At 72.4% G+C, this 56,738-nt stretch carries 49 protein-coding genes, 1 tRNA gene and 1 riboswitch (1 of these 51 cut by a window edge); of the genes, 23 read left to right on the top strand and 27 right to left on the bottom strand.

Annotated features, from left to right (window positions below):
• Positions 1-43 precede the first annotated feature (43 nt).
• Positions 44-1,336, bottom strand: coding sequence for an extracellular solute-binding protein (locus ACIP37_RS17335; RefSeq protein ID WP_363586950.1), 1,293 nt, complete (start codon positions 1,334-1,336; stop codon positions 44-46).
• A 337-nt stretch (positions 1,337-1,673) separates the two neighbouring features.
• Here ACIP37_RS17335 and ACIP37_RS17340 point away from each other — a divergent pair, with 337 nt between their 5' ends.
• From ACIP37_RS17340 to ACIP37_RS17355, 4 genes are all read left to right on the top strand, one after another.
• Positions 1,674-2,465, top strand: coding sequence for a GntR family transcriptional regulator (locus ACIP37_RS17340; RefSeq protein ID WP_244293370.1), 792 nt, complete (start codon positions 1,674-1,676; stop codon positions 2,463-2,465).
• A 397-nt stretch (positions 2,466-2,862) separates the two neighbouring features.
• The gene (locus ACIP37_RS17345) at positions 2,863-3,129 is read left to right on the top strand and encodes a DUF3311 domain-containing protein (RefSeq protein WP_363586951.1); all 267 of its coding nucleotides are present in this window, start codon (positions 2,863-2,865) and stop codon (positions 3,127-3,129) included.
• On the top strand, positions 3,126-4,739 hold the full coding sequence (gene mctP / locus ACIP37_RS17350) for a monocarboxylate uptake permease MctP (RefSeq protein ID WP_363586952.1): 1,614 nt from the start codon (positions 3,126-3,128) through the stop codon (positions 4,737-4,739). The genes ACIP37_RS17345 and mctP overlap by 4 nt, the downstream gene beginning before the upstream one ends.
• A 155-nt stretch (positions 4,740-4,894) precedes the next feature.
• Entirely contained in the window at positions 4,895-5,683 is a 789-nt protein-coding gene (locus ACIP37_RS17355) for a histidine phosphatase family protein (RefSeq protein ID WP_400844057.1), read from the top strand.
• Positions 5,684-5,780: 97 nt separating this feature from the next.
• On the opposite strand, the gene ACIP37_RS17360 is transcribed toward ACIP37_RS17355, so the two are convergent.
• Positions 5,781-6,740 (bottom strand): helix-turn-helix domain-containing protein, encoded by a 960-nt coding sequence (locus tag ACIP37_RS17360; RefSeq protein ID WP_363628680.1) that lies wholly within the window; start codon positions 6,738-6,740, stop codon positions 5,781-5,783.
• A 397-nt stretch (positions 6,741-7,137) separates the two neighbouring features.
• Between ACIP37_RS17360 and ACIP37_RS17365 the strand changes: the two genes are divergently transcribed.
• A complete protein-coding gene (locus ACIP37_RS17365; protein ID WP_363586955.1) occupies positions 7,138-7,632 on the top strand; it encodes a GNAT family N-acetyltransferase in 495 nt (164 codons plus the stop codon).
• A gap of 135 nt (positions 7,633-7,767) precedes the next feature.
• Positions 7,768-9,933: an acyltransferase family protein gene (locus ACIP37_RS17370; protein WP_363628678.1), complete on the top strand. Its 2,166-nt coding sequence runs from the start codon at positions 7,768-7,770 to the stop codon at positions 9,931-9,933.
• 7 nt (positions 9,934-9,940) lie between these two features.
• Here ACIP37_RS17370 and ACIP37_RS17375 read toward each other — a convergent pair whose 3' ends face one another.
• The 5 genes from ACIP37_RS17375 to ACIP37_RS17395 all read right to left on the bottom strand — a co-directional run bounded on the left by ACIP37_RS17375 (position 9,941) and on the right by ACIP37_RS17395 (position 16,412).
• Positions 9,941-11,137 carry a glycoside hydrolase family 113 gene (locus ACIP37_RS17375; protein WP_363628675.1) on the bottom strand — a complete coding sequence of 399 codons (1,197 nt, stop codon included), beginning with the start codon at positions 11,135-11,137 and terminating at the stop codon, positions 9,941-9,943.
• 15 nt (positions 11,138-11,152) lie between these two features.
• Positions 11,153-12,604: a glycosyltransferase family 2 protein gene (locus tag ACIP37_RS17380; RefSeq protein ID WP_363586958.1), complete on the bottom strand. Its 1,452-nt coding sequence runs from the start codon at positions 12,602-12,604 to the stop codon at positions 11,153-11,155.
• 83 nt (positions 12,605-12,687) lie between these two features.
• Entirely contained in the window at positions 12,688-13,596 is a 909-nt protein-coding gene (locus ACIP37_RS17385) for a hypothetical protein (protein ID WP_363586959.1), read from the bottom strand.
• Between the two features lie 183 nt (positions 13,597-13,779).
• The gene (locus tag ACIP37_RS17390; protein ID WP_363586960.1) at positions 13,780-15,234 is read right to left on the bottom strand and encodes a glycosyl hydrolase; all 1,455 of its coding nucleotides are present in this window, start codon (positions 15,232-15,234) and stop codon (positions 13,780-13,782) included.
• A gap of 140 nt (positions 15,235-15,374) precedes the next feature.
• Positions 15,375-16,412, bottom strand: coding sequence for a hypothetical protein (locus ACIP37_RS17395; protein WP_363586961.1), 1,038 nt, complete (start codon positions 16,410-16,412; stop codon positions 15,375-15,377).
• A gap of 421 nt (positions 16,413-16,833) precedes the next feature.
• A riboswitch (cobalamin riboswitch) is annotated at positions 16,834-16,977 on the top strand.
• A 191-nt stretch (positions 16,978-17,168) separates the two neighbouring features.
• On the opposite strand from ACIP37_RS17395, the gene ACIP37_RS17400 reads away from it, so the two are divergent.
• From ACIP37_RS17400 to ACIP37_RS17445, 10 genes are all read left to right on the top strand, one after another.
• Entirely contained in the window at positions 17,169-19,598 is a 2,430-nt protein-coding gene (locus ACIP37_RS17400; RefSeq protein WP_363586989.1) for a ribonucleoside-diphosphate reductase subunit alpha, read from the top strand.
• A 20-nt stretch (positions 19,599-19,618) separates the two neighbouring features.
• On the top strand, positions 19,619-20,614 hold the full coding sequence (locus ACIP37_RS17405; protein ID WP_079136257.1) for a ribonucleotide-diphosphate reductase subunit beta: 996 nt from the start codon (positions 19,619-19,621) through the stop codon (positions 20,612-20,614).
• A 77-nt stretch (positions 20,615-20,691) separates the two neighbouring features.
• Positions 20,692-20,979: an ATP-binding protein gene (locus ACIP37_RS17410; RefSeq protein WP_363628669.1), complete on the top strand. Its 288-nt coding sequence runs from the start codon at positions 20,692-20,694 to the stop codon at positions 20,977-20,979.
• On the top strand, positions 20,976-21,248 hold the full coding sequence (locus ACIP37_RS17415) for a hypothetical protein (RefSeq protein ID WP_363628667.1): 273 nt from the start codon (positions 20,976-20,978) through the stop codon (positions 21,246-21,248). The genes ACIP37_RS17410 and ACIP37_RS17415 overlap by 4 nt, the downstream gene beginning before the upstream one ends.
• 146 nt (positions 21,249-21,394) lie before the next feature.
• Positions 21,395-21,598, top strand: coding sequence for a hypothetical protein (locus tag ACIP37_RS17420; RefSeq protein WP_363628665.1), 204 nt, complete (start codon positions 21,395-21,397; stop codon positions 21,596-21,598).
• Positions 21,582-22,103 (top strand): DUF6879 family protein, encoded by a 522-nt coding sequence (locus ACIP37_RS17425; RefSeq protein WP_400806430.1) that lies wholly within the window; start codon positions 21,582-21,584, stop codon positions 22,101-22,103. Before ACIP37_RS17420 ends, ACIP37_RS17425 begins: the two co-directional genes overlap by 17 nt.
• Positions 22,100-22,933 carry a helix-turn-helix transcriptional regulator gene (locus ACIP37_RS17430; protein WP_363628661.1) on the top strand — a complete coding sequence of 278 codons (834 nt, stop codon included), beginning with the start codon at positions 22,100-22,102 and terminating at the stop codon, positions 22,931-22,933. Before ACIP37_RS17425 ends, ACIP37_RS17430 begins: the two co-directional genes overlap by 4 nt.
• 61 nt (positions 22,934-22,994) lie before the next feature.
• The gene (locus ACIP37_RS17435) at positions 22,995-23,231 is read left to right on the top strand and encodes a hypothetical protein (protein WP_400806433.1); all 237 of its coding nucleotides are present in this window, start codon (positions 22,995-22,997) and stop codon (positions 23,229-23,231) included.
• Between the two features lie 84 nt (positions 23,232-23,315).
• A complete protein-coding gene (locus ACIP37_RS17440; RefSeq protein WP_400806436.1) occupies positions 23,316-23,552 on the top strand; it encodes a DUF397 domain-containing protein in 237 nt (78 codons plus the stop codon).
• A 76-nt stretch (positions 23,553-23,628) separates the two neighbouring features.
• The gene (locus tag ACIP37_RS17445; RefSeq protein ID WP_400844062.1) at positions 23,629-24,048 is read left to right on the top strand and encodes a hypothetical protein; all 420 of its coding nucleotides are present in this window, start codon (positions 23,629-23,631) and stop codon (positions 24,046-24,048) included.
• Positions 24,049-24,924: 876 nt separating this feature from the next.
• On the opposite strand, the gene ACIP37_RS17450 is transcribed toward ACIP37_RS17445, so the two are convergent.
• The 15 genes from ACIP37_RS17450 to ACIP37_RS17520 form a co-directional block, all read right to left on the bottom strand.
• The gene (locus ACIP37_RS17450) at positions 24,925-27,462 is read right to left on the bottom strand and encodes an ABC transporter permease (RefSeq protein ID WP_400844065.1); all 2,538 of its coding nucleotides are present in this window, start codon (positions 27,460-27,462) and stop codon (positions 24,925-24,927) included.
• Between the two features lie 30 nt (positions 27,463-27,492).
• Positions 27,493-28,248, bottom strand: coding sequence for an ABC transporter ATP-binding protein (locus ACIP37_RS17455; protein WP_363586991.1), 756 nt, complete (start codon positions 28,246-28,248; stop codon positions 27,493-27,495).
• A gap of 132 nt (positions 28,249-28,380) precedes the next feature.
• Entirely contained in the window at positions 28,381-29,619 is a 1,239-nt protein-coding gene (locus tag ACIP37_RS17460; RefSeq protein WP_363586969.1) for a HAMP domain-containing sensor histidine kinase, read from the bottom strand.
• A gap of 5 nt (positions 29,620-29,624) precedes the next feature.
• Complete coding sequence (gene cseB, locus ACIP37_RS17465; RefSeq protein ID WP_363586970.1) at positions 29,625-30,341, bottom strand: two-component system response regulator CseB; 717 nt, start codon at positions 30,339-30,341, stop codon at positions 29,625-29,627.
• A 232-nt stretch (positions 30,342-30,573) separates the two neighbouring features.
• Complete coding sequence (locus tag ACIP37_RS17470; RefSeq protein WP_363586971.1) at positions 30,574-31,470, bottom strand: sugar ABC transporter permease; 897 nt, start codon at positions 31,468-31,470, stop codon at positions 30,574-30,576.
• Positions 31,467-33,017, bottom strand: coding sequence for an ABC transporter permease subunit (locus tag ACIP37_RS17475; RefSeq protein ID WP_363586972.1), 1,551 nt, complete (start codon positions 33,015-33,017; stop codon positions 31,467-31,469). Before ACIP37_RS17475 ends, ACIP37_RS17470 begins: the two co-directional genes overlap by 4 nt.
• Positions 33,014-34,228 (bottom strand): alpha-amylase family glycosyl hydrolase, encoded by a 1,215-nt coding sequence (locus ACIP37_RS17480; protein ID WP_363586973.1) that lies wholly within the window; start codon positions 34,226-34,228, stop codon positions 33,014-33,016. Before ACIP37_RS17480 ends, ACIP37_RS17475 begins: the two co-directional genes overlap by 4 nt.
• A gap of 182 nt (positions 34,229-34,410) precedes the next feature.
• Positions 34,411-35,055 carry a peptide deformylase gene (gene def, locus ACIP37_RS17485; protein WP_363586974.1) on the bottom strand — a complete coding sequence of 215 codons (645 nt, stop codon included), beginning with the start codon at positions 35,053-35,055 and terminating at the stop codon, positions 34,411-34,413.
• An 83-nt stretch (positions 35,056-35,138) separates the two neighbouring features.
• Complete coding sequence (locus ACIP37_RS17490; RefSeq protein ID WP_363586975.1) at positions 35,139-36,131, bottom strand: hypothetical protein; 993 nt, start codon at positions 36,129-36,131, stop codon at positions 35,139-35,141.
• Between the two features lie 313 nt (positions 36,132-36,444).
• Positions 36,445-37,776, bottom strand: coding sequence for an HD-GYP domain-containing protein (locus tag ACIP37_RS17495; RefSeq protein WP_400806452.1), 1,332 nt, complete (start codon positions 37,774-37,776; stop codon positions 36,445-36,447).
• A gap of 23 nt (positions 37,777-37,799) precedes the next feature.
• Positions 37,800-39,248 (bottom strand): HD-GYP domain-containing protein, encoded by a 1,449-nt coding sequence (locus ACIP37_RS17500; protein ID WP_363586977.1) that lies wholly within the window; start codon positions 39,246-39,248, stop codon positions 37,800-37,802.
• Positions 39,249-39,585: 337 nt separating this feature from the next.
• Positions 39,586-39,993, bottom strand: a complete 408-nt coding sequence (rsrA, locus tag ACIP37_RS17505; RefSeq protein WP_363586978.1) for a mycothiol system anti-sigma-R factor — start codon at positions 39,991-39,993, stop codon at positions 39,586-39,588.
• Complete coding sequence (locus tag ACIP37_RS17510) at positions 39,990-40,733, bottom strand: sigma-70 family RNA polymerase sigma factor (protein ID WP_063351149.1); 744 nt, start codon at positions 40,731-40,733, stop codon at positions 39,990-39,992. The genes rsrA and ACIP37_RS17510 overlap by 4 nt, the downstream gene beginning before the upstream one ends.
• Before the next feature lie 310 nt (positions 40,734-41,043).
• Positions 41,044-41,679 carry an alpha/beta family hydrolase gene (locus ACIP37_RS17515; RefSeq protein ID WP_400806456.1) on the bottom strand — a complete coding sequence of 212 codons (636 nt, stop codon included), beginning with the start codon at positions 41,677-41,679 and terminating at the stop codon, positions 41,044-41,046.
• A 96-nt stretch (positions 41,680-41,775) separates the two neighbouring features.
• On the bottom strand, positions 41,776-42,528 hold the full coding sequence (locus tag ACIP37_RS17520; RefSeq protein ID WP_363586980.1) for an SOS response-associated peptidase: 753 nt from the start codon (positions 42,526-42,528) through the stop codon (positions 41,776-41,778).
• Between the two features lie 138 nt (positions 42,529-42,666).
• On the opposite strand from ACIP37_RS17520, the gene ACIP37_RS17525 reads away from it, so the two are divergent.
• The 5 genes from ACIP37_RS17525 (at position 42,667) to hisN (ending at position 47,353) form a co-directional block, all read left to right on the top strand.
• On the top strand, positions 42,667-43,398 hold the full coding sequence (locus ACIP37_RS17525; RefSeq protein WP_350879695.1) for a M50 family metallopeptidase: 732 nt from the start codon (positions 42,667-42,669) through the stop codon (positions 43,396-43,398).
• 198 nt (positions 43,399-43,596) lie between these two features.
• On the top strand, positions 43,597-44,928 hold the full coding sequence (aroA, locus tag ACIP37_RS17530; RefSeq protein ID WP_063347887.1) for a 3-phosphoshikimate 1-carboxyvinyltransferase: 1,332 nt from the start codon (positions 43,597-43,599) through the stop codon (positions 44,926-44,928).
• Positions 44,929-44,943: 15 nt separating this feature from the next.
• Complete coding sequence (gene rsgA / locus ACIP37_RS17535; RefSeq protein WP_363628642.1) at positions 44,944-45,999, top strand: ribosome small subunit-dependent GTPase A; 1,056 nt, start codon at positions 44,944-44,946, stop codon at positions 45,997-45,999.
• 130 nt (positions 46,000-46,129) lie between these two features.
• Positions 46,130-46,453 carry a multidrug efflux SMR transporter gene (locus ACIP37_RS17540; RefSeq protein WP_063347889.1) on the top strand — a complete coding sequence of 108 codons (324 nt, stop codon included), beginning with the start codon at positions 46,130-46,132 and terminating at the stop codon, positions 46,451-46,453.
• A gap of 102 nt (positions 46,454-46,555) precedes the next feature.
• Positions 46,556-47,353 carry a histidinol-phosphatase gene (gene hisN / locus ACIP37_RS17545; RefSeq protein WP_400806462.1) on the top strand — a complete coding sequence of 266 codons (798 nt, stop codon included), beginning with the start codon at positions 46,556-46,558 and terminating at the stop codon, positions 47,351-47,353.
• A gap of 84 nt (positions 47,354-47,437) precedes the next feature.
• Here the strand turns inward: hisN and ACIP37_RS17550 are convergent, their stop codons facing one another.
• The gene (locus ACIP37_RS17550) at positions 47,438-48,913 is read right to left on the bottom strand and encodes a catalase (RefSeq protein WP_400806464.1); all 1,476 of its coding nucleotides are present in this window, start codon (positions 48,911-48,913) and stop codon (positions 47,438-47,440) included.
• 103 nt (positions 48,914-49,016) lie between these two features.
• On the opposite strand from ACIP37_RS17550, the gene ACIP37_RS17555 reads away from it, so the two are divergent.
• The gene (locus ACIP37_RS17555) at positions 49,017-49,436 is read left to right on the top strand and encodes a Fur family transcriptional regulator (protein WP_063347892.1); all 420 of its coding nucleotides are present in this window, start codon (positions 49,017-49,019) and stop codon (positions 49,434-49,436) included.
• 45 nt (positions 49,437-49,481) lie between these two features.
• Here the strand turns inward: ACIP37_RS17555 and ACIP37_RS17560 are convergent, their stop codons facing one another.
• The 3 genes from ACIP37_RS17560 to ACIP37_RS17570 form a co-directional block, all read right to left on the bottom strand.
• On the bottom strand, positions 49,482-51,458 hold the full coding sequence (locus ACIP37_RS17560; protein WP_363586984.1) for a tetratricopeptide repeat protein: 1,977 nt from the start codon (positions 51,456-51,458) through the stop codon (positions 49,482-49,484).
• Positions 51,459-51,814: 356 nt separating this feature from the next.
• Positions 51,815-51,888, bottom strand: a tRNA-Met gene (locus ACIP37_RS17565).
• A gap of 76 nt (positions 51,889-51,964) precedes the next feature.
• A complete protein-coding gene (locus ACIP37_RS17570) occupies positions 51,965-54,934 on the bottom strand; it encodes a UPF0182 family protein (protein WP_400806468.1) in 2,970 nt (989 codons plus the stop codon).
• Between the two features lie 190 nt (positions 54,935-55,124).
• On the opposite strand from ACIP37_RS17570, the gene ACIP37_RS17575 reads away from it, so the two are divergent.
• Entirely contained in the window at positions 55,125-55,706 is a 582-nt protein-coding gene (locus ACIP37_RS17575) for a PPA1309 family protein (protein ID WP_363586986.1), read from the top strand.
• 66 nt (positions 55,707-55,772) lie between these two features.
• Here the strand turns inward: ACIP37_RS17575 and ACIP37_RS17580 are convergent, their stop codons facing one another.
• Positions 55,773-56,738, bottom strand: the 3' portion of a protein-coding gene (locus ACIP37_RS17580; protein WP_400806470.1) for a PDZ domain-containing protein. Its footprint extends 150 nt past the window's final position; 966 of the gene's 1,116 nt are visible here — the last part of the coding sequence; its start codon lies beyond the right edge, outside the window; the stop codon is at positions 55,773-55,775.

A 56,738-nucleotide genomic window follows, 5' to 3' on the forward strand; every position in this document is an offset into this window, starting at 1 on the left:
ACCGACCCCCCGCCGGGGGTCGGTGAGCGACGCCGCTCGGTGCCTACTGCTTCTGGTTGAGCCGCTTCGCGATCTCGTCGTCGTACTTCTTCGCGGTGGCCGCGTAGTCGCCGCCCTGGAGGGCGGCGGTCAGGAACTCCTTGATCGGGTTCGGCTTGTCCTCGACGCTCGCCCAGTTCGGGGTGATCGGGGTGACCGCGCCGACCGCCGAGGCGGACTGGGCGGCCTTCGCGAAGTCGCCGGTGAGCTGGCTGTTCAGCGCGGCCTTGTTCGGGATGTTGCCGGCGGCGGCGACCGCACCCTCGTTCTTGTCGTTGAGGGCGATCTTCAGGAAGTCCTTGGCCATGTCGGTGTTCTTGCTCTGCGCACCGATCGCCAGGTTCGAGCCGCCGAGGAAGACGCCGGAGGGCTTGTCAGCGGTCTTGCCCGGGAGCGGGAAGAAGCCGATCTTGTCCTTCGGCATGTCCTTCTCCGCCGGGAGCTCCCAGCCGAGGGCGATCATGGTGCCGACGTTGCCCTTGCCGAAGACGTCCTTCTGCTGCGGGGTGGCCTCGTCCTTGTCCTTCGGACCGGTGGCCGAGTAGCCCTGCAGCTTCTTGTAGGTCTCGAAGGCCTTCTGCGCCTCGGGCGAGGACAGGCCGCCGACCCACTTGTCGCCGTCCTTCTTGGCGATCTTGCCGCCCTCACCGGCGAGCAGGCCGAAGTAGGTGTACCACTCCTGACCCGGCAGGTAGATCGGGTCGACGACGCCCTCGGTGGCCTTCAGCTTGTCCAGGTCGGCGTAGAACTCGTCCAGGGTCTTCGGCGCGTCGGTCAGCTGGGCCTTGGCCCAGAGGTCCTTGTTGTAGGCGACGACGCGGTTGGAGACCCACCACGGGGCGGCGAACTGCTTGCCGTCCAGCTGGGCGGCCTCGTTCTGGTTGGCGTTCCAACCGTCGCCGCCCAGGGCGGACTTGTCCTTGGTGATGTCGAGCAGGCCGCCCGAGGCGGCGTAGCCGGAGGTCTGGGTGTTGCCGAGCTCGACGACGTCGACCGAGCCCTCGGACAGCGCGGCGGTCACCTTCTGGCCGATGCCGTCCCACTCCTGGATCTGGAAGTCGACCTTGGAGCCCGGGTAGGTGGTCTCGAACTCGCTCTTGACCGCGTCGGTCCAGCCCTTCGGGGCGGAGCCGGTCATCAGCCACACCTTCAGCGTCTTGCCGCTGTAGTTCTTGGCGCCCGCCGCGGACGACGAGTTCGAACCGGCGTTGTCCTTGCTCTTGCCGTCCGAGCCACAGGCCGCCAGGCCGACGACCATTGCTGCGACGCCGACCGCCGCGATGAGCTGACGCTTCACGCCATCCTCCTGAGGGATGCCTGGGTTACCCCCGTCGGGCGGCAGCGGCAGACCCACGTAAAGCGGGGGGAAAGGTGCCGCGGACCCCTTCGAGCGGGTGGGGGGATTCATAGTGACCGGCCTAGTGGTGTAGACCAGATGCCTGGAGCTTGGCCTAGACCAATGGGCCTGTCAACGGCTGTTCGACCGATCCGGACCACCCGTTATCAAGCCGACACCGCACATCGTTCATCGCGTGATGAGGTATTCGTTCCGTAGCCATACATGCAACGATGTCACCCGTTAACTATGTGGCGGGGCCCGTAAAGGCCCCGCGAGAAGCGGGAGAACAGGTCCGATGAGCAGCGACGGGGGAACCACCGCCCAGGTCAACGACCCCGAGGTGAAAAACCTCCCGACGCAGGCCGGCGCCGACCCGACCGCGCGCGTCCCCAAGTACTACGGTCTCAAGCGCCACCTGCTCCAGCTCACCGAGACCCAGCCCGCCGGCACCCCCGTCCCGCCCGAGCGCGCGCTGGCCGCCCAGTTCGACACCTCCCGCACCACCGTGCGCCAGGCGCTGCAGGAACTGGTCGTCGAGGGCCGGCTGGAGCGCATCCAGGGCAAGGGCACCTTCGTCGCCAAGCCCAAGGTCGCCCAGGCCCTCCAGCTCACCTCCTACACCGAGGACATGCGGGCCCAGGGCCTGGAGCCCGCCTCGCGGCTGATCGAGATCGGCTACATCACCGCCGACGACCGGCTCGCCCCGCTGCTCGACATCAAGCCCGGCGGCCGGGTGCTGCGGATCGAGCGCCTGCGCCTGGCCAACGGCGACCCGATGGCCATCGAGGTCGCCCACCTGTCCGCCAAGCGCTTCCCCGCGCTGCGGCGCAACCTCGCCAAGCACAACTCGCTGTACGCGGCGCTGCGCGAGGTGTACGGGGTCACCGTGGCCGAGGCCGAGGAGACCATCGAGACCACCCTCGCCAACCCGCGCGAGGCCGGCCTGCTCGGCTCCGACCTCGGACTGCCGATGCTCCAGCTCTCCCGGCACTCCTTCGACGCCGACGGCGACCCGGTGGAGTGGGTCCGCTCGATCTACCGCGGCGACCGCTACAAGTTCATCACCCGACTCAAGCGCCCGGAGTAGTCCGGGCGAAGCAGTTCGGGGCGAAGCAGTCCGGGGCGAAGCAGTCCGGGGCGAAGCAGTCCGGGGCGAAGCAGTCCGGGCGGGACACTCCCCCCGCGCACCACGGGCACCGGCGCGCGCGACCCGCGCGCGCCGGTGCCCGTTCGCGTCACGGAAGGGGCAGTACCGGTCGAATACGACCGGATGCCGTCCGGATGGCGGGAAGTTGCGCCGACCCCGGTGACATGGATCACCCCATGCCCTAGATTGCGCAGCCGTACTGACTGTCGATCACCGATGGTGCTGCTCGGCGGGTTCGCGGGGGCGTGCGGTGCCCCGCGGGCTGCGGCGCCGACGGGGAGAACCCTCCGGAGCGGAGCCGAAGATGCCGTCTGATCCCGATACCGTCGAACCTGTCATGCCCGAGCCACCCGGGGAGCGGGTGCCCGCAGTGACCCCCGAACGGGTGCTGGCCGGGCTCGCCCTGCTCGTGCCGATCGTCGCGACGCTGTGGGTGTCCTCGTACGACAAGACCGACCCGGGCGTCGGCGGGGTGCCGTTCTTCTACTGGTACCAGCTGCTCTGGGTGCCGGTGTCGGCGGTGTTCACCGTGGCCGCGTACCTGCTGATCAACCGGGACGAGAAGGCCCGCAAGGCGGCGCGGAAGGCGGGTGGCGCGCGATGAGCCACGTCAACGTGCCGGCCCTCACGGTCTTCGTGCTGTTCTTCGTCCTGGTCACCGTGATGGGCTTCCTCGCCGCCCGCTGGCGGCGCGCGGACGACGCGGCGCACCTGGACGAGTGGGGCCTGGGCGGCCGCAGCTTCGGGACCTGGGTCACCTGGTTCCTGCTCGGCGGCGACCTCTACACCGCGTACACCTTCGTCGCCGTCCCGGCGGCGGTCTACGCGACCGGTGCGGCGGGCTTCTTCGCGGTGCCGTACACGATCGTCGCCTATCCGCTGGTCTTCCTCTTCCTGCCCCGGCTCTGGTCGGTCTCCCGGGTGCACGGGTACGTCACCCCGGCCGACTTCGTCCGCGGCCGGTACGGCTCGCGGCCGCTCTCCCTGGTCGTCGCGCTGACCGGGATCCTGGCCACCATGCCGTACATCGCGCTCCAACTCGTCGGCATCCAGGCGGTCCTGGACGTGCTGGGCGTCGGCGGCGGCGAGAACGCCAACTGGTTCGTCAAGGACCTGCCGCTGTTCCTCGCCTTCGGCGTGCTGGCCGCGTACACCTACTCCTCCGGGCTGCGCGCCCCGGCGCTGATCGCCTTCGTCAAGGACGCCCTGATCTACATCGTGATCATCGTCGCGGTGATCTACATCCCGATCCGGCTCGGCGGCTACGGGCACATCTTCGACGCGGCCGCGCACAAGTTCAGCGCCCCCAAGTCCGCCGGCTCGCTGACCCTCCCGGGCGACAAGCAGTGGACGTACGCGACGCTGGCGCTGGGCTCGGCGATGGCGCTGTTCATGTACCCGCACTCGGTGACCGGTGTGCTGGCCTCCAAGTCCCGCGGCACGGTGCGCCGCAACATGGCGATCATGCCCGCGTACTCGCTGATGCTGGGCCTGCTGGCGCTGCTCGGCTTCATGGCCATCGCGGCGGGCGTCGGCAAGGGCGACAAGAAGTTCAACGCCCAGTTGTCCGTGCCGCAGCTGTTCGCCGACATGTTCCCGGACTGGTTCACCGGCGTGGCCTTCGCGGCGATCGGGATCGGCGCGCTGGTGCCGGCCGCCATCATGTCGATCGCGGCGGCCAACCTGTTCACCCGCAACGTCTACAAGGAGTGGCTGAAGCCCGCCGCCACCCCGGCGGACGAGACCCGGATCGCCAAGCTGGTCTCGCTGCTGGTGAAGGTCGGCGCGCTGGTCTTCGTGCTCGGCATGGACAAGCAGGCCGCGATCAACCTCCAGCTGCTCGGCGGCCTGTGGATCCTCCAGACCTTCGTGGCGATCGTCGGCGGCCTGTTCACCCGCTGGTTCCACCACTGGGCGCTGTTCGCCGGCTGGGCGGCCGGCATGGCCTACGGCACCTGGAAGGCCTACGGCATCGCGAGCCCCGCCACCAAGCACTTCGGCGGCAACGCGGCCGCGATCCCCGGCATCGGCGAGATCGGCTACATCGGCCTGACCGCCTTCGCGCTCAACCTGATCGTCGCGGTGGCGCTCACCCTGGTGCTGCGCGCCGTCAAGGCACCCGAGGGCCCGGACGAGACCAGGCCCGCCGACTACAGCGCCGAGGCCGGCGACGAGGAGCCGGAGAACGCGCCGGAGCCCGTAGCGGCGCACTGATTCGCGCCGCACGCGCCCTGTGATCGCGCCGCCCTCTCCGTGAACACTGGAGAAGGCGGCGCGATCATATGTATGAACAGCCGCCTTCGCAGGGCACCACCAGACCGGACCGGCGACCGGCCGGCAACTGATCGACCCACGGGGAGCACGCGGCCATGGCAGAACTCGGCACCACCCTCAACGGCCAGCACCAGTCCACCCAGAGCCCGCACCACCTCACCACCCACCGCCCGGCGTCGGCCACCCGGCTGCCGTCCCTGCTGATCGCCACCCGGCACGGCGAGTCCACCGCCAACGTCGAGTTCCAGCTGGCCGAGGCCGCCGGCGCGCTCAGCGTCCCGATCAGCTGCCGGGACGCCGACATCCCGCTGTCGCTGCACGGCCAGCAGCAGGCCCAGGCGCTCGGCCGCTGGTGGGCCGCCCTGCCCAGCACCGACCGCCCGCGCAGCGTCTGGTGCTCGCCGTACGTGCGCACCACCGAGACCGCCCGGATCGCGCTCGCCCAGGCCGCCGGGCTCGGCGCCGTCCCGGTCACCCTCGCCGTGCGCCACGACGAGCGGCTGCGCGACCGCGAGCTGGGCGTCCTGGAGATGCTGACGCGGGCCGCGATCGAGGCCAAGCACCCGGAGGAGTCCGCCCGGCGGCGCAAGATGGGCGAGCTGTACTACCGGCCGCCCGGCGGCGAGTCCTGGGCCGACGTCGCGCTGCGGGTGCGCAGCCTGCTGCGGGACGTCTGCGAGGAGGAGGCCGGGCGGCCCGTCCTGCTGGTCGCGCACGACTGCACGGTGCTGATGCTGCGCTACGTGCTGGAGCGGCTCACCGAGGAACGGCTCACCGCGCTCGCGCCGGTGCGCAACTGTTCCACCAGCCTGTGGCGCGCCCAGGACGGGCGGCTGCACCCGGAGCGCTGGAACACCGTCGACCACCTCGCCCCGGAGAATTGACGAGCCGTCACGCGCCCTCGTCCGGTCGCGCCTCGTCGCCCGGTCACTCCCCGTCGCCCGGTCACTCCCCGTCGCCCGGTCACACCTCGTCGCCCGGTCACGTCTCGTCGTCCGGGCAGGCGAAGCAGCGCCGGTAGGCCAGCGGCGTGGTCCCCAGCCGGCGCCCGAAGTGGTGCCGCAGCGCGGCCGCGTTGCCGAAGCCGCAGCGGGCGGCGATCGCGTCCACCGGTTCGGCGGTGGACTCCAGCAGCCGCTGGGCGAGCAGCACCCGCTGCCCGGTCAGCCAGCGGTGCGGCGTGGTGCCGGTCTCCTGCTGGAAGCGGCGGGCGAAGGTGCGCGGGGACATGTGGACCCTGGCGGCCAACTGCTCGACGGTGCAGTCCCGGTCCAGGTGGTGGCGCATCCAGTCGAGCAGCGGCGCCAGCGAGTCGCCGTCGCCGCCGGGCAGCGGGCGGCTCACGAACTGGGCCTGCCCGCCCTCCCGGTGCGGCGCCACCACCATCCGGCGGGCGATCCCCCGGGCCACCTCGGCGCCCTGCACCTTGCGCACCAGGTGCAGGCAGGCGTCGATGCCGGCGGCCGTCCCGGCCGAGGTGATCACCGGGTCGTCGTCCACGTACAGCACGTCCGGCTCGACGGCGGTCCGCGGGAAGCGCCGGGCCAGGTCCTCGCTGTGCCGCCAGTGGGTGGTGGAGCGGCGGTCGTCCAGCAGCCCGGCGGCGCCGAGCACGAAGGCGCCGCTACAGATGGACAGCACCCTGCCGCCGTCCGCCACCACCGAGCGCAGCGCCGCCAGCAGCGGCTCCGGGTACTCCGGGCGGATCGCCGTCGCGGTGACCACCACCAGGTCGGCCCCGGCCAGCCGCTCGGGGCCGTGCGGGACGTCCACCGCGAACCCGGCGTGCGTCGTGTGCGGCCCGGGGCGGGCGCCGGCGATCGCGAAGTCGTACCCGGGCAGGCCGTCGGCCGTGCGGTCGAGGCCGAAGACCTCGCAGGCGACACCGAGCTCGAAGGGGTGGATCTCCTCCAGCACCACCGCGACCACGTTCTTCAGCATGCCGCCCAGGATGCCCCGGCCGGCACCGGCGACGGAAGGGCCGGATGGCAGTTTTTCGATGAGATCAGTCATTCCTGCCACTCGTGGCCGCCGCCCCGCCCGACCAGAGTGGAGCCATGGACAGCGGCACTCTCGCAAGCGCAATCGCCCTGGTCGGGGCCGTCGGCGGTTTCGGCCTGCTCGGCACCCTGATCGGCCGGGAGGTCGCCCGCGGCGCCGCCACCGGCCGCGACAACTGGCACCGCCCGGGCGGCTACCCGGCCGGCCCGGAACGCCTGGACCGGCTGTACGGCACCATGCCCGCCGCCTCGCTGCGCCCCTCCGCCGACCCGGCCACCCTCCCGGTCCGGGCCACCCCGGAGATCACCACCCCGGACGGTTCCGGCACACTGACGGGATGGACATCCTCATCCGCCAGGCCCTTCCGGAGGACCTCGACGACGCCGGCCGCATCACCGTCGAGGCCTTCGTCGGCGACGGCCACACCTCGCCCGAGAGCAGCTACGTCGAGCTCCTGCGCGACGCCGCCCGCCGGGCCCGGGAGGCCGAGCTCCTGGTCGCGGTCGACCAGGCCGAAGGACGGGTCCTCGGCTGCGTGACCTACGCCGTCGGCGGCACCGAGTGGGCCGACATCGCCGGCCCGCGCGAGGGCGAGATCCGGATGCTCGCCACCGCCGCGGCCGCCCGCGGCCGGGGCGTCGGCGAGGCCCTGGTCCGCGCCACCATCGCCCGCAGCCGCGAACTCGCCCTGGACGGCATGGCGTTCTCCACCCGCCCGCAGATGACCGCCGCCCACCGCGTCTACGAGCGGACCGGCTTCCGCCGCACCCCCGAGCGCGACTGGTCCCCGTACCCGGGCATGGACCTGATGGTCTACAGCCTGGCGTTCTGAGCCCGGCCGGGGCGTCGTCGGCTCTCCTCCTCCCCGGTGACCGACAGACGATCAACGGACGTCTTTTGATATAAACCACAGATCACGTCTGATGCCACGTCGCGGCAGCCGACCGATCCCGGGGGGACGCACCACATGGACGACGGGCCCGGCCTCGGCACGCCCGCGAGCGGCCCCACGCTCCAGGACATGCGCACGTCCCGGGGCATCGAGCCCCCGGCCACCAGCCGCTACGCGATCCCCGCACCGGCGCCCCGGCCGCGCGGGCCGCTGCCGCCCTCCGTCCGCTTCCCGGCGGTCGACGGGCTGCGCGGCCTCGCCATCGCCTCCGTCCTGCTCTACCACACCAACTGGTTCCAGAACGGCCTGTTCGGCGTGGACGTCTTCTTCGTCCTCTCCGGCTTCCTGGTGACCCTGGTGCTGATCCGCGAACTGGACCGCACCGACGGCATCCGGCTCGGCGTCTTCTACCGCCGCCGGGCCAAGCGGCTGCTGCCCGGACTGCTCGCCACCGTCCTCCTCGTCGTCGCGCTGTCCGCACTGGTCAGCCCGCTACGGGACGTCAGGGACCTCCGCCCGCAGGCGCTCGCCGCGCTCGGCCAGGTCGCCAACTGGGCCCAACTGGCCCGCGGCGACGCCTACTGGCAGCACTTCGCCTCCATCGACCCGCTCGCGGCCATGTGGTCGCTCAGCATCACCGAGCAGTTCTACGCGCTCTGGCCGCTGCTGCTGCTCGCGGTCTTCGGTCTCTGCCGCCGCTCGCTGCGCGCGACCGGCGTCGTCACCGCCGGGCTGTTCGTCGTCGCCGCGCTCGTCGCCCCGCTGATGTGGAACGGCGACAACAGCGACCGCCTCTACCTCGGCACCGAGACCCGCGCGGTCGGCTTCGCGGCCGGCGCCACCGCCGCCTTCGCCGTCCACCTGCGGCTGCGCCGCCAGGTCCGCGCGGCGGCCCCCGGCGGCGACGGCGCCACCCGCTCCCGGCGGCGCCTGCTCGACCGCTCCGGAGCGGCCGGCACCCTGGCGCCCGCCCTGCTCGGGACCGCGGCCCTCGGCGGCCTGGTCTGGGCCAGCCTGTCCGTCAGCGGCTACCACGAGCCGCTGCTCTACCAGGGCGGGCTGGCCGCGGTCGCGGCGCTGGCCGCCGTCCTGGCCGCCTCGCTCTGCCACGACCGGGGCCCGCTGGTCCGGCTGCTGTCACTGCCCCCGCTGCGGCTCACCGGCACCATCTCCTACAGCCTCTACCTGCTCCACCTGCCGGTGTACTGGCTGCTCCAGCACTACGTCGACGACATCTCGCCGCAACTGCTGCTCGCCATCGGCGCACCGCTCTCCTGGGTGCTGGCCTGGCTGATGCACACCGGCACCGAGAAGCTGCGGGTGCTGCGCTGGCGGGCCTTCCCGGCCGTCCCGCTGCTGGCCGTCGCCACGGCGGTGGCCACCACCGGCGCCTGGTACCTGCCCGCCTGGGTCCAGTACGACATGCGGTCCGGGCCGAGCGGCAAGCCCGCGGTCCTCGTCCTCGGCGACTCCTTCGCCCAGGACCTCGCCACCGGCCTCTACCGGCACGGCGACCGCTACCGGGTGGTCGACGGCGGGATCAGCGGCTGCGGCGTGTTCGACCCGGACAAGGTGCGCACCACCTCCGGCGAGGAGTTCGACACCAGCCGGGAGTGCCGCGACCGGGCCGCCGCGTGGGACCGGCAACTCACCGGCGCCGCCCCGCAGGCCGTCGTGATCCACCTCGGCTGGGACGCCGCCGAGCAGTACCTCGACGGCAGCTGGCTCAGCCCCTGCGAGGAGGACTACAGGAGCCGCTACACCACCCAGCTCACCCAGGCCGTGGACCAGGTCCGTCGCCGCGCGCCCGGCGCCCGGGTGCTGCTGATGAACGAACGGGTCGAGAACGGCGCCATCGACAAGGGCTGGGGCACCTGTTACGACCAGCAGGTCGCCGCCTACGTGAAGGCCACCGCCGGCGCCGTCCGGCTGGTCGACCTCAACACCTTCTTCTGCCCGTACGAGACCTGCGCGTGGAAGGACCGCGACGGCCACTGGGTCACCCCCGCCAACGACGGGGTGCACCTCACTCCGGCCGGCATGCGGTTCGTGACGCCGTGGCTGGAGCAGCAGATCGCGGACGGACTGACCGGACCGCCGACGGGGCCGCCCACGGCCGCCCCGACGCCGACCTCGACACCGACGCCCACACCCACGCCGACTCCGACGGCCACGACGCCGACCACCACCAAGCCCACGGGCCGGCCGAGTTCGGCCAAGCCCGGCCGGACCGCGCCCTGACCGGAGCCTAGGACGGCGGCAGTTCGTAGGTCTGCGCGAAGCAGTCGCGGATCGCCTGCTCGGAGGCCGGGCGCCCGGCGTAGTCCATCCGCGGGGTGTCCTGGTTGGTCGGCAGGTTCGGGTCGATGCCGAAGTACAGCGACCAGAAGTACAGCCCGCGCAGCTTGCGCTCCTGCGCCACCTGGCAGACCGCGGTGAACCAGGTCGCCTGGACGGCCTCGTTCAGCTCGGTCTTCTTGTAGTACTCGCCGGGCGTCTTGTAGGCGCCCTTCTGCGCCGGGATGCCCACCTCGGTGAGCTTGGTGGTCGGCTGCGGACCGCTGCCGCGCTTGTCGAGCCAGGCGTTCCAGCTGGCCCTCAGGTCGGCGACCGGGGCGTCGTCACCGGCCGACTTGGCCGGCGGGTAGGCGTCCACGCCCGTGCCGTCCGCCGGCACCGCTATCGGGCCCTTGGACCAGTTGTCGAAGTTCGCGTCGTACACCAGCTCGCCGTGGAAGGTCTTCCGCGCCTGGTCGATGAGACCGGGCCACCGCGGGTCGCCCTCCAGCGAGTTGAACTCGGTGCCGATGGTGACCTCGGCCGCGGAGTGCTCCTGGGCGGTCTTCAGGTAGGGCGTCAGGAAGGCGGCGTAGCTGGCGAACCAGGCGTCCCGGTCGGTCGGTGCGATGTTGCCGCGCCACTTGAGGGTGTTGAGGTAGTCGAAGACGTCCTCGTCCATGATCGGACGGATGGTGGTGCGCAGGCCCGCCCGGTGGGCGGCGTCCAGCAGCAGGGCCAGCCGCTCCGGGGTGGGGGTGGTCGGCCGGGCGGCGACGGCGTTCGACCTGGTGCCCGTCGTGTAGTACGGGAAGGTCACCGACAGGGAGTTGGCGTTCAGCCCGACGACGTACTTGACGATGCGGTCGACCTTGCCCTGGACGAAGTTGTCCGGGTCCGCCGGATCGTCCAGCCAGTACACCTGCACACCCCACTCGGGGCTGCCCTCGGCCCACGGGCGGGCCACCCTGGGGCCGGTGTCCTCGACCGGCGGCGCGTCCTTGCCGAAGCCCCAGACCCGTCCCTGCTCGGTCGCGGAGCCGGCCCAGTGCACGGCGGTCGGGCGCTGGTGGACGAACTTGAGCGGGTGGTCCCCCCAGACCACCGGGACGGCGACGGTGATGGCGACCACCACGGTCGGCAGGATGAAGATGGCGGGGCGCTTCACAGCGGTGACCTCCGATCAGGCCGGCTTGGCGATGACGACGAACTTGTTCTCCTCGCCCTTGAGGAACTTGACCAGCCCGCGCAGGCCGCCCCAGCCCTCCAGGAAGGAGAACAGCGGGATGGCCGCCACCACGACGATCGGCTCCCACCACTTGCGCCGGTGGTTCGCCGAGGCGACGACGTTCAGGCGCAGGCCCTCCCAGTACGTCCAGATGACGTAGGCGAAGTTGATCGACCAGACCAGCACCACGGACTGGGTGACCGGGGAGGTGTTCCAGGTGCCGGTGAACCAGGCGACCAGCAGCACCAGGCCGACGTGCTGGAGCGGGCCGAGCACCCAACTGACCATGCCCATCCCGATGAACAGCCGGTACCGCAGCGGGATCGTCCTGTTGAAGCAGAGCGCGACCAGGCCCCAGGCCCAGCGCTCGCGCTGCTTGAGGAAGTCCTTGACCCCGGCCGGCGAGGCGCCGTAGCAGCGCCCGTTGAACCAGTCGCTGCGGCCCGGGTAGCGCTGGCAGAAGTTCAGCGCCATCTGGGCGTCCTCCACGATGGTCTTCGGGCCGAAGTCCCAGCCGATGGTGGCCTCCACCGAGGAGCGCATCAGGAGCAGTTCGCCGTGCACGCCGGCGATCGGGGTGCCGGTGCCGGTCATCGCGCGGAAGCGGGCGATGTCGTCGGCCGGGCGGATCGCGTCGGCGAGCCAGGTGAAGGTGGAGACGGCGTTCTCCCGCGGGTACGTCAGGATGCCCTGCGCCATGTGCTTGGCGTCGTCCCCGGCCCGGCGCTGCCGGTTGACGAACTGCGCGACGGCGGCGGCGGTGTCCGGGCCGACGCCGGTGTCGTCGTCCATGTGCAGCACCCAGACGTCGTCCTCGGCCTCGCCCTCCTCGATCCGCAGCTCGTGCGAGTAGTGGTTGGCGCGGGCCTTGAACTTGGTGCCGTTGGCCGTCTCGTAGGCCTTCGGCACGGTCACCACCCGGATCAGCGGGTTGCGGGCGGCCAGACCGTCGATCTTCTCGGCGGCCGCGCAGCCCTCCTCGGTGAGGACGTCCACCCGCATCCACGGGAAGTAGGCCGGCAGGTGCTCGACGTACGAGAGCACCGAGCGCTCCAGCGCCGGATAGGTGTCGTGGCGGCCGATGGTCGGCACCAGCACGATCAGGAAGTCGTCCTCGACCGGCACGGCCGGCGTCATCCGGCTCACCTGGCGCAGCCGGCGGCGGACCATCAGCACGCCCTGGAAGCCGATCAGGACGCCGAACACCGGCATCCCCCACAGGATGGTGATCGTCCAGCCGAGCGGGGTGGGGTTGGGCACGTAGGCCCAGACCGAGAAGGCGAAGATGACCGTGAAGGAGAAGTAGAACGGGAGGACCCGGGGCTTCCACGACATCTGTCGCTCGGCGAGCCGGGCGGCCTCGCGGGACGTGGTGAGCACCGTCCGTGCGGGGGATGTCGATGGCATGGCGAAAGTCGCTCCTCGTCTGGTGTCGGGCCGATCCCGTGCGGGAGCCGGGTCGTTCGCGAGCGGTCCGGGGCTGCGGAGGTTCAGGCCTGCGGCGGGCGGTCCGTCGGCGGGCGGTCCGTCGGCGGGCGGTCGACCGGGGACACGGCCGGGCCGGGGGCGACCGGACCGGGCGTCACCGGCGGCGCGGCGGGCCACGGCTGCTGGGCGAGCGTCGACGGGTGCGGGGCCGGCTGGGCGGGCTGCTGCGCGTACGGCACCGGCTGTGACGGCTGCGAAGGCTGGGTCGGCTGGGCCGGCGCCGACTGCGGCCAGGCAGCGGGCTGCGACTGCGGCTGCGAGGCCGGGGGCTGCTGCGGCCACGCGGGCTGCGGCTGCTGTTGGAAGGGCGGCTGCGGTGGCCAGGCGGCCTGCGGCTGCGGCTGCGGCTGCGGCCAGGCGGGCTGGTGTTGGAACGGCGGCTGCTGGTACGGCTGCGGGCCCGGGGCCGACTCGGCCGGGATCGTCTGCAGCAGTGACCAGTGCACCTGGCCGCCCGACGCCGCGGCCTCCGGCGCCCGCTGCTCCCGCCACTTCAGCCGGGCCAGCAGCAGGATCAGCGCCGCGGTGACGGCCACGCCGAGCGCGAAGGTCGCGAGCTTGAGCCCGCCCTCGGTGGTGCTGGTGAACCACTCCCGCTGCGGCTTGTCCAGGAGCGCGCCGGTCAGGCTGCGCACCCGGTTGTACCCCTCGACCAGAGCGACGCCGGCCGCCACCCCGAGCGCCCAACTGCGCCCGCGCAGCAGCAGGATTCCCGAAAGCAGGTAGATCAGGCCGTAGTTGAGGCTGCCGGTCTCGGCGTCCACCGAGGTACCGCCGTAGTAGAAGATGCCTTTGACGTAGGTCGCGAACCCGACCTGGCCGAAGCAGTTGTACGCCGCCCAAGCCAGCAGCACCACGCCCCAGCCGACGGCGATGCCGCCGGCCGCGCGCATCGCACGCGCCTGTCCCATCCCGCACCCCCGCCCCGCCGGGCCCGTCCCGGCGTCAGCCCCTCGGCTTCGCCGCCACAGGATGCCACACGGCACAACGGACACGGTATTCCGGCCGTTCAACGGAATTCGGTGGTGTAGCGCACCTCACGGCGACCGGCTCGGCGGACGCGCGGGGGCGGCTCGACGACCCTGCGGACCGGCTCAACGAACGTGCAGGCCGCCCCAGTCGACGTTCGCGCCGAACGGGCCGGCGCCGCCGGTGAGCGCCAGCGGGCTGTGGTAGGTGGCGTTGACGTCCGCGCTGGAGTTGCGCGGCTGGTCCAGCGTCAGGTTGTCCGAGGTGAGCGACTGCCCCCAGACCGTCCAGATCGTCCAGGGCGTGCGCCGCAGCGTGTCCGGCTGGCGGGAGTTGACCGGGACGGCGAAGGACTCGGCCAGGATCCGCGGCTTGCCGTAGCCGGCGAGTCCGTCGTAGTACCGCTTGGTCCACACCTCGCCGGTGCCGATCGGGTGCGCGGGGCTGCCGCTGTAGTCGTCCACCCCGACCACGTCGACGTACTGCGAGCCCGGGTAGTAGTCCCACGGGTCCGCGCCGGGGGCTCCGTCCCAGGACACCGGCGTCCAGACGAACAGCAGGTTGTGCAGGCCCCTGGTCTCCACCAGGTAGCGGTAGGTGATCCGCCACAGCGCCTGGTAGTCGGCCGGCTTCTGGCCCGACCACCAGAACCTGCGGGAGCAGTCCTGCACGTTCATCTCGTGGTACGGGCGCAGCAGCACCGGCACGTCGTGGGCGGCCAGGTACTCCAGGTGGTCGGCCAGGTAGGACAGGTCGGTCATCAGCGCGCGGTACTCGGGGGTGTCGTGCGCGCTGTCGACGACCCGGCCGAACCAGCCCTTGTCCTTGGCGGCCGGAGAGTTCGAACAGAGCACCTGCTCGAAGGACTTGACGTCCGAACCCGGGTAGGGCTGGTGGAAGGACATGCCGACGATCCCGGCCGGCCCCCCGCCGTTGTCGGGCAGTTCGGTGGTGGTGCCGTCGCAGTTGTGCTGGACGCCGGCCGTGCCGTAGCTGCCGTCGTCGGCGCGCGGGTGACCGGACCAGACGGCGGAGAGCAGGTCGACGGCGTCGTCGGTGTACTGCCAGCCGGCCCGGCAGGTGGGCCACCGGCCGGCCGAGTAGGAGCGCGGGTCGCCGACGCCCCAGCCGGTCTGGCCGTAGCCGGGGCCGAGGTCGGTCTCGACGAAGCCGGGCAGCTTGCCGGTGAGGTCGGCGGCCTTCTTGTAGTAGTAGCCGACCTGCTTGGTGCCACGGTAGTCGCCGTACTCGGGGTTGTTGCGCTCGTTGTGCGCCTCGACGTGCTGGCCGATCACCGTCCCGCCGCTCTGCCCGGTGCGGGCCCGGTCCTCCAGGTCGGCGAGCAGCTGCTGGACGGCCCGGGCGTTCGGCGAGGCCTGCGGATCCCGGGCGAGCAGGTCCCGGCCGACCTCCGGCGGCAGGGTGCGGCCGGGGAGGCCGACCGTCACCGGGACGCGGGCGGGCCGTTCGCCGTCGGCCCGGCCGTCACGCTGCAACAGCGCCACGGCGCCCGCGGCGACCACGACCCCGGCCGCGGCCAGGACGGCGGGCCTGCCGCGCAGGGCTCTGGGCAGGGCCACGGACCGCTCCTCCGGTTGCTCGCCGGCACCGGCCCAGGCGGACACAACCGGAACACTCGTGCGAATGACTGCCCCGAGAGCCTGCCACACTCCCCCGGCACCGGCGAGCGAACCCGCCGGGGCCGGGGTGCCACGGCGGATCAGCCGGCCGCGGCGGCCCCCGGCGCACCCGGCGCGGCCGCGGACGCGGCCTTGGCGCGCTGGAGCAGCTGGCCCTTCACGTGCTCGCCGAAGCCGACGGCCGCCGCGGTGGCGGTGGCGTCGGCGGTGTCGCCGCCCTTCGCCGAGCCCTCGACCGTGAAGTAGGCGTACCGGCCCAGGGTGTTGTGCGTGTTGGTGCAGCCCGGAGTGGCGCAGAAGGCCGGCGCGCCCGGCGCGACGGCGCCCTTGAGGTGGCCGGTGTAGCTCTTCATCGAAGTCTCGGCCTGGATCTTGTGGTCGAAGACCGCGACGCCGACGGTCACCGCGCTGTCGCCGGAGACGTAGGTCGCCCGGAGCACCTTCTGGCAGCCCTGGTCACCGAGGACCTTGCCGAGCCCGCCGGTCGTCGAGTTCCCGTCCCAGCAGGGCGAGTCCAGCGAGACGAAGGTCCGGTTCCAGGTGGCGCCGTTGACCGTCACCTGGAGCGCGGAGAACAGTGCCCCCGCGTCCTGCGGCGCCGGGTCGGTGGCGGCCTCCCAGATCGGCTTCGACGGGTCGTCCGGCGCTCCGCCCGGGGTGCCGGACGGGTTCCCGCCCGGGGTTGCGGCGGCACTCGGCGCGGCACTCCGGGCGGCACCCGATGCGGCGGAGGACGGCCGGTTGGAGGCCGAGGCGATCGGCCCGGCGACCGGCTTGTCGCCGCCGCCCTTCGTCAGCAGCACCGCCCCGCCCGCGATCAGGCCGCCGACCAGGACGACCGCGACCGCCACGCCGAGGGCCCGCAGTCGGCGGCGGCGCTTGCCGTCCGCCGCGTTGCGGTCCGCCAGCGCCTCCCAGTTCGGCTCGGCGCGCTGCGGCGCCTGGGGCTGCGGGTACGACTGCGGATGCGGCTGGGGGTGTGCCTGGGGATGCGGCTGGGGGTGCGCCTGGGGGTTCGGCTGCCACTGCGGCGGCAGCTGCTGCCCTGGCGGTCCCGGCTGCGGCAGCGGAGGCTGCCCCGGCGGACCGGGCTGCGCCACCGGCTGCGCGGGCGGCACCGGAGGCCCGTACGAGGCCGGCGGCGGCCCGAAGCCCCCGCTCGGCGGCAACACCGGACCGGGCACCACCGGCGGCTGCTGACCGTGCGCGTCCCCCGGCCCGGTGGGAGGCGTTCCCTGCGGACCCTGCCCGGGTGCGCCAGTTCCGTCGCTCACGCGCCCCCTCGCTTCGCTCGATGATCGCTTCGCGAAACGCGCCCCTCGGCGCTTCGCTCGCTCATGCGCCCAGATCGTAGGGCATGCCCGCGGCAACCGGTCCGCCCGGTGACCGTTCCGTATCGAAACCAGGACGCCGGGGCCCGGAATCAGGGCGCCGGGAGCCCGGATCCGAGGCGCCCCAAGGCCACGACCCGCCCCCTCCCGGCACCACCGGTTATCGCTCCGACACACCGCGCCGTACTACATGTGGGGTCGCATCAGAGAGACACCACTAGATGTATGCTCAATCCTGCTGTCGATGCAGGGGAACCCGGTGCGAATCCGGGACTGCCCCGCAGCGGTGAGCGGGCGGCTACCAGTAGCCGCCCCGCGAGTCCGAGTACCTGCCGACGGTGTGCGCACGGGCCCTCCCGCAGAGGCCGCGCCAGCACGAGAACTACCTTCCGGGCCTCGCGGGCGGGCCGGGGACGCCACTGTCGCGCGACGCTTCCTGCGTACGTGCCGTGCTCCCCTGCCCCGAACGGCCCGGTACCCCCCGATCACCGCCGCCGATCGCCGCCAGGAGAGAGCGCCTTGACCACCGCTGCCTCAGCCACCCTGCCCGCCCAGGGCACCGGCCCCGCCCCCACCGACCCGACGGTCTCCGACCCCGGCGGCGCGCTCCTTCGGCTGCTCACCGACCGCAGCGTCGATCTCCCCCAGGTGGACCCCGGCCATGTCGCCGCCGCCGCGCTGCGCGGCCGCCACGCCGGCTCGGACTTCGCCGAGCTGCGCGGGCTGGCCGTGGACGCCGCCGCGTCGATGATCGCCGAGGACCCCCAGTACTCGAAGCTGGCCGCCCGGCTGCTCGCCCTGGAGATCGTCGACGAGGCGAACAGCCAGGGCTCGCGCTCCTTCGCCGCCTCGATCGCCGTCGGCCACGCCGAGGGCCTGATCGGCGACACCACCGCCGCCTTCGTCACCAAGCACGCCGCCGCCCTGGACGCGCTGATCGACGCGCACGGCGACGACCGCTTCGAGTACTTCGGCCTGCGCACCGTGCAGTCCCGCTACCTGCTGCGCCACCCGATCACCCGCAAGGTCATCGAGACCCCGCAGCACTTCCTGCTCCGCGTCGCCTGCGGCCTGGCGGTCGGCGACAGCGAGCAGTCGGTGCGGGAGGTCGCCGAGCTGTACGGCCTGATGAGCCGGCTGGAGTACCTGACCTCCTCGCCGACCCTGTTCAACTCCGGCACCCGGCACCCGCAGATGTCGAGCTGCTACCTGCTCGACTCCCCGCTGGACAACCTGGACTCGATCTACAACCGCTACGCGCAGATCGCCCGGCTGTCCAAGCACGCCGGCGGCATCGGCCTGTCCTACTCGCGCATCCGCTCGCGCGGCAGCCTGATCCGCGGCACCAACGGCAAGTCCAACGGCATCGTCCCGTTCCTGCGCACCCTCGACTCCTCGGTCGCCGCCGTCAACCAGGGCGGCCGCCGCAAGGGCGCGGCCTGCGTCTACCTGGAGACCTGGCACGCCGACATCGAGGAGTTCCTGGAGCTCCGCGACAACACCGGCGAGGAGGCGCGGCGCACCCACAACCTCAACCTGGCGCACTGGATCCCGGACGAGTTCATGCGCCGGGTCAACGCCAACGAGGACTGGTCGCTGTTCTCCCCCGCCGACGTGCCCGAGCTCGTCGACCTGTGGGGCTCCGACTTCGACGAGGCCTACCGCAAGGCCGAGCTGGCCGGCAAGGCCGTGCGCACCATCCCCGCGCAGACCCTGTACGCCCGGATGATGCGCACCCTGGCGCAGACCGGCAACGGCTGGATGACCTTCAAGGACGCCTCCAACCGCGCCGCCAACCAGACCGCGCTGCCCGGCCGCACGGTGCACTCCTCGAACCTGTGCACCGAGATCCTGGAGGTCACGGACGACTCCGAGACCGCCGTCTGCAACCTCGGCTCGGTCAACCTCGGCGCCCACGTCGCCCCGGGGGCCTCCGTCGACGACCTGCTCGGCGCCATGGACTGGGAGCGCCTCGACGCCACCGTCCGCACCGCCGTGACGTTCCTCGACCGCGTGGTGGACATCAACTTCTACCCGACCACCGAGGCCGGCACCTCCAACTCCCGCTGGCGCCCGGTCGGCCTCGGCGTGATGGGCCTCCAGGACGTCTTCTTCAAGCTGCGGATCGACTTCGACTCCGCCGAGGCCGCGCGGCTGTCCACCCTCATCGCCGAGCGCATCATGCTCACCGCGTACGAGCGCTCCGCCGACCTGGCCGAGCAGCTGGGTCGCCACGAGGCCTACGGCGAGACCCGCGCCGCCCGCGGCGAGCTGCACATCGACCACTTCCCGACGGCCGCCCCGCAGTGGGCCGACCGCTGGACCGCGCTGCGCGCCCGCATCGCCGAGACCGGCCTGCGCAACTCGCTGCTGCTGGCCATCGCGCCGACCGCGACCATCGCGTCCATCGCCGGCGTCTACGAGTGCATCGAGCCGCAGGTCTCCAACCTGTTCAAGCGCGAGACGCTGTCCGGCGAGTTCCTCCAGGTCAACCCGTACCTGGTGCGCGAGCTCAAGGAGCTCGGCGTCTGGGACCAGCAGACCCGCGACGCCCTGCGCGAGGCCAACGGCTCCGTCCAGGAGCTGGGCTGGCTGCCCGCCGAGGTCCGCTCGCTGTACCGCACCGCCTGGGAGCTGCCCCAGCGCGCGCTGATCGACCTGGCCGCGGCCCGCATGCCGTACCTCGACCAGAGCCAGTCGCTGAACCTGTTCATGGCGGCGCCGACCATCGGCAAGCTCAGCTCGATGTACGCCTACGCGTGGAAGGTCGGTCTCAAGACCACCTACTACCTGCGCTCGCGCCCGGCGACCCGGATCGCCCAGGCCGCCTCCGGTACCGCCCGCGCCGCCGCGCCCGCGCCCGCGTCCTCGTCCGCGCCCGTGCCCGTGAACACCCCGACCCTCACCCCGGAGGAGGAGGCCGCGCTGGCCTGCTCCCTGGAGAACCCCGAGTCCTGCGAGGCCTGCCAGTGAGCACCCCCGACCGCGAGAAGATGCTGCTCGACCCCGGCTTCGAGCTGACCCTGCGCCCGATGCGCTACCCGTCGTTCTACGACCGGTACCGGGACGCGATCAAGAACACCTGGACCGTCGAGGAGGTGGACCTGCACTCCGACGTCGCCGACCTGGCCAAGCTCAGCGAGGGCGAGCGCCACCTCATCGGCCGCCTGGTCGCCTTCTTCGCCACCGGGGACTCGATCGTCTCCAACAACGTGGTGCTGAGCCTCTACAAGCACATCAACTCCCCGGAGGCGCGGCTGTACCTGTCGCGCCAGCTGTTCGAGGAGGCCGTGCACGTCCAGTTCTACCTGACGCTGCTCGACACCTACCTGCCCGACCCCGAGGACCGCAACGCGGCCTTCGCCGCGGTGGAGAACATCCCCTCCATCCGCCAGAAGGCGCAGTTCTGCTTCAAGTACATGAACGCCGTCGACCACATCGACTCGCTCCAGACCAAGGAGGACCGCCGCGCGTTCCTCCTGAACCTGATCTGCTTCGCGGCGTGCGTCGAGGGCCTGTTCTTCTACGGCGCGTTCGCGTACGTGTACTGGTTCCGGTCCCGCGGTCTGCTGCACGGCCTGGCCACCGGCACCAACTGGGTGTTCCGCGACGAGTCCATGCACATGGACTTCGCGATGTCGGTCGTCGACACCGTCCGCGAGGAGGAGCCCGACCTCTTCGACGACGAGATGGCCAAGCAGGTCACGGAGATGCTGGAGGAGGCCGTCGAGGCCGAGCTCCAGTTCGCCCAGGACCTGTGCGGCGACGGCCTCGCCGGCATGAACACCGACTCCATGCGCCAGTACCTGGAGGCCGTGGCCGACCAGCGCCTCGCCCGCCTCGGCCTGCCGATCCGCTACGGGTCGACGAACCCGTTCGGGTTCATGGAACTCCAGAACGTCCAGGAGCTGACCAACTTCTTCGAGCGCCGCGTCTCCGCGTACCAGGTCGCCGTCGAGGGCTCCGTCGCCTTCGACGACGACTTCTAAACCCGCAGACACACCAGAGGTGCCCCGCCCGGCTCACCGCCGCGCGGGGCACCTCTGGTGTTTCCCCCATCGGCGGGTTGCTGGTCAGCGAACTCGTCACCAACGCCATCCAGCACGCCCGAGCCCCGCGCGACCGGCTGATCTTCGTCCGCTACCACCTCGCCCCGGACGACACCCTCCGCATCGAGGTGCACGACGCCGACAGCGAGAAGCCCGCATTCCGCCCCGCTTCCACCTCCTCCGAGACCGGCCGAGGCCTGCTCCTCGTCCAGGAGTTCGCCACCCAGTGGGGCTGCTGCCCCCGCGCCGGCGGCATCGGCAAGCTCATCTGGTGCCACGTCTCCGCCGCCGCGACCGCCGCATGACCGCCGTACGTCCCGAGATCACGGGCATCATGTTCCCCGCCCCGTTCCCCAGCCTCGACCACGCGCTCCCCGTCCTCTGGGAACACGTCCGAACGCTCCCGATCCGCGCGGCCCACCGGGATTTCATCCGCCTCTGCATCGGCCCCGGCGGCGGCAACGGCGTCGCCCGCCGCCTCACCCGGGGCAGCAACTGGAGCACCACCCTCTACATCGGCGAGATGACCGACTGGACCGCCCACCCCATCACCATCACCACCCACCAACCCTGAACTCCCTCGCCCCCGACCGGCGTTCGCACCGATCGGGGGCGGCCACAACCCACCCGACCGATTTCCCGTTCTCGAAAGATCGAGTCCTTGACCCTGCACCCCGGGAGTCGGGAACATCGAACGAGACGCCAAGGGGAGGAACAGCCATGAAGCTGACCGAACTGGACAGCTCCTGCGACAACGGGCCCTGCCCGACGATCTACTCCACCGACACCGGGGAACTGGTCGTCCAGGGCTTCCGGGTGGACGACCCGGAAGCCCTGGCCACGATGCAGTTGCCGGACACCGAAACAGCCGTACGTATCCCGATCGACCTCCTGGTGAGGGTTGCCCGTGACCATCTCTCCTGACGCCTTCGGCGCACTCTTCGACGGCTTCCAGCGGGAAGCGTTCCGGCTGGAGACGCTGGACGACTACAGCAAGTCCGGCAGCGTCGACGCCTATCAGGCCTTCTTGGCCGGGGAGCCTCAGCCCGCCGACTACAACGCCGCCTGGCTGACGCAGGTCCGGCGGAACACCACTGCCGGCCGCAGGATGTACCGCGTTCACATCCTGACCCGGCCGCTCACCCCGTATCTCCAATTCGAACTGGGCTGGGGCTACCGGACGAACGCCACCGCTGGTGAAGAGTTCTTCATCCTCGACATCACGGAGAAGCCAAACCCCATCGAAGGCGTTCCCGACTTCTGGTTGTTCGACGAGTCCACGACCGTTTCGATGACCTACGACAACGAGGGCGGTTTCCTCGGTGCAGAGGATGAGCCCGACGTGAAGAAGTGGATTCACTGGCGAGATGCGGCGCTGAGTCACGCCGAACCGTTCACGGACTGGTGGGAGCGGTACGGAAGCAGGTGAAAGGCAGTATCGGTAGCACGCTGCGGGAGCTGCGAAAGGCCAGCGGGAAAGAGGCCAAAGCAGTAGCCCGCAGCGCTGCCATGTCCGCGTCCAAGCTGAGCCGTATCGAGACGGGGAAGATCGCTCCGACGGCCATGGATGTTGACCGCATCCTCACGGCGATCGGGGTATCCGATGAAGTCCGAGCCGGACTGGTCGAGACGGCCCGGAGAGAAGCCACAGAGGCTACAGCATGGCGCCTGTACCGCCGCAGCGGCTTCCACTTGCACCAGGACGCCATCCGCGCCGTAGAAGCCGAAACGGTCGTTCAACGGATCTTCCAGCCGTCCTGCATCCCTGGCCTGTGCCAAACGCCGGAGTACGTCCGGGCAATCCTCAGCACAAAGGGCCTGACCGAGGAAGTGCTTTCCCGGACCATCGGTGCCCGAATCCAGCGCCAAGCCGTACTTTTCGAGTCCGCCAAGTCATTTCGCTACCTGATCACCGAATCGGTACTGCGCTGGCGACTTATCTCCCCACCCGAAATGGCCGTCCAGCTGGACCGACTTATCGCTCTTTCTCGCCTCCCGAACGTCTGGATCGGCGTAGTACCGCTCTCAGCTCACATGACGGAAGCACCATCCTCATCATTCGCCATCTACGACAACCGGATGGTGATCGTGGAGATCCCTCATGCGGAGATCACCACCAGCGAGCCGAAAGATGTGGAGCTATACCTGGAGCGGTTTGGCCGATTCGAACTGAAAGCTCTTGCTGGAGACGCCATGCGAGATCTGGCTGGGACCGTCCGGGACGAGTTCTTGCGGGATCAGGAAAGTGTGCGGGAATAACCCCAACGCCCCGGTAATTTGGTGGCTCGCCAAAATGATTCGAGAGCCACAGGAGCGCTCCATGCCCACTGACGGTTTCGCACAGCCGACCGGCGCCACACGCCGCCGTACGCACGCGGAGCTCATGGAGCGGATCGACAACAATCCGGTCCGGAAGGACCTGACGACCGGGTGTCTGGTCGAAATCGTGGGCGCCCAGGACGGCCGGGCGCTGGTCCGGCCGCTGTTCGAGCCGGACGCCAAACCGCGCCAGGTGCCGGCCGACCAGCTCACCACCCGCATCAGCCTGTGGGGCTGAACTCCCCCTCATTCTCCCGCCCAAGTCCTGGGCGGGGCGGGGCCGTTCCGTGCTGCCCCGAAGCGATACCGGAAGGTGCAGGCGATGACTGAGCGCAACCTGTACGAACTCGACCTCTCCCAGGTCGAGTTCAACCGTGCGTGCGGCGGCAACCAGGGCGGGGGCGACGAGGGCGAGTCGTGCGTGACCCTCGGCCTGGTCGAGCACGGCGTCTTCGCCCTCGGCGACAGCAAGCGTCCCGACCGCGAACCGTTGCTGTTCACCGCCGAGGAGTTGACCGAGGCCGGAATCGACCCGGCGCGGTTCGGCCTGTCCGTCTGAAGTCCCTTGACAGCCCCGGCCGCCCGCAGTCCCGTGCGGGCGGCCGGGGCTTCAACGTCTCCGAGGAGAAGCACTGTTGCACTTCCACGGCTACGAGTGGGCCGGTGACGGCCGGCTGTTGGCGAAGGAGCCGGAGCGTCGCCCGATCGAGGCCGCACGGTTCGGCCTCTCGGAACTCCCGCCGATGATGACCGGCTGGTGGCTCCTGCGCCCGGCCGCCCAGGTGCGGGGCACCTGGGAGACGGCGGCAGGCGCAGCCAACTGGCTTGCGGAACGGTACGAGGAACACACTCCTGGCGGCGACCCCCAACTTCCCTTCGAGGCACGGCGACTCCGCGCGGTTGAGCAGTTGGAGGGCGCCTCGGACGTCGTCTGGTCCCGCTGGGTGTCCGACAGCCGCTGGTCGGGCCACTACGTGATCGCGTGCCCCAACCGGATCTGGCCGGACATCCCGTGCCCGATCCGACACGTCGCTCGGCCGTCGGTCTCAGGCTGACGAAGTGCTCCCGCCGGGCAGGGGCGCTTCGTCGTGCCTGATGTGCGATCGCCGGCCAGGCCAGTCACCCGACGTCCAGGTCCTCGATGACCGCCTCAGCGGTGCGGCACTCCGCACAGATCGGCATGCTCCTTGGCCCTTCTCGCTGTCTCAGGCCCAGGTGGAGCCACAAGAGGCGCAGCCCCAACGGCCTTCCATCGTCTGGTACATGGTGCCCGACCCGCACACGACGAAGGAGTTGCTGCCAACCGGTCGCGTGTGGGCGTTGAGCTGCTGGTCGTGGCGCTCCTCGACTCTAACCAGGCCCTGGTGACGTCCGATCCCAGTTTGCATCGAAGCGGGCTTTCTCCGCCTCGATCAGTGGCCGGACCACCTCGTCAACGGATCGGTGAGAGATCTCGGCGAACTCGTGGAGCCAGTCGACGAGGTCGGCGGGTAGGTGGAGGGTGATGCGGCGTGTGGCGGGAAGTTCAGGCATTGGGCTCTCTTGTGAGGGCTGTGTAGGTTGCAGGGCCATAGCAACGCCTGGTCAACCTTTGCTGAGACGGACAAGCCGGTCAATCTTCGCCGGGAAGGAACACCAGCTCAGGACTCTCGTGACGGCTCCGGTACCGGCCAGGCCTGCGGGGGAAGACACTGATGCCGGTCCCGCCTGCACGAGACTTCCGGAGGAATGGTGAGCGCAGGGTCCCTGCACGGCCACCACGACGACCAGCAGCCGATCCCGCGGACCCAGGCCTCAACGTTCCTTCACCGTCTCGGGGCCAGTGAGCGACCACATCGAGGATCCGGACGACCCGATCGCCCTGTCCCGGCCGCGACGCTGATGGTCCCCGCCCGGCGTTCGCACCGGGCGGGGACAGGGCGATCGACCGGTCACACCTCCGCGACCGCCTCCAGCGGGCTGAGGGCCGCCGCCCGCCGGGCCGGGACCGCTGCCGCGACCGCGCCGATCGCGAGCGACCCCAGGCAGACGAGCGCGAGCGTGCCCCAGGGCAACACCAGCGCGTACTGCTTGACCGCGCCGCCCGCCAGCGCGCCGACGGCCCAGGCGCCGAACAGGCCGCCGGCCAGGCCGAGCAGGGTGCCGAACGCCGCGACCGTCACGGCCTCCAGGCGGATCATCCGACGGATGCCCGCGCGATCCATGCCGATGGCGCGCAGGGCGCCGATCTCACGCGTCCGTTCGGTGACGGACATGGCCAGGGTGTTGACGATGCCGAGCGCGGCGATCACGACGCCGATGCCGAGCAGCCCGTACATCAGCGTCAGCAGGTCGCCCATCGTCCCCGCCGCCTCCCGCACCAGCTCGGCCCGGTCCTGCACCTTCAGCAGCGGGTTGTTGCCGACAGCGGTCCGCAGGTCGCGCCCGGACAAGCCGTCGCCCCGGACGAGGATCCGCTGGACGGAGCCGGGCTTGAAGCCGTGCTGCTGCACCTCGCCCCGGGCGCCGACCGCGTCGTGGGCGGTGGGGTTGTCCTGGTAGACGCCCACGACGGTGTACCGCGTGAACTCCTCGCTCCGGCCCATCCGCACGTTGACCTGGCCTCCCGTGCTCACCCCGGTCTCCCGGGCGACGCTGCTGGAGACGGCGATCCGGCCGGGCCCGAGGTCCTCCACGGAACCGCTCACGAAGTCGAGCTTCACGGCCTGTTCAACAGAGACGGGGTCGATGCCGGAGATCTCACGGACCTTGCCGCCGATGACCACCGTGGAGTCCGCGACCGCGCTCGCGCCGCGCACCCCCGCAAGACCGGCCACCCGCTGCACGGCCGCCGGGTCGATGCCGGTCATGGTGTCGCCGGTGCTGATCACGTAGTCGGCGGCGAGGCCGTCCGCCGCCTGCCGGTCGAGGGCCTGTTCGGTGGAGCTGCCGATGGTGGCGAGCCCGCTGACCAGCGCCGTGCTGATCAGCAGCGTGGCGGCGGTCGCCGCCGTGCGCCGGGGGTCGCGCAGCGCGTTCTGCCGGGCCAGCAGGCCGACGACGCCGAACCGCCGGGTGAGGCGGCCCGTCAGCCGGATCACCGGGACGGCGAGCGTCGGTGCCAGCACGATCAGGGCGACGACCAGAAGCCCGCAACCCGCCATCGCACTCCGCAGATTCGCCTCGGAGGCGTCCTTCGCCGCACCCGCGAGCGCGACCAGCCAGCCGACGCCGAGGACGAGCAGCCCCACCCCCACGATCGGACGCAGCCGCGAGCGCCCGCCCGGCTGCGCGGCCGCCGCCCGCAGCGCCTCGATCGGCGCGATCCGCGCCGCCCTGCGCGACGGCAGCCAGGCGGCCAGCACCGTCACGCCGACCCCGACGAACAGGGCTGCCGCCACCGGCCGGGGTCCGATGACCAACGGCCCCTCCGGCAGCCGACCGCCCTCGCCACTCAGCAGCCCGGGCAGCACGGCCGCGATGCCGAGCCCGAGGACGAACCCCACCACCGACGCGACGACCCCGACCAGCGCCGCTTCGGCCAGCAGCGAGCGCACCACCTGGCGCCGGGTCGCGCCGACCGCCCGCAGCAGGGCGATCTCCCGGGTGCGCCGGGCGACGAGCATGGTGAAGGTGTTGACCACGAGGAACGAGCCGATGAACAGCGACACCCCGGCGAAGACCATCGGCAGCTTCTGGTAGCCCCGGGTCAACGTGCCGACGTAGATGGCTTGTTGGTTCGCCTGCGCCTGTCCGGTGGTGACTTCGGCCCGGCCGGGCGGCAGGACGGCGGCGATCCGCTCCGCCAGTTCGTACTGGCCGGCGCCCGGCCCGGCGGAGACCTCAAGGCTGGTGTAGTGCCCGGGAGTTGCGAACAGCCGCTGCGCGGTGGCCCGATCGAACAGGGTGAGCGTACCGCCGGCCGTGACCCGGGTGTCCGTGGTGGTCACGATGCCGACCAGCCGCGCGGTGAGGGCCGGGCCGTCCGTGGCGAGCGTGACCGGGTCGCCCACCCGGTACCGGCCCGCCGCCGCGGTGCCCCGGTCGACGGCGATCTCGTCGGCACCGGCCGGGGCACGCCCCTCGACCACGGGGTAGCGGGCGTCCTCGCCGTCGCGCCCCGGGACGTAGGCGTCCGCGAGGTTCGTCCCCCGCTTGACCCGCAGCGGCCTGCCGTCGGCCGCGTTCAACGTGGCGCTCCCGTCGACCGACGACCGTACCGCCGCGACACCGGGCACGTCCGCGATCCTGCGCGCCAACTCGTCCGTCAACACGTTCGGCTGGTCGGGGACGGCAGGGGACTCCTTCGCGGTGACGCTGACCGCGATGTCGGCGAAGGTGCGGGACGCGGCCGCCCGGTGGGCGGCGGCGGTCGAGTCCGCGAAGACGAGGGTGCCGGAGGCGAAGGCGACGCCGAGGCAGACCGCGAGGACGGTCATGAGCAGCCGGGCCTTGTGCGCCAGGACGTTGCGCAGGGCTGTGGTCAGCATGATCAGCTTTCGAGAGTCGGGGGGTGCGGGTCAGCCCGCGAAGGACTTCATGACGTCCAGCACCCGGTCCGGCGTCGGGTGCGCCATCTCGTCGACCAGCCGCCCGTCGGCCAGGAACACCACCCGGTCCGCGTACCCGGCGGCCACCGGGTCGTGGGTCACCATGACCACCGTCTGCCCCAGCTCCCTGACGGAGTCCCGCAGGAAGCCGAGCACCTCGGCCCCGGACTGCGAGTCGAGGTTGCCGGTCGGCTCGTCGCCGAACACGATCGAGGGCCGCGCGACCAGCGCCCGGGCGACCGCGACGCGCTGCTGCTGCCCGCCGGACAGCTCGGCCGGCCGGTGGTCGAGGCGCCGGGAGAGCCCGACCATCGACACCACGCGGTCCAGCCACTGCCGGTCCGGCGTCCGCCCGGCCAACGACAGCGGGAGCGTGATGTTCTCCAGCGCGGTCAGGGTGGGCAGCAGGTTGAACGCCTGGAAGATGAAGCCGACCCGGTCCCGCCGCAGCCGGGTGAGCTGCCGGTCGCCCAGGCCGCCCAGCTCCGTCGTGCCGATCCGCACCGACCCCGACGTAGGGGTGTCGAGCCCGGCCGCGCAGTGCATCAGGGTGGACTTGCCGCAACCGGACGGGCCCATGATCGCGGTGAACTCGCCCTCCCGGAAGGCCACGCTGACCCGGTCCAGGGCGGTCACCCGGGTGTCGCCGCCGCCGTAGGTCTTCGTCAGGTCGGCGACGGCGGCCGCGACCCCGGGGGTCGCGTGCAGGGCAAGGGGGTTGGCGATCACGGGAGGGGCTCCTGTCCGAGGTGCGAGTCGGTGCACTTCGAAGGGTGTCCGGAGCACGTATCAGGCCCCTGCGCCGCCGTGTATCGACGACCGCTCCGCTCGGCAGCAGTCCGGTAGCAACCGAGGCGGTCAGCCCGGCAGCCGCAGAGTCGCCACCGCGCCGCCGTCCTCCGCGTTGTCGAGGCGCAGCTCCGCGCCGAGCAGCCGGGCCTGCCCCAACGCGATGGTCAGCCCCAGTCCGTGGCCCGTGCCGCGCTCGGCGGCGCCGGTGTGGAAGCGCCGCGGGCCGTGGCGCAGCAGGTCCGGCGGGAAGCCGGGGCCGTGGTCGCGCACGACGACCGTACGGTCCTGGACGGTGACCAGGACGGGGGCGGCCCCGTGCCGGTGGGCGTTGACGACGAGGTTGCCGACGATCCGCTCCAGCCGCCGCGGATCGGTCTCCACCGTCAGCTCCGCCGCCACGGCGATCTCGGCCTCGTACCCGGTGCGCAGCACGGCCTCCCGGACGACGGCCGCGAGCGGCACCCGGGCCCGCACCACCTCCTCCGCCCCGGCGTCCAGCCGCGAGATCTCCAGCAGGTCCTCGACCAGAGCGCGCAGGTCCCGCACCCGCGCCCGGATCAGGTCCTCGGTCTCGCCCGCCGGCAGCAGGTCGACGGCGGCCAGCAGTCCGCCGACCGGCGTGCGCAGCTCGTGTGCCACGTCCGCGGTGAACTGCCGTTCGGAGCGCAGTCGTCGGCCGAGGCTGTCGGCCATCAGGTCCACCGTCGCCGCGATGTCGGCGACTTCGTCGCCGCCCTTGGTGGGCCCGGTCCGGGCGTCGAGGTCCCCGGCGGAGATCCGGCCGGCCGTCTCGGCGACCCGCCGCAGCCGGCGGGCGAGCAGCCCGGCCCCGTAGACCGCGGCCGGTGTGGCCGCCGCGAGCGCGACCAGCGAGGCCACCGCCATCGCCACGTCCAGCCGGGGCAGGTCGGAGAGCTGCGGTCCCAGGTTGACCCGGATGGCGAGGACGGGGCTGCCGGGCCCGCCGGTGCGCTGGGCGGCCCAGTAGCTCGGGCCCGAGTTCCCTTCGGCGTGCCCGTCGTAGGCCGTGTGCCGTTCGCCGTCGACCGGGTGGCGCAGGGCGGCGGGCAGGTCGACGGGGTCGAGTTCGGCGCCGTCCGCCAGCGATCCGGTGCGCCGGTAGACGTCCATGGCCGAGTAGACGGCGTTGAAGGCCTGCGCCTCGGCCCGGCTGCGGATGTCCTGCGCCGTCCACAGGTGCACCAGCACTCCGACCGCCGCCGCGACGAGGCAGGCGGTGGCGGCGGCCAGCGCGGCGATCTTCCAGCGCAGGGGGGCGCGGGCCGGCCGGGGAATCGTGTGCACCGCTCTCAGCGCCTGAGCTTGTAGCCGAAGCCGCGGACCGTCTCGATCCGCTCCCGGCCGAGCTTGCGGCGCAGCCGCTGCACGCACAGGTCCACGACCCGGCTGTCGCCGTCCCAGCCGTACTCCCAGACGTTGCGCAGCAGGGTGTGCCGCTCCAGCACGACGCCGGGGTGGGCGGCGAACTCCAGCAGCAGCTTCAGCTCGGTCGGGGTCAGCGCCACCGGCGCCCCGCCGACGGACACCTCCATTCCGGCGGTGTCGACGGTGAGGTCCCCGAACACCAGGACGTCCCCGTCGGCGGCTCCGGGCGAGGGCGCCGGGGCGGGTGGCGCGTACGTCGCCCGCCGCAGCAGCGAGCGGATGCGCGCCACCAGCACGTACGTGTCCACGGGCTTGACCACGTAGTCGTCCGCCCCGGCCTCCAGGCCGGCGACGACGTCGAGGCCGTCGCCGCGCGCGGACATCATCAGGACGGGCACCAGGCTGGTCTCCCGGACCTTGCGGCACAGGCCGATCCCGTCCAGGCCGGGCAGCATCACGTCCAGGATCAGCAGGTCGAACTGCTCGTCCCGGAACAGTTCCAGCGCCGTGAGGCCGTCCGCCGCGGCGCGCATCCCGTAGCCGTAGCGTTCCAACGCGACGGTGAAGGAGCGGCGCATCAGCTCGTCGTCCTCGACCAGCAGCACGCGGACGGGGTGCGGGGGCGGCGCGGGCGAGGACACGGGCGGACGGCTCCTGCTCGGACGGCGGCGGGCGGCGGGCGGTGGGCGGTGGGCGGCGACGCACGGTGGGCGGTGGCAAACGGCGGCGGCGGACAAGGGCACGATACGACAGATACCGGACGCATCGGCCTCCTCGCCCACATCGACGTCAGGCCGCGCGCTCCCTGATACCCGGCGGATACAAACCCGCCGACGAACCCGCCGACGAACCCCCCGCCGCACCCGCCACCGGTCACCCCTTGACCGACCCGGCGGTCAGGCCCTGGGCCAGGTAGCGCTGGAGGAACTGGTAGACGACGATCACCGGCAGCGAGGTCACCAGCGCCCCGGCCGCGAACAGCCCGTAGTTCTGGTCCTGTTGGCCGGAGATGATCCCGTAGAGGCCGACCGCGACGGTCTTGGAGTCGTTCGAGGTCAGGAAGATGTTCGCCAGGATCACGTCGTTGAGCGCGGCGGTCAGCGACAGGATCGAGATCACCACCAGCATCGGCGCGGCGAGCGGCAGGATCAGCCGGAAGAAGATCTGCGCGTGCCCGGCGCCGTCCACCTTGGCGGCCTCGTCGATCTCGCGCGGGATGGTGTCCAGGTAGCCCTTCATCAGCCAGGTGTTCACTCCCATCGCGCCGCCGAGGTAGACCAGCACCAGGCCCCACGGGGTGTCCAGGCCGATCGCCGGCAGGACGTCCCCGATCTTGGCGAACATCAGGTAGAGCGAGATCACCGCGAGGAACTGCGGGAACATCTGCACCAGGAAGACCGCCATCAGCCCGATCCGCCGGCCCCGGAAGCGGAACCGCGAGAAGGCGTACGCGGCCAGCACGCCGAGCAGCACGTTCAGCACCGCGAAGGTGCCGCAGACCAGCGCCGTGTTCCCCAGCCACCGGGCGAAGGGGTACTGCCCGCTGGTGAACAGCGCGGTGAAGTTGGCGAGCGAGGCGTGCCGGGGCAGCAGCGTGGACGACTGGAGCGTGCCCAACGGGTTCAGCGCCGCGGACAGCACGAACAGCAGCGGGAACAGCGCGAAGCAGACGGCGAGCACGGCGATCAGGTGCCGCCAGCCGAAGCGGCGCAGCCAGCGGGCGGCAGTGGAGACGGCAGGGGCGGGGGCAGGGGCAGGGGTGGCGGTCATGCGTTCAGCTCCTCCAGGGCGCGGGTGCGGCGGAAGCCCACCAGCGTGATCAGCCCGACCAGCAGGAAGATGACGATGGACAGCGCGGCGGCGAAGCCGTACTGCGCGCCCTGCCCGCCGAAGGCCAGCCGGTAGGTGTAGCTGATCAGGATGTCGGTGGATCCGGCCGTGCCGCCCGCGCCGTCGAACGGCCCGCCGCCGGTGAGCAGTTGGATCGCGTTGAAGTTGTTGAAGTTGAAGGCGAAGGACGAGATCAGCACCGGCGCGGCGGCGACCAGCAGCAGCGGGCAGGTGACCGCCCGGAACGCCGTCCACGGCCCGGCGCCGTCGATCCGGGCGGCCTCGTCGAGTTCGGCGGGCATCGCCTGCAGCACGCCCGTACAGATCAGCAGCATGTTGGGGAACCCGAGCCAGAGGCTGGTGAGCACCACCGCGAACCGGGCGTTCCAGGCGTCGCCCAGCCAGTCGACCCTGGCGTGCAGCAGTTGGTTGAGCAGCCCGAAGTCCCGGTAGTACATGCTCTGCCAGATCAGGATGCCGATGAACGCGGGCATCGCGTACGGCAGCAGCATCAGCGAGCGGTAGACCCGCTGCCCGCGCAGCCGCGGGTGGTGCAGGGTGAGCGCCAGGCCGAGGCCGAGGGCGAAGGACGCGCCGGTGGAGAGCAGGGCGAAGCCGAAGGTCCAGGCGAGGACGCCGAGGAAGGGCCCGCGGATGGCGGGGCTGGTGAGCACGGCGGTGAAGTTGGCGAAGCCGACGGTCAGCGCGGTGCGCCCGGTGGCCAGCGGGCGCAGCAGCCCGTGCGGCGAGACGGCCGCGACCTCGGGCCGCTCCACCCGGTATTCGGCCTCCAGGGCGGTGTACCGCACGCCGTCGGCCCGGACGGCGACCGGGTTGACGGCGCTCCAGGTCTCGCCGGGGGCGAGCCGCAGCCGCTCGGCGGCGCTGAGCGAGACGACCGGCGAGGGGGCGCCGAAGAGGTGCAGCAGCGCGTGCCGGGAGCGGGGTCGCCAGGCGTCCTCGTGGTGCGGCGCGGCCGGGTCCTCGTAGTAGAGGAGGTCCGCGCCGGAGGTGTAGCCGGCCTCGTCGAGCAGTTGGACGGCCAGCTCGCGGGCGGGCCTGGCCATGATCAGGCCCGCCCGGCCGCCGATGTCCAGCCAGAGCCGGCGCGGGCCGCGTCGCCGGTAGCGCTCGTGGACCACCTTCTCGCCGAGGTCGGCCGGGTCGACGTGGGTGAGGAACGGCGAGAGGACGGCGTTGGGCACGCCGACCGCGATCAGCTCGGGGATCAGGCCCTCGGCGTACAGCTGCTCCAGCGTCCGGTTCAGCGCCCAGGTGGGCCGCTGCCCCCGGTCGAAGACCTGCTGGCCGTCCTGGAGGTAGAGCACGGGGTAGTCGGCGCCCGGGTCGTCGTCGTAGCCGGGCGGCAGGTGGACGAGCAACTCGCGCTCGTTGCCGAGCAGTTCGGAGCGGAAGCCGGGGATGCGCTCGATCCGGCCGCGGCGCGTGCCGGCCCCGGCAGTCCCCGTGGTGCGCACGGCGCTCATCGGGCCACCGACCAGACGTGCACGGCCGGGCCCTCGGCGGGCAGCTCGCGGCCGGGGACGAGCTGGGGCCCGCCGAGCAGGTGGGTGGCGTGCCACTCGCCGGCCACCGGCGGGTGGTCGGCCCGGCTGATCTGCACCAGGATCCGCTCCCGCTCGTCCTCGCGCTCGAACAGCAGGACGTCACGCTCGGCGAGCAGCCAGCGCAGCCCGCCGCCGCTGAGCGCGCTGTGGCTCCGGCGCAGCCGGATCAGCTCGCGGTAGGTGCGGTAGGTGTGCTGGTCCCAGGCGGATTCGCCCCAGGGGAACGGCTTGCGGCCCTCCTCCAGGCCCTCGCCCTCGACGCCGACCTCGTCGCCGGAGAACACCATCGGGGTGCCGGGCAGGGTGAACAGCAGGGCCGCGCCGAGCAGTTGGCGCTCGGGGCCGGCGAAGCTGCGGAACCTGGCGGTGTCGTGCGAGTCCAGCAGGGTGAGGTTGTGCACCCGGCTGCGCCAGGGCAGCGCGGCGCCGAACGCCGTCATCACGGCCCGCACCTGGGCGCCGTCGTAGTCGGGGATCGGCCCGGGCACCGCCCAGAAGTCCTTCTGGTCGTGCCGCTCGGCGAGCCAGGACCACACCGGGCGGGTGAAGCCCGCGTAGCTCATGGTGCCCTGCCAGCCGTCGCCCTTGAGGGTGAGCGAGGCGTCGTGCTGGTGCTCGGCGAGCAGGACGGCGTCGGGGTTGGCGGCCCGGACGGTGGCCGCGGTGGTGATGGCGACCCGCTGGTTGAGCTCCACCTCGCCGCGCCGGCCGGCCATCTGCGCCACGTCGACCCGCCAGCCGTCCAGGTGGAACGGCGCCTTGAGGTACTTGGCGATCACCGAGTCGGGGCCCTCGTAGAGGCGGCGGCGCAGTTCGGGCGAGCGGTGGTCGAAGGTCGGCAGGGTGCGCACGCCGAGGAAGGTGGCGTAGTCGTCCGGGCCGCCTTCGCCGAAGAAGTAGAAGCCGGCCTCGGGGCTGTGCGGGTCCTGCTGCGCGGCGCGGAACCAGTCGTGGTCGCTGCCGGAGTGGTTGAGCGTGATGTCGCCGATGACCTTGATGCCGCGCCGGTGGGCCTCGGCGGTGAGCGCGATGAGCGCCTCGTCGCCGCCGAGCGCGGGGTCGACGCGGTCGAAGGAGACGGCGTCGTAGCGGTGGTTGGAGCGACCCTGTGGCGCCAGCTGGAGGGACACGGCGGGCAGGCCCGGGACTACCTGTTCACGCCGGAGCTGGTCGCCCGCGAGTCCACCGGCCGGGCACCCGGCTGACGGGACGCGACCGGCAGAGCGCGACCGGCGGCGTCAGGAGCGGGAGCGTCACGTGCGGGAACGCCGAGGGCCGGGACGCCCGTCGCGCCCCGGCCCTCGGCGGTTCGTCAGTCGTTCGCCACGGTCGCGTACCGCGGGGTGCCCTCGGCCATCTGCTTCAGCGCGTCCTTGCGGTCCCGCTTCGACAGCTTGTCGATGTAGAGGGTGCCGAACAGGTGGTCGGTCTCGTGCTGCAGGCAGCGGGCGAAGAAGCCGGTGCCCTCGACCCGGATCGGCCGGCCGTCCTTGTCCACGCCGGTCACCGCCGCGTACTCCGGGCGGGGCAGCTCGGCGTACGCGCCCGGCACCGACAGGCAGCCCTCGTTGCTGTCGTCCAGCACCCGCCGGCGGTCCGCCGGGTACTCCTCCAGCTTCGGGTTGATCACGTGGCCGACGTGGCGCACGCCCTCGTCGTCCGGGCAGTCGTAGACGAAGACCTTCAGGTCCACGCCGATCTGATTGGCCGCCAGGCCCACGCCCTCGGCCGCGTACATCGACTGGAACATGTCGTCGATCAACGCGGACAGCTCACCGTCGAACGCGGTGACGTCCTTGACCTCGCGGTGCAGGACCGGGTTGCCCACCACGGTGATCGGGCGCGCGGTGCCCTTGGAGAGGTCCGGCTGCTCGCCGACCACCTTCAGCGGGGCCTCGTCGGCCGCCGACTCCTGGTCATGGTCGTGGTCGTGCTGGTGGTCCTGCTGCTCCGCCATCGCTGCTTATCCGCTTCCGCTTCCGAGAATGGTCCAGGTATTCGGCTCTCGCCGGGTACACCGCTCAAGGGTAAGCGGCGCGCTCAACAGACTTCTTCCAGATCGCGGTACGCCCGCGTGCCGGGCGAGGACGCGGCCCAGCGGTCCAGCAGCGAGCGGACCAGCAGGGCGGGCGCGGCGATCCCGCACTCGCGCTCCACCAGCCAGGACATTCCGGCCTCCCCGCCCTGGCTGAGGTGGCTGAGGTGTCCGGGGTGCGCGGCGTCGCCGTCGTCGTGCGGGTCGTGGTGGGCGGTGTTCCCGTCGTCCGCGGCCATCCGGCTCTCCGAACAGGCCCGGCAGAGCAGCCGCACCGAGGACGTCCAGTCCTCCGCCGCGTAGCCGGCGTCCGCGACCACCCGCTCCAGCGCGTCCCGGTCCCCCGCCGTGGCGGCCTGGAGCAGCACCACGTAGGTCGGCACCGGGGACGGCGCCCACAGCTCGATCTCGTCGAACACCGGGTAGGCGACCCCGTCCGTGACCCGCTCACCGTGCGGGGCGCCGTCGTGCAGCACCACCTCGCCCCAGCGGCGGCCGGAGGACGGCAGCGGGATGGACAGCACCTCGATCCGGGCCGGGTCCAGCCGGCGGCCCCACACCACCTCGGACTCGCCGTCCGGGGAGAGCCGCACCGGGGTGGTGCCGAGGTCCAGGCTGACCGGGCCGTCCTGCTGCCCGCCCGGGCCGCCGGGCAGCTTCAGCCCGTACGCCTGCCAGGCGCGGCGGGCCAGCGGCCAGTCCTGCAAGGCGGTCGCGGTGATGCCGAGGTTCCACCAGTCGGGGGCGCCGTGCTCGCGGTCCAGTAGGGCGACGGCCCGCAGCCCGGCCGAGCGGGCCTGCTCCCAGTCCCGGCGGAACTTGTGCAGCAGGGCGAGGTTGAACCAGGAGTCGGACAGCCAGGGCTCCAGGTCGGCGGCCATCACCAGCAGCGCGCCGGCGTCCTCGTAGCGGCCGTCGCCGATCAGCGTGAAGGCCCGGTCGGTCGTCTGCCGCCAGGTGGCGGACGGCCGGTGCCGTGCCCGGTGGAAGATCCTCACGTTCGTCCCTGCCGTCGTCGTCCGCTCAAGTCCCGTACCGCCGCGTCCGGATCCACTTCCGCGGGGGTCCGGGGCACGGTGCCCCGGGTCGGTGTTCCACGCTACGACCGCATCCAACCACGCCCGCCCCCGCCCGCGCTCCCCACCGCCGAGGTTGGGGCCGCCCCTACCCAGCCTGCCCGCCCGGCCGCCCCGCCTCAACCCCGACGGAGGCCCGCCGGTCCGCGGCGCTCCGCCGGAGCCCGGGTCAGCCTCCGAACTCAGGCCCGCGCCCGAGCCCGCCCGAGCCCGGGCCTGATCCACCGGACAGGGCCTAGCCGCCCACCCGGGCCAGTGCGTCCACCACCCGGGCGTCGTACACCCGGCCGCGCCCCAGCCGCAGCACCTCCAGCGCCTCCAGCCGGCCCACCGCCTCGCCGACCCCGCGGCCGCGGGCCGCCGTCAGCAGGTCGTCGTGGGCGTTGGCCACCCGGATGATCCGGGCCGCCAGCGGCACCGCGCCGTCCCCGCCGGCCGTGCCGAGCACCGGATCGGCCAGCCGGGCGACCTGCTCGGCGACCTGCCGGGGCACCCCGGTGCGGCGGATCACCTCGCTGCCCAGCCGGGCGATCCGCTGCTGCTCGGCGCAGGGCAGCAGCGCGGTCGCGCCGTCCGGCACCGGCTCGACCAGCGACAGCTGGCCCACGTCGTGCATCAGCGCCGCGTACTCCAGCAGGGCGAGTTCCCGGGTGCCCAGCCCCAGCTCGCGCCCCAGCGCGCACGCCGTGTCCGCGACCCGGCGGGCGTGCCCGTGCGGGGTGTAGCCGGCCACCTCGGTGGCCCGGGCCAGGCTGGCGATGGTCTGCCCGGTGGTGGCCCGCACGGCCGCGGCCCGCCGGAAGGACACCTGGGCGAGCAGCAGCGGGGTGCAGAACAGCGGCAGCGCCCACAGCCCGACCTCGCCGGCCGCCAGGCTGACCAGCATCCCGGTGGCGACGATCGCCGAGCCGATCCCGAACAGCGAGCGCAGTTCGTCCTCCAGCGCCGCCGGGAACCGCAGCCCGCCCTCCAGACCCGCCGCCGACCGGCGCAGCAGCGCCGCCAGGGTCGCGTCGCAGAGCGCGGCCAGCGCGGCGACGGCGGTCAGGAACGCCCCGTACGCCGGGCCCTCGGGCGAGAAGCGGTCGACCAGTCCGCCGTTGTAGAGCGGCTGGAAGACGGCGGCGGCGAAGCCGACCCCGAGCAGCCGACGGGCGGCGCTGTCCCGCCGGGCCGGGTCGGCCCAGGGCGGGCGCCGGTGCGGGCGGCCGGGGCGAGCCCGCTGGATCAGGCCCGGTCGGCCCCGGCCCGGGCGGCACGCCCTGAGCCGGGGCAACGCGAGGCCGGGCAGCCAGGACAGCAGCAGGCCGACGCCGGTCACCGCGACGACCTGGAGCATCCCGGGCGCGGTGGGCACCCCGCGCAGCGGCCCGAGCAGGGAGTACGCCAGCGCGCCGGCCGCGCCGATCGGCGCCTGCTCGCGGTCGCCCGGAAGAGTGATCCGGACGCACTCGCCGAGCGCGATCAGCGCCGTGAACGCCAGCGCGACCCGCGCCCCGGCCACCCCGCGCAGCGCGACCGCGCCCACCGCGAACACCAGCAGCGCGGCCGCCGCCGCGTGCACCACGCGGGCCTCCCGGCCGGCCGCGGTCACGGCTGCCCGGCCGTGGGGACGCTCCCGCCCTGCGCGGGCACCCGGCCCGGCGCCGCCCGGGCCGGCTCGGGCACTCCGAGCGGAATGTCGGGGACGGCCCGGATGCCGTCCCCGGGCGGCGGCAGCACCGGCTGCCAGTCGTGCCCGGCCAGCGCGTCGATCAGCGCCCGGACCATCACCGGGTCGAACTGGCTGCCCGAGCAGCGCTCCAGCTCCGCCACGGCCTCGGCGACCGGGCGGCCGCGCCGGTAGGAGCGGGTGGAGGTCATCGAGTCGAAGGCGTCGGCGACCGAGATGATCCGGGCGAACTCGGGGATCTGCTCGCCGACCAGCCCGCTCGGGTAACCCCGGCCGTCCATCCGCTCGTGGTGGTGCAGGATCCCGGCGTGCGCCTCGCCGAGGAAGGCGATCCCGCGCACCAGCTCGTACCCGTACACGGGGTGGACCTCGACGGCCCGCCGCTCCGCCTCGCTGAGGGGACCGTTTCTGCGCAGCAACTCGGTGGCCACGCCCAGCTTGCCGACGTCGTGCAGGATCCCCGCGAAGCGCAGGGTGCGCAGCCGCTCGGCCTCCATGCCGAGCTGACCGGCGATCAGCACCGAGGCCCGGCCGACCCGTTCGCTGTGCCCGCGGGTGTACGAGTCCTTGATCTCCACGGCCTGCACCAGCGACTGCACGGTGGCCTGGTGGGCGTCCCGCTCGCGCTGGCCCTGGGCGAACACCCAGGCCGAGATCGACAGCGGCAGCAGCGCCAGCAGCGCCGCGAACGCCCCGTACGGGCCCTGCCAGAGCACGGCCACCATCAGGCCGCCGGCCGCGTGCACCAGCACCGGCAGCCCGCACACCGCGACCGCCCCGCGCAGCAGCACGACGGGCCGGCGGTCCTCCGCGAGCATCAGCATCGCGCCCACCAGCACCCCGTTGACCAGGCAGAACGTGACGACGGCGGCGAAGCCGGGCAGCAGCGCGGCCGGGAAGCGGGAGCCGAGCAGCAGTTGCGGCCCGTGCAGCAGGTGGAAGGCGGCTGCGGAGGCGAAGGCGCACAGCGCGAGCTGGGAGCCGTTCCACAGCTGGCGGGTCCGGCAGCCGTGCCCGGCCGGGCCGCCGAGCACCGCGGTGGGCACCGCGACCAGCGCCGCGGCGGCCGGCGGCAGCATCAGCACGCCGGCGAACAGCACCGGGAAGAAGGCGTTGACCCCGGGGCGGGAGAGCGCCCGCTCGGGCGGCGGCGGGCGGCGCAGCAGTCGGCGGACCAGTCGCAGGCAGGGTGTCGGCAGGCCCTGGGCCAGTGACTCCCAGCAGCCGTGCAGGAAGGCCAGCAGCCCGACCTTGGGCCAGTCCACCGGGGCGCCGAGCCAGCGCGGGACCCCGGGCGGCACGCCGGTCGGCAGCAGCGGCAGCAGGCAGCACAGCGCCGCCACCGGGACGGCCACCAGGTAGCGCATCGCCCCCTCCGGCAGGGCCGCGTCTTCGCCGTCGATAGCGATCTCGACCTCCCCGACGTCCGGGCCCGCGTTGCCTCAGCTCGCCGGGCGGACCGGCGGTGAGCGTCCGTCAGGAGGATAGGCCGCCACCCGGGCGTAAGGACGCATGATGGCGCGACGACGCTGCTGGCGCACCGCCAACTCACTCGAACGAGTGAGGGGCGCATGCAAGCACAAAGGGAGCGGCCCCGGGAGCGCACGCTCCCGGGGCCGTCTGACTCCGTGTCCGGACCGCTCGGCCCGCCCTCGCCGGCAGGCCCGTCCGCTTGCTCCGCCCGGCCGTTGAACGGCCGGGCGGCTACTCCGCCGGGGCGCCCGCCTCGACGGTGGCACCGGGCCGGACCGTCGACTCCTCCGGGGCCTCGCCGGCGCCCGGCGCCGGCCGGTCCGCCTCGACGTGCAACTCGACCGTGGTGTCGACGGCGACCACCACCTGCTCGCCCGAACGCTGCCCCGCCCGGATCGAGTCGATCCTGGCCAGCACCTTGCTGCGCAGGTCAGCCGGGGTGTCGTCGCAGCCGCAGGAGCGCTTGATCAGCGCCTTGATCGCCTGCTCCAGCCCGTACTGCTTCAGGCAGGGCGAGCACTCCTCGAAGTGCACCCGCAGCTTGGCGCAGTCGCCCTCGGCCATCTCGTTGTCGAGGAATTCGTAGAGGTGGTCGAGGACCTCGCCACACTCCGTGTCGTGCGGATCGCCGCAGCTCATGAGCCCGAGCCCTTCGCTTCCTGCCCTGCCCCGCTGCCGGCCGGGACGAGCCCGCGCTCACGGGCGTAATCCTCCAGCATGCCGCGCAGCTGACGGCGGCCGCGGTGCAGCCGGGACATCACCGTACCGATGGGAGTACCCATGATGTCCGCGATCTCCTTGTACGCAAAGCCTTCTACGTCCGCGAGGTACACGGCGATCCGGAATTCCTCCGGAATGGCCTGGAGCGCGTCCTTCACATCGCTGTCGGGGAGGTGGTCGAGCGCCTGGGTCTCGGCCGAGCGCAGACCGGTCGACATGTGCGACTCGGCGCGGGCCAGCTGCCAGTCCTCGATCTCCTCCGCCGCCGTGCGCTGGGGCTCGCGCTGCTTCTTGCGGTACGAGTTGATGAACGTGTTGGTGAGGATGCGGTACAGCCAGGCCTTGAGGTTCGTGCCCTCGCGGAACTGGTGGAAGGACGCGTACGCCTTGGCGAACGCCTCCTGGAGCAGGTCCTCCGCGTCCGCGGGGTTGCGCGTCATGCGCAGCGCCGCCGAGTACATCGGATCCAGGTAGCCCAGGGCGTCGCGCTCGAAGCGCTCCCGCCGGGCCTCCTCGCTCTCCTGTGCCGACACCCGGAAGGTGTCCTCACCGATCGCCTCGGCCAGCTCCTCACCGGTGAGCGCCTCGCCCGTGGGCTGGCCCTCCTCCGGGCCCCGGCCCGGCTCGGCCTCGTGCTCGGTCCCGACGACCGGACCCACCTCCTCGGCATGGCGGGCACGACCCACGGCGGGCCGCCCCGAAATGGAGGATATCGGGCTGACGGGCTTCTCGCCCGCGACAATCCAGTCGGACCAGGCGGGGCCGAACGCCGCGGCGGCCTCGCGCTGCTCTGACCGCTCGGGGCACGCGATCGAACCCATCTGCCCTGCCTCTCAACCGGGAATCGTGCTGACGAGAGTGCCAACCACCCCGGCCCCGCCCGCATTCCCGCGCCCGCCCCGAAATCGCTCGTACGGGTGATCGAGTGGAAACCCCCCGCTCACGGCCGCCCCCACCGCCCCCGCCGCCTCAGATGACCCGCAGCACCCAGTCCCCGACCGCCCGGCAGATCGCCTCCAGCACCTCGTCCTGCCCCACCGGCGCCCGCTTGGGCACGTCGAAACCGTGCCCGCCGTACGGCACCGCCACCAGCTCGTGCCCGGGCGGCAGCTCCGGGAACTCCTGCGGCCCGCCGAACGGATCCGCTGTACCCTGCACCACCAGCGTCGCCGTCCCCGACTCCAACAGTTCCTGCGCCCGGCTCTTCTCCGGCCGGCCCGGCGGGTGCAGCGGGAACGCCAGCGCCACCACCCCCACCGCCCCGCTCGCCGCCCCGGTCCGGCAGGCCACCCGCGCCCCGGCGCTGCGCCCGCCGACCACCAGCGGCAGCCCCTGACCGGCCAGCCGCCCGGCGACCGGGGTCCAGCCGCGGTCCAGCGTGCGCGGCGCCGGGGCGAGCCGCTTGCCCGCCACCCGCCAGGGCTGCTCCACCAGCGCCACGGTGATCCCGCGCGCCGGCAGCGCCACGGCCAGCGCCACCAGGTCCCGGGCCTCGATCCCGCCGCCCGCGCCGTGACCGAGCGCCAGCAGCGCCTTCGGCGCACCGGCCCGGTGGTAGCTGATCCGGGCGTCCCCCACCTCGGTGGGGACGAGTTCGGTGGTCATCGTCGGTCGCTCCAACCGGCTCAGGCTCCCTCAGCTGTCAGGACTCGATCGTCGAACTTCAAACATCGGACGTCAGAAGACGTCAGACGTCAGACGTCAGAACAGGGTGGTCTCGTACTCCGCCTCGGCCCACGGCTCCTTGAGCTCCGGCCCGTTGTTGCGGATGCTGCCGACCGCCGGCGAGACCGGGGTGGCCAGCAGCGCACCGGGCGGCGGCGGTATCAGCAGCCGGCGCAGCTCGTCCGGGTCGTCCAGCCCCGGGTCCAGCCACTCGTCGTAGGAGGCCGGGTCGAGGAACAGCGGCATCCGCTCGTGGATCGGCGCCAGCGACTCCTCGGCGTCGGTGGTGACGATGGTGAAGGTCACCAGCCAGGCCGCCGGATGGTCGGCCGGCACCGTCCGGTCGCGCCAGAACTCGTACAGCCCGGCCAGCGCCAGCGGGGTGCCGTCCGCCCGGGAGACGAAGAACGGCTTCTTGCGCGCCTTGCCGCGCTCGCCCGGCACCGTCTGCCACTCGTAGTAGCCGTCCACCGGCAGGATGCACCGACGCGAGGCGAACGCCTGCCGGTACGAGGGCTTCTCGTGCACCGTGTCCGAACGGGCGTTGATCATCTTCACCGCCGTCTCGGCCGACCGCGACCACTGCGGCACCAGACCCCAGCGCAGCACCCTCAGCTGGCGCACCGGCCGCGCCCGGCCCTTCGGCACCCGCTCCAGCACCACGAAGGCGCTGGTGGTCGGGGCGACGTTCCAGTTGGGGGCCAGCGTCTCCGCCGGATCCCACTGCTCGACGCCGAACAGCTCGACGATGTCCTCGGGCTTGCCACTGGCTGCGAAGCGACCGCACATGCGGGCCAGCTTGCCATGCCGGCCCCGCTCACCACTTCTTCATCCCGCCAGGAGAACCGTCCGCTCCCGCCCGCCCGTCCCCGCATGGGAGGCTGCCCCGAACGGCCCAACGCAGCGGACGGAGGCGGAGACGAGACGATGAGCGCACAACCCACCGACCAGAACCTCGGCGAACTGTGGAACCAGGTCACCGGCACCCAGCCCGCGCCGCCCGGCTGGCTGGTGCTGGCCACCGCCGGCGCCGCCCTGCTCGCCGTCCTCGCCCGCCCGCTCTGGCACGTCACCCGCAACGCCGTGACCATCGCCCACGAAGGCGGCCACGGCCTGATCGCCCTCGTCACCGGCCGCCGGCTCGCCGGCATCCGGCTGCACTCCGACACCTCCGGCCTCACCCTCTCCTACGGCCGCCCCACCGGCCCCGGCATGATCCTCACCGCCGCCGCCGGCTACACCGCCCCCGCCCTGCTCGGCCTCGGCTGCGCCGCACTGCTCTCCACCGGCCGGATCACCCTGCTGCTCTGGCTGGCCGTCGTCCTGCTGCTCGCCCTCCTGGTGCGCATCCGCAACGCCTTCGGCCTGTTCACCGTGCTGGTCGCCGGCGGCGCCTTCTTCCTGGTCTCCTGGTTCGGCAGCGCCGAGGTCCAGGCCGGCTTCGCCTACCTCGGCTGCTGGTTCCTGCTGTTCGGCGCCGTCCGCCCGGTCCTCGAACTCCAGCACCAGCGCCGCATCGGCTGGGCCCGCGACTCCGACGCCGACCAACTGGCCCGCCTCACCCACATCCCCGGCCTCGCCTGGATCACCGTCTTCCTGCTCACCGCCCTCGCCTGCCTCGCCCTGAGCGCGAGCTGGCTGCTCCAGCCCCTGTACTGAACCTCGCCCGCGGCACGGGCCGGCTGCTCCGGGCCCCGCACCGGGCCGCCCCCGCGGCACGGGCCGGCTGCTCCGGGCCCCGCACCGGGCCGCCCCCGCGGCACGGGCCGGCTGCCACAACCCCTGCACCGGGCCTCCCCCGTCCCGCCATGCGGTTGGCGCAGGGGCCGTTCCGGTACGGCCCCTAAACTTGGCCCCATGACCGAGACCCTGTGGCCCGCCCCCGTCGCGACCACCCCCGTTGACGCCACCGTCACCATCCCCGGCTCCAAGTCGGTCACCAACCGAGCCCTGGTGCTGGCGGCGCTCGCCGACGAGCCCGGCTGGGTGCGCCGGCCGCTGCGCAGCCGCGACTCCCAGCTGATGGCCGACGGCCTGCGCGCCCTCGGCGTCGGCATCGAGGAGAAGGTCAACAACGACTCCGGCGGCACCGGTGGCGGCGAGGCCTGGCGGGTCATCCCGACCCCCGCGCTGCGCGGCCCCGCCTCGATCGACGTCGGCAACGCCGGCACCGTGATGCGCTTCCTGCCCCCGCTCGCCGTCCTCGCCGACGGCCCGGTGCACTTCGACGGCGACCCGCGCAGCTACGAGCGCCCCCAGCACGGCGTGATCAACGCCCTGCGCGCGCTCGGCGCCCGGATCGACGACGGCGGCCGCGGCGCCTTCCCGCTGACCGTGCACGGCACCGGCGCGCTCGACGGCGGCCCGGTCGAGCTCGACGCCTCCTCCTCGTCCCAGTTCGTCTCCGCCCTGCTGCTCTCCGGCGCCCGCTACAACCAGGGCGTCGAGGTCCGGCACGTCGGCGGCCCGGTGCCGTCGCTGCCGCACATCCGGATGACCGTCGAGATGCTGCGCCTGGCCGGCGTCCAGGTCGACGCCCCCGAGGACGGCGGCGAGAAGGACGTCTGGCGGGTCACCCCCGGCGCCCTGATCGGCCGCGACCTGGTGGTCGAGCCGGACCTCTCCAACGCCGCGCCGTTCTTCGCCGCCGCCCTGGTCACCGGCGGCCGGGTCACCGTGCGCGACTGGCCCAAGCACACCAGCCAGCCCGGCGACCAACTGCGCGAGATCTACACCCGGATGGGCGGCGCCTGCGAGTTCACCGACGAGGGCCTGCAGTTCACCGGCACCGGCCGGATCCACGGCATCGAGGCGGACCTGCACGACGTCGGCGAGCTCACCCCGGTGATCGCCGCCGTCGCCGCACTGGCCGACTCCGAGTCCCACCTGTACGGCATCGCCCACCTGCGGCTGCACGAGACCGACCGGCTCGCCGCGCTCGCCAAGGAGATCAACGACCTCGGCGGCGACGTCACCGAGACCGAGGACGGCCTGCGGATCCGCCCGCGCCCGCTGCACGGCGGCGTCTTCCACACCTACGAGGACCACCGCCTGGCCACCGCCGCCGCCGTGGTCGGCCTGGCCGTGCCCGGCGTCGAGGTGGAGAACGTGGCCACCACCGCCAAGACCCTGCCGGACTTCCCGAAGATGTGGGCGGAACTGCTCGGCGAAGCGGTGGCGGACGCCTGAGCGGAGACTGAGCACATGCGCCGCTACGGCAAGGACGCCGACGAGGACGACATCCGCAACCGCCCCGCCCGCCGGGGCTCCCGGCCGCGGACCCGGATCCGGCCCAAACACGAGGACGCCGCCGAGGCGATGGTGCTGACCATCGACCGCGGCCGGCTGACCTGCCTGATCGACCCGGGCACCAAGCAGGAACGCGAGATCGTCGCCATGAAGGCCCGCGAGCTGGGCCGCAAGGGCGTCGTCGTGGGCGACGTGGTCAACATCGTCGGCGACCTCTCCGGGGACACCGACACGCTCGCCCGGATCGTCCGGGTCGAGGAGCGCAGCTCGGTGCTGCGGCGCACCGCGGACGACGACGACCCGTACGAGCGGATCGTCGTCGCCAACGCCCAGCAGCTGGCCATCGTCACGGCGCTGGCCGACCCGGAGCCCCGGCCCCGGCTGATCGACCGCTGCCTGGTGGCCGCGTACGACGCGGGCATGGAGCCGCTGCTGGTGCTCACCAAGGCCGACCTCGCCCCGGCCGGGCCGCTGCTGGAGTCGTACGCGCCGCTCGGCATCGACTACGTGGTCACCCGTCGGGACGAACTGGAGACGGCCGGCGCCGAGGCCGTCCGCGCGCACCTGCGCGGCCTCTCCACGGTGTTCATCGGCCACTCCGGCGTCGGCAAGACCACCCTGGTCAATGCCCTCGTCCCGGACCACCAGCGGCAGACCGGCCGGGTCAACGCGGTCACCGGGCGCGGCCGGCACACCACCGTGTCCGCCCTGGCGCTGCGGCTGCCCCCGCCGCCGGGCGCCAAGCCGGGCTCCAAGAAGGCGCTGGACCCGGGCTGGGTGATCGACACCCCGGGCTTCCGCTCCTTCGGCCTCTCGCACATCGACCCGTCCCGGGTCATCCAGGCCTTCCCCGACCTGGAGCCCGGCACCGTCGACTGCCCGCGCGCCTGCAGCCACGACGAGCCGGACTGCGCGCTGGACGCCTGGGTCGCCGGCGGCCACGCCGAGGGCGCCCGGCTCTACTCGCTGCGCCGCCTGCTGGCCAGCAAGGAGGCCCGCGAGGGCGACTGACCCGGGCGGCGGTTTTACCGTCCCATGGGTTTCCCGACCGTTCGAGGTGTCGGACCGCGCCGGCCTGGCGATCATAGGAAGGTCGGGCCACAGCGCGGTCCGACCCGTCGATCGACAGGGAGGGCACGCGATGGCATGGGCCTTGGTGGTCCTGGCCGGCCTGCTGGAGACCGGCTTCGCGATCAACCTCAAGCTCAGCGAGGGCTTCACCAAGCTCTGGCCCACCATCAGCTTCTGCGTATTCGCCCTGGGCAGCTTCGGCCTGCTCACACTGTCCCTGAAGAGCCTGCCGGTCGGCCCCGCCTACGCGGTGTGGACCGGCATCGGCGCGGCCGGCACCGCCATCTACGGCATGGTCTTCCTGGACGAGACCACCTCGGTGCTGAAGCTGGTGTCCATCTCCCTGGTGATCGCCGGCGTGATCGGCCTCCAGCTCAGCGGCTCGGCGCACTGAGCAGGCCGGTCCCGGTCCGCGAGCCCAATCGCCTCCGGCGGGCCCGTCCCGGTCCGCGAGCCCGGCTGTCCCGATCCGGGCGGGATCGCTAGGGTTTCGGACATGGCCGATTACCACGACGATCTCCGACTCGCCCACGTCCTCGCCGACTCGGCCGACTCGGTCACCCTGGAGCGCTTCCGCGCCCTCGACCTGAAGGTCGAGACCAAGCCCGACCTCACCCCCGTGAGCGACGCCGACAAGGCCGCCGAGGAACTCGTCCGCAGCGTGCTGCAGCGCGCCCGCCCGCGCGACGCGGTGCTCGGCGAGGAGTTCGGCCTCCAGGGCTCCGGCCCGCGCCGCTGGGTGATCGACCCGATCGACGGCACCAAGAACTACATCCGCGGCGTCCCGGTCTGGGCCACCCTGATCGCGCTGCTGGAGGACGGCCCGGACGGCGTCGAGCGCCCGGTGGTCGGCATCGTCTCCGCCCCCGCGCTGCAGCGCCGCTGGTGGGCGGCCAAGGACCTCGGCGCCTACGTCGGCCGCAGCCTCACCAAGGCCTCCCGGATCCACGTCTCCGGCGTCTCCCGGATCGAGGACGCCTCCTTCTCCTACTCCTCGCTCTCCGGCTGGGAGGAGCGCGGCCGCCTCGACCCCTTCCTGGACCTCACCCGCGCCTGCTGGCGCACCCGCGCCTACGGCGACTTCTGGTCCTACATGATGGTGGCCGAGGGCGCGGTCGACATCGCCGCCGAGCCCGAGCTGTCGCTCTGGGACATGGCCGCCAACTGCGTCATCGTCGAGGAGGCCGGCGGCCGCTTCACCGGTCTGGACGGCGTGTCCGGCCCCGGCGGCGCCGACGCCGTCGCCAGCAACGGCATCCTCCACGAGGAGACCCTGCGCCGCCTGAGCGTCTAGGTCCTCCCCGGCCGAACATGGTGCGGGCCCGGTCGACCGGTCCTCCGGTCGACCGGGCCCGCCGCTCATCGGGGCGCGTCCCGGCTACTGCTTGCGCAGCTCCCGGACGGCCGCCTCCAGCCGCTGCCCGTAGTCGGCGTCGGCCTTGCGGAAGTTGTCGACCGCCCGCTCGACGATGTCCTCGCGGTCGGCGGAGACCTTGGCGATGAAGCCGGCCAGGTTGGCGATCAGCCGCTGCTTCTCGTCCTCCGAGAACAGCCGGTACAGGTTGCCGGCCTGCACGAAGTCGTCGTCCTCGGCGTGCGAGGGCGCCTCGTGGTTGCCGGTGGCGCCGGTGACCGCGGTGGCGGCCCACAGCGGGCGGCCGGTCTGCACCGGGCCGCCGAAGCTGTTCGGCTCGTAGTTCTTCTGTCGGCCGTGGCGGCCGTCGTACAGGTGGCCGTCGCGGCTGTTGGTGCGCGCCTCGGTGGCGTGCGGGCGGTTCACCGGCAGGTGGTCGGCGTTGATGCCGACGCGGTAGCGGTGGGCGTCCGCGTACGCGAACAGGCGGCCCTGCAGCATCTTGTCGGGGGACGGGCCGATGCCGGGCACGAAGTGCGACGGGGAGAAGATCGACTGCTCGACCTCGGCGAAGACGTTGTCGGGGTTGCGGTTGAGCTCCAGCCGGCCGATCTCGACCGGCGGGTAGTCGGCGTGCGGCCAGACCTTGGTGAGGTCGAAGGGGTTGAAGCGGTAGTTCGCCGCGTCGGCCGCCGGCATGATCTGGACCTGCACGGTCCAGCTGGGGAACTCGCCGCGCTCGATCGACTCGCGCAGGTCGCGCTGGTGGCTGTCCGGGTCCTCGCCGGCCAGCCGGTTGGCCTCGTCCTGGGTGAGGTTCCTGATGCCCTGGTCGGTCTTGAAGTGGTACTTGACCCAGAAGTGCTCGCCGGCCTCGTTCTGCCACTGGAAGGTGTGCGAGCCGTAGCCGTTGAGGTGGCGGTAGCTGGCCGGGATGCCGCGGTCGCCGAACAGCCAGGTCACCTGGTGGGTGGCCTCGGGCGACAGGCCCCAGAAGTCCCAGACGTTGTCCGCCTCCTGGGAGCCGGTGTACGGGTCGCGCTTCTGGGTGTGGATGAAGTCGGGGAACTTCACGGCGTCCTTGATGAAGAACACCGGGGTGTTGTTGCCGACGAGGTCGTAGTTGCCCTCCTCGGTGTAGAACTTCAGCGCGAAGCCGCGCGGGTCGCGCACCGCGTCGGCCGAGCCGAGGTTGCCGGCCACGGTGGAGAACCGCAGGAAGACCTCGGTCCGCTTGCCGACCTCGGACAGGAACGAGGCCCGGGTGTAGGGCGTCAGGTCGGCGGTCACCGTGAAGGTGCCGTAGGCCGCCGCGCCGCGGGCGTGCACCACGCGCTCCGGGATCCGCTCGCGGTTGAAGTGCGCGAGCTTCTCGAAGAGCTGCTGGTCCTGGATGAGCGCTGGGCCGCCGGGGCCCGCGGTCTCGGTGTTCTGGTTGTCGGCGACGGGGGCACCCGCCTCCGTGGTGAGGGTGGGGCGCAGCTCGTCCTGGGTCGTCATAAGAGGGCCTCCGCGTTATCCGGTCGTGACGACTCGATCCTAACTTGGACTTTGTCCAAGTCAACACTGGAACCAATCTCGGAGCGTGACTTATCCTGTTCCCATGAGCGACCTGCTGGAACGACTTCGCGGACGCGGCTGGCGGCTGACCTCACAGCGCCGGGTCGTGGCCGAGGTCCTCGACGGCGACCACGTGCACCTCACCGCGGACGAGGTGCACGCCCGCGCCGTCGCCCGCCTGCCCGAGATCAGCCGCGCGACCGTCTACAACACCCTCGGCGAACTGGTCGGCCTCGGCGAGGTCCTGGAGGTCGCCACCAACGGACGCGCCAAGCGCTACGACCCCAACGCCCACCGCGCCCACCAGCACCTGGTCTGCTCCGGCTGCGGCGCCATCCGCGACGTCCACCCGCACGGCGACCCGCTCGCCGCCCTCCCGGCCGGCGAACGCTTCGGCTTCACCGTCACCACCGCCGAGGTCACCTACCGCGGCCTCTGCCCGGACTGCACGGGCACGCCGTAACACGGCCCCCAGAAACCGCCGCCCCGGGGGACCTCCGGACACGCCCTACGCGCTCAGCTCCGCGTGCAGCGCGCCCAGCAGGCGCCCGGCCCGCTCCGCCACCTCGGCCGGCCCGTAGTCGGCCGCCCGGCGGCACCAGTTCTCCGCCTGCACCGGCTCCCCCCGGCGCAGCGCCAGCAGTGCCAGGCGCAGCGCCGCCCGCCCGTGCCCGGCGTCGGCCGCCCGGGTGTACCAGAGCATCGCTTGCGCCTCGCGGTCCTGCCGGGCCAGCAGCAGCCCCAGGTTGAAGGCGGCACTGCGGCTGCCGGCCTCGGCCGCCCGCCGGTACCAGCTCTCGGCGATCTCCAGCGCGCCGCGCTCGGCCGCCCGCACCCCCATCCGCACCTGCGCCCGCCGGTGCCCGGCATCGGCCGCCAGCGCGTACCAGTGCTCGGCCTCGGTGTCCGCGTCACCGCGCCGGTCCAGCACCGAGGCCAGCCGGAACGCGCCCTCCGCCGACCCGCCGGACGCCGCCTGCCGGTAGCGCTCCAGCGCGCCGGCCAGGTTGCCCCGCTGCTCCTGGGCGACGGCCAGTTGCAGCGCGGCCTCGCCGTGGCCCTCGGCGGCGGCCCGCGCGTACCACTCCTGGGCCTGCCGCTGCTCGCCGCGCCCGGCGTGCAGCACGCCCAGGTTGAACGCGCCGTCCACGCTGCCGGCCTCGGCCGCCTTGGAGAACCACGGCTCGGCGCCGGTCTCCTCGCCGCGCTGCAACAGCACCACGGCCAGCGCGTTGCAGGCCTCCCGGTGCCCGGCGTACGCGGCCCGGCGGTACCACTGCTCGGCCTGCTGGTCGCGGCCGGTGGCGACGCAGAGCAGGCCGAGGTTGAAGGCGCCGTTCTGGTCGCCCGCGTCCAGGGCGGTGCGGTACCAGTGCTCGGCCTCCTTGGACTCGCCGCGGCCGGCGTGCAGGGCGCCCAGCGCGTTGGCGGCGTTGCCGTCGCCGGCCTCGGCGGCCTCCCGCCACCACTCGGCGGCGGCGGCCAGGTCCCCGGAGTCGCGCAGCAGGAAGCCCAGCGCGCAGGCGGCCCGCGGCTCGCCGTTCTGTGCGGACTGCCGGTACCAGCGGGCGGCCTCCTCCAGCAGCGGCTGGTCGGTGGCGGCACGCTCCTCCAGCAGCACGCCCAGGCGCAGCGCGGCGCGGGCGTGGCCGCGGGCGCCGGCGGTGCGGTACCAGGCCTCGGCGATCTCCTTGTCCCCGGCGGCCTCGCGCATCCGGGCCAGCCGGTAGGCGGCCTCCCGGTGCCCGGCGTCGGCGGAGACCTTGAACCAGCGCTCGGCGCGCACGTCGCGCCGGTGCTCCATCAGGTCGCCCAGCGCGTAGGCGCCGAGCGGGTGGCCGTGGTCGGCGGCGAAGTGCAGCCAGTACTCGGCGGCCTCCTCCTCGCCCTGGTCGCGCAGTTGGAGCCCGAGCGCGTGCGCGGCGGGGGCGCTGCCGGCCACCGCGGCCTGGCGCCACCACTGGGCGGCCTCGGCGCGGTGGCCCTGCTGGTGCAGCAGCACGCCGAGGTTGTTGGCGGCGGCGCGCGTCCCGGCGGCCGCGGCGGCGCGCAGGTAGGGCTCGGCGTCCTCCAGGTCGCCGCGGCGCAGCAGCAGGGTGCCGAGCCGGCTGGCGGCGTCCGGGTCGCCGTCGTCGGCGGCCTGCCGGTGGCGGGCCTCCAGCGCGGCGCTCTCGCGGGCGGCCAGCGCGGTCTCGAAGCTGGTGGTGTCCAGGCCGGCCGGGTCGAGTGCGGCGGCGTTCGGGCCGTCGGCGGCGGCGCCGTCGGGCCCGTACGGGCGGACGGCGTCGGCGAACTGACGGGTGGGCACGCGGACCAGGCTGTCGGGGCCGTAGCCGGCGACCGGGGGGCGCTCGGACAGGCCGCTGGTGCGCTGGGCGGGCAGGGCTCCGGGGCGGCTCTCGGGGCTCTCCGCCCAGGCGTCGGTGTCCGCCTCGGTGGCCGCCGCGGACTTGGTGCCTGACCCGTTCTTGCCGATCAGCCTCATGCCGACTCCCGCTCCCCCAGAGTGTCGCGGCATCGTGCCCCGGCCCGCGGCCGGGGGGACCCCCAGGGGAGGTACCGGAACCGACGGCCGGTCAGCAGCCGCGCACCGTCCCCCATGTGTCCCATCGTCGCACCACCCGCAACCCGCGTACACCTGCCCCGGCCGAATTCGGGCGGGGCCGACCCGAAGCCGACGAAATTGCTTCGGCGCTTTGTCGATTTCCCGACACTCGGGCCCCACAAACCCCGTGCCGTCGTCGTTGGCGACGGTTGATGGTACCGGAGCGGTTCCCACCGCTTCGGGGGAAAAACGCCAGAGGCCCGGAGGAAGAATCCTCCGGGCCTCTGGCCACTGAGTAGCGGGGACAGGATTTGAACCTGCGACCTCTGGGTTATGAGCCCAGCGAGCTACCGAGCTGCTCCACCCCGCGTCGGTAGTTGAACCATAGCACGGGTGCGGGGTGGAACAGGAATCGGTTGCCGCAGCTCAGCGGGCTACGGCTGCGGCTACGGCTGCCCGGACGGCGATCCGGTCGGCGTCGCACCCGGGGTCGCACCCGGCGTCGGGGCCTGCACCGGGCTCCCGCCGCGGGCCGCCTCGGCCGCCTTCAGCGCATCGCCCAGCGCCTTCTGGGCGTTGCCGTAGGCCACCCAGTCGCCGTTCTTGAACGCGGTCTGGCTGTCGTTGTACGCCTTCTCCGCGTCCCCGAGCGCCTTCTGCAGCTCCGGCGAGATCGTCCCGCCCGGCGTCGCCGTCCCCGGACCGGTCGACGTCCCCGGATTGGTGGGCGTCCCCGGGTTGTTCGGCGTGGACGGCGCGGTCGGCGTGGTCCCCGGGGCCGCCCCGGCGAACACCTTCTTCAGCGCGTCCTCCAGGGTGTTCTCGAACGCCACGTTGTCGTTCCCGTACACCGCCAGCACCTTCTGCAGCGTCGGGTACTTGGCGCCGCGTCCGCGCACGTACACCGGCTCGACGTTGAGCAGCCCGCCGCCGACCGGCAGGGTCAGCAGGTTGCCGTACTCCAGCTCGGTGTCACCGCCGCTCTTCAGCGCGAAGATCTGCGAGGCCACCTCCTGCCGGGAGTTGAACGTCGACTGCACCAGGCCCGGGCCGGGGGCGCTGTTGTCCCCCGAGATCTTCAGGATGCGGATCTTCCCGTAGTCCGGTCCCGGATCGGCGTTGACGGCCATGAACGCGGCCAGGTTCGGGCGGCCGTTGGGCACGAAGGTCGTGGTCAGCGAGAAGCTCGCCGAGGTGACCTGCGGGTCCGGCATCCGCACCGTCACGTAGTACGGCGGCTGGACCTGCTTGGTGTCGCTGGTCGGGTCGACCGGGATCTGCCAGATGTCGCTGCCGTTGAAGAAGGAGTTGGCGTCGGTCACGTGGTACTGGCCGAGCAGGTCGCGCTGCACCTTGAACATGTCCTGCGGGTAGCGCAGGTGCGGCAGCAGCGTGCCCGGGATGTCCGCCTTCGGCTCGACGGTGCCGGGGAACGCCTTCATCCAGGTCTTCAGCACCGGGTCCTGGTCGTCCCACTGGTAGAGCTTCACCTCGCCGGTGTAGGCGTCCACCGTGGCCTTGACCGAGTTGCGGATGTAGTTGACCTGGTTGGCGACGGTCAGCAGCTCACCGCGCTGGTTGGTCAGCGAGTCCTTGGTCGCGGTGCCCAGCGTCGTCTTCGACGAGAACGGGTAGCCGTCCGAGGTGGTGTAGCCGTCCAGCACCCAGACCACCCGGCCGTCCTGCACCACCGGGTACGCGTCGGCGTCGATCGACAGCCACGGGGCGACCTTCTCCACCCGCTCCTTCGGCGTCCGGTTGTAGATCACCTTCGCGCCGTCGGTGATCGCCCCCGCGTACAGGATCTGCGGCTCGGCGAAGCGCACCGCGTACGCGGCCCGGGTGATCGGGTTGTCCAGCGAGACACCGCTGTTGCCGGTGTAGGTGTACTCCTTGTTCTCGCCGGTCTTGGTGGTGTAGTCGATCTCCTTGTTCGAGCCGCCGACGATCGAGTACGACGTCGTCTTCTCGCCGTAGTAGATCCGCTGCTGGTAGTCGCCCAGCGCGCCGGTGGCCGGCAGGCCGGACTCGGTGAACACCGGCTCGCCCTTGTCGCTGACCTGGTTGCCCTTGGCGACGACCGCGCCGTAGCCGTGGGTGTACTTGAAGTGGTCGTTGATCCAGTTGCGCTGCACGCCGTTGAGGTCCAGCTCGCGCAGGCCGATCACGGTGTCCTGCTTGTCCGTGCCGGAGCCGTAGCGGTCCACGTCCAGGGTGTTCGGGAAGGCGTAGTAGTTGCGCTGCTGCTCGATCGATTGGAAGGTCGGCGAGACGACGTTCGGGTCCAGCAGCCGGATGTCGGAGATGGTCTGCGCGTCCGGCTTGAGCGCCTCGGCCGTCGTCGACCCCTGCGGGCTGTACTGGGTGGTCTGCGCGTCCGCGATCCCGTACGCCTGCCGCGTCGCGTCGATGTTCTTCTGGATGTACGGCGTTTCCTTGGCCTGCTCGTTCGGCTTGACCTGGAACTGCTGCACGATCGCCGGGTACAGCCCGCCGATCAGCACCGCCGACAGCACCATCAGCCCCAGCCCGATCAGGGCCGGCGCCCAGGTGCGGCGCACCGGCGTCAGGAAGAACAGCAGCGCGCAGATGATCGCCACGAAGAACAGGATCGTCTTGGCCGGCAGGAACGCGTTGGCGTCCACGTAGCGCAGGCCGGTCCAGCCGGAGACCCCCTTGTAGGAGCCGGTCTTCACCGCCAGCGCGTACCGGTCCAGCCAGTACGCCACCGCCTTCAGCAGCACGAACACGCCCAGCAGCACCGCCAGGTGCCCCTGCGCGCCCGCGCTCGCCCGACGGCCCGGGCCCTGCAGCCGCAGCCCCCCGTACAGGTAGTGCACCAGCGCCGAGGTCAGCAGCGAGACGATCACCGCGCTGAACGCGAAGCCCAGCACGAACTCGTAGAACGGGAGGTCGAAGGCGTAGAACGAGACGTCCATGCCGAACTGGGCGTCCTTCTCGCCGAAGGGCGTCGCGTTCGTCCACATCAGCCAGGTCCGCCACTGGCCGGACGCCGCGGCGCCCGCCACCAGGCCGATCACCAGCGAGACCCCGATCAGCGCCCAGCGCTTGAACGGCGCCAGGCCCGACCGGTAGCGGTCCAGGCTCTGCTGCTCGACCGACATCGCCGACAGCGGCGGCCGCAGCCGGTGCGCCAGCCAGACGTTGAAGCCGACGATCACCGCCATCAGCAGGCCGAACACCGCGAACAGGCCGATCTTCGTCCACAGCTGCGTGGTGAACACCGAGGAGTAACGGACGGATCTGAACCACAGCCAGTCCGTCCAGAACCCGGCGAACATGACGAACAGCAGGAACAGCACCGCGAGCACGCCCAGGGTCAGCAGGGCCACCCGCGCCCGCCGGGAGGGCGGCCCTACCCTGCGCCGGAAACCCGGCCCTGAGCGTTCCGGCATCTGGAATACCACGGTGGCACCTCAGCTGTGTCGTCTGGAGTCAGTCGGTCTTCAGGGAAACTTAACCAGGCTTTGGCCGAGTTCCCACCGTTAGCAGACGGTTACGACGCCGTTCCCCGTCCCGGCCGCTCCCCGGCCCACCGGCGGCGCCCGGCGCCCGGGCCCCCGCCCGGCGTGTGAGGATTGAGGCATGTCCGACGCGTCCAATGCACTCAACACCCCCGGCTCCCCCGACGACGTCTCCAAGCTCCCCGCCGCCACCCCGCTCACCCGGGCCGCGCTGGAGATCGACGAGTACGCCGCCACGCTCGGCTGGGACCTCCCGGCCCGGCTGTTCGCCCTGGTGGACAGCACCGCCCTGCGCAAGGCCGACCCGAAGATCGCCGCCCAGCTCGGCCTCGGCGACGACGACACGGCCGGCCTCACCCCGGTCGAGCAGGACGAGCTGCCGGCCGGCATGGAGCTGGACAAGTTCCTCGGCACCATCGCCTGGCCCGACGCGGTGGTCGGCTGCGCCCTGGTCGTCGAGCGCCTGATGCTGCCTCCGGGCTCCGAGCAGACCCGCCCGCGCAACGCCAGCGACGCCCAGCTCGCCGAGTGGGTGGCCAACCACCCCAAGCGCGAGGAGGTGCGGATCACCGCCGCCGTGCTGCGCAACGGCAAGAAGGAGATCGCGCTGCGGCTGCGCTCCAAGGACGTCGCCCGCGAGGTGCTGACCGGCCCGGACCTGGTGCCCGGCCTGACCGCGGCGCTGCTGGCGACCTTCTCGTAGCCCCCGGCCGCCCCGGCGGCACCCCTTCACGTTCACCGCACTACGTCACGGCATTACTTCACGGCACTACTTCACGGCGCAGGACGGCAGCGCGGAGGTCTGCCCGGAGCGGATCTGCTCCAGCGACTTCAGCGCGCCGTCCAGCGTGTCCGTCTTGATCAGGTTCAGCCCGGACGGGACGTTCTTGGTCGCCTCGGCGCAGTTCGAGGACGGGGTGAAGAAGTACTCGGCGCCGGCGTCCCGGGCGGCGATCAGCTTCATCGATATCCCGCCGATCGGGCCGACCTTGCCGTCGTCGTCGATGGTGCCGGTACCCGCCACGAACCGGCCGCCGGTGAGGTCGCCGCCGGGGGTGAGCTTGTCGATGATGCCGAGCGAGAACATCAGTCCGGCGCTCGGCCCGCCGACGTCCTGGAGGCCGATGTCGATCTGGAACGGGTAGGTGTGCCGGATCGTGGTGCCGATGCCGACCACCGCGAGTTCCGCCCGCTCGGCCGGGGCCTTCGGGTCGAGGTCCTTGGCCCGCACGGTGGGGACGGTGACGTCGGTCCGGTCCCCCGGGTTGGCGCCGCCGTTGCCGGTCGCGTCCTTGACCCGCGGGACCACGGTGAAGACCACCGACTCACCCGGCTTGTGCCTGGTGACCGCGGCCACCACCTGCTCGGTCGTGCTGACCGGCGTGCCGTCGACGGCCACGATCTGGTCGCCCGCGTGCAGCCGGCCCTCCGCCGGAGCCCCCGCCGTGACCGATTTGATGATCAGCTCGGTGCCGACCGGGATGCCCATCTGGTTGAGCGCGGCGGTGCGGGCGCTGTCCTCGGAGGAGGCGAACTCCTCGGCGTTCTGCTTCTTGGCGTCGGCGTCCGTCTGCCCCTTCGGGTAGACGTTGTCGTGCGGCACGACCATCACGTCGTCGCGCAGCCACCCGACCACCGCGTTGACCAGGCTGGGCTCGTACTTGGCCCCGGTGACCTGGACGGTGGTCATGTTGAGGTGCCCGGTGGTCGGGTACGAGTCGCGCCCGGTGATGGT

The organism is Kitasatospora sp. NPDC088861 (assembly GCF_044750105.1).
In the GTDB taxonomy this organism is placed as follows: domain Bacteria; phylum Actinomycetota; class Actinomycetes; order Streptomycetales; family Streptomycetaceae; genus Kitasatospora.

What these genes read in the sequence shown, in the direction of transcription:
- ACIP37_RS17340 (WP_244293370.1), top strand. Translation starts at nt 1,674, where the DNA reads ATGAGCAGCGACGGGGGAACCACCGCCCAGGTCAACGACCCCGAGGTG.
- ACIP37_RS17345 (WP_363586951.1), top strand. Translation starts at nt 2,863, where the DNA reads ATGCCCGAGCCACCCGGGGAGCGGGTGCCCGCAGTGACCCCCGAACGG.
- mctP (WP_363586952.1), top strand. Translation starts at nt 3,126, where the DNA reads ATGAGCCACGTCAACGTGCCGGCCCTCACGGTCTTCGTGCTGTTCTTC.
- ACIP37_RS17355 (WP_400844057.1), top strand. Translation starts at nt 4,895, where the DNA reads ATGGCAGAACTCGGCACCACCCTCAACGGCCAGCACCAGTCCACCCAG.
- ACIP37_RS17360 (WP_363628680.1), bottom strand. Translation starts at nt 6,740, where the DNA reads ATGCTGAAGAACGTGGTCGCGGTGGTGCTGGAGGAGATCCACCCCTTC.
- ACIP37_RS17365 (WP_363586955.1), top strand. Translation starts at nt 7,138, where the DNA reads ATGGACATCCTCATCCGCCAGGCCCTTCCGGAGGACCTCGACGACGCC.
- ACIP37_RS17370 (WP_363628678.1), top strand. Translation starts at nt 7,768, where the DNA reads ATGGACGACGGGCCCGGCCTCGGCACGCCCGCGAGCGGCCCCACGCTC.
- ACIP37_RS17380 (WP_363586958.1), bottom strand. Translation starts at nt 12,604, where the DNA reads ATGCCATCGACATCCCCCGCACGGACGGTGCTCACCACGTCCCGCGAG.
- ACIP37_RS17385 (WP_363586959.1), bottom strand. Translation starts at nt 13,596, where the DNA reads ATGGGACAGGCGCGTGCGATGCGCGCGGCCGGCGGCATCGCCGTCGGC.
- ACIP37_RS17405 (WP_079136257.1), top strand. Translation starts at nt 19,619, where the DNA reads ATGCTGCTCGACCCCGGCTTCGAGCTGACCCTGCGCCCGATGCGCTAC.
- ACIP37_RS17415 (WP_363628667.1), top strand. Translation starts at nt 20,976, where the DNA reads ATGACCGCCGTACGTCCCGAGATCACGGGCATCATGTTCCCCGCCCCG.
- ACIP37_RS17420 (WP_363628665.1), top strand. Translation starts at nt 21,395, where the DNA reads ATGAAGCTGACCGAACTGGACAGCTCCTGCGACAACGGGCCCTGCCCG.
- ACIP37_RS17435 (WP_400806433.1), top strand. Translation starts at nt 22,995, where the DNA reads ATGCCCACTGACGGTTTCGCACAGCCGACCGGCGCCACACGCCGCCGT.
- ACIP37_RS17440 (WP_400806436.1), top strand. Translation starts at nt 23,316, where the DNA reads ATGACTGAGCGCAACCTGTACGAACTCGACCTCTCCCAGGTCGAGTTC.
- ACIP37_RS17450 (WP_400844065.1), bottom strand. Translation starts at nt 27,462, where the DNA reads ATGCTGACCACAGCCCTGCGCAACGTCCTGGCGCACAAGGCCCGGCTG.
- ACIP37_RS17470 (WP_363586971.1), bottom strand. Translation starts at nt 31,470, where the DNA reads ATGACCGCCACCCCTGCCCCTGCCCCCGCCCCTGCCGTCTCCACTGCC.
- ACIP37_RS17475 (WP_363586972.1), bottom strand. Translation starts at nt 33,017, where the DNA reads ATGAGCGCCGTGCGCACCACGGGGACTGCCGGGGCCGGCACGCGCCGC.
- def (WP_363586974.1), bottom strand. Translation starts at nt 35,055, where the DNA reads ATGGCGGAGCAGCAGGACCACCAGCACGACCACGACCATGACCAGGAG.
- ACIP37_RS17500 (WP_363586977.1), bottom strand. Translation starts at nt 39,248, where the DNA reads ATGCGCTACCTGGTGGCCGTCCCGGTGGCGGCGCTGTGCTGCCTGCTG.
- rsrA (WP_363586978.1), bottom strand. Translation starts at nt 39,993, where the DNA reads ATGAGCTGCGGCGATCCGCACGACACGGAGTGTGGCGAGGTCCTCGAC.
- ACIP37_RS17515 (WP_400806456.1), bottom strand. Translation starts at nt 41,679, where the DNA reads ATGACCACCGAACTCGTCCCCACCGAGGTGGGGGACGCCCGGATCAGC.
- ACIP37_RS17520 (WP_363586980.1), bottom strand. Translation starts at nt 42,528, where the DNA reads ATGTGCGGTCGCTTCGCAGCCAGTGGCAAGCCCGAGGACATCGTCGAG.
- ACIP37_RS17525 (WP_350879695.1), top strand. Translation starts at nt 42,667, where the DNA reads ATGAGCGCACAACCCACCGACCAGAACCTCGGCGAACTGTGGAACCAG.
- aroA (WP_063347887.1), top strand. Translation starts at nt 43,597, where the DNA reads ATGACCGAGACCCTGTGGCCCGCCCCCGTCGCGACCACCCCCGTTGAC.
- rsgA (WP_363628642.1), top strand. Translation starts at nt 44,944, where the DNA reads ATGCGCCGCTACGGCAAGGACGCCGACGAGGACGACATCCGCAACCGC.
- ACIP37_RS17540 (WP_063347889.1), top strand. Translation starts at nt 46,130, where the DNA reads ATGGCATGGGCCTTGGTGGTCCTGGCCGGCCTGCTGGAGACCGGCTTC.
- hisN (WP_400806462.1), top strand. Translation starts at nt 46,556, where the DNA reads ATGGCCGATTACCACGACGATCTCCGACTCGCCCACGTCCTCGCCGAC.
- ACIP37_RS17550 (WP_400806464.1), bottom strand. Translation starts at nt 48,913, where the DNA reads ATGACGACCCAGGACGAGCTGCGCCCCACCCTCACCACGGAGGCGGGT.
- ACIP37_RS17555 (WP_063347892.1), top strand. Translation starts at nt 49,017, where the DNA reads ATGAGCGACCTGCTGGAACGACTTCGCGGACGCGGCTGGCGGCTGACC.
- ACIP37_RS17560 (WP_363586984.1), bottom strand. Translation starts at nt 51,458, where the DNA reads ATGAGGCTGATCGGCAAGAACGGGTCAGGCACCAAGTCCGCGGCGGCC.
- ACIP37_RS17570 (WP_400806468.1), bottom strand. Translation starts at nt 54,934, where the DNA reads ATGCCGGAACGCTCAGGGCCGGGTTTCCGGCGCAGGGTAGGGCCGCCC.
- ACIP37_RS17575 (WP_363586986.1), top strand. Translation starts at nt 55,125, where the DNA reads ATGTCCGACGCGTCCAATGCACTCAACACCCCCGGCTCCCCCGACGAC.